The organism is Cryptosporangium minutisporangium (genome assembly GCF_039536245.1).
In the GTDB taxonomy this organism is placed as follows: Bacteria; Actinomycetota; Actinomycetes; order Mycobacteriales; family Cryptosporangiaceae; genus Cryptosporangium; species Cryptosporangium minutisporangium.
Window position 1 is genome coordinate 1 of the sequence record NZ_BAAAYN010000063.1, and the last position, 56935, is coordinate 56935.

Consider the following 56935-nt stretch of genomic DNA (forward strand, 5'->3'; position numbering starts at 1 on the left):
CGCATGGAGGCCGGTTTCGCGTCAGTCCGCAGCGACCGCCGCAGGCTGCTCGTCTCGGCGCGCTCGGCGCGAGCGCCACCACCCGCCGGCGAAGATCACCACGAGGACGACCACGGTCGCGGCCGACAGATAGGTCCCCATGCTGCGGTACGGCGTGCGGTACTCCAGCGCCACGGTGTGCGCTCCGTCCGGCACCGCGACCGCGACCAGCCCGTGGTCGGCCGGGACCAGCTCGGCAGGCTTCCCGTCGACGGTCACCGCCCAGTCGGTCTGCAGCGCGTCGGCGACCACCAGGTAACCGGTCCCGGACGCGTTCACCCGGGCCTCGATCCGGTCGACCCGGTCGGCGAGCACCGAAATCGTCGCCGTACTGCCCGCTGCGGCCGACTCCCCCGGGCTGTCCAGGACGACCTGGTTCGCCGCGAGCGAGCCGCCGTTCACCAGCGCGACCCGCCGGGCGGCCGACGGCTCGACGACGACCTCGTTGGCCCACCGGATCCGGGGCAGCGCGGTCAGCCGCTCGTACACGACCGCGGCACCGGCGTACGCCAGCCGCAGCCCGTCGTCCGCCGGTCGCACGACGCCCAGTGAGTCCCCGTCGCGCGCGCCCCGCACCGTCAGCGGCCCCGCGGAATCCTGGGTGATCACCGCGGTCAGCTCGGTGTCCGCGGGCACGTCCTCGGCAACGATCGGGATCGTGAACCGCTCGTCGTCGGCCAGGCCCTCCCGGCCGCCGCCGACGAGCACCTGACGCTCGCCCCGCGCCACTTCCTTACCCGTCTCGTCCCGAAGGCTGACCCGGACGTTCGTGTCGCGATCCGGCCGGAACGGCGCCGCCGTGACGAGCGTGAGCGCGCGCAGCGGGCCGGTGCCCGGCACCTTCTGGGTGAGTGCCTGGTCGCCGCCGATCGTCGTCGACCCGGTGGCGGCCCTGGGCTCGACGACCGTTCCGAACACGTCGTCCCAGGGCGCGGTCACGAAGTACCGGACGCCGAGGCGGTCGAAGAGCGGCTGCCGCGCGGTCTGCGCCGTGGACCGGAAGTTGACGTAGGTCGGTGGGTCGCCGAGGCCCCAGCCGGGCATTCCGTCGAGCGCCTCGCCGAACCGCGCGGCGACGAACTGGTGCCCGTTCAGCGCCCGCAGCCGGTAGTAGGAGTCCGAGCCGACGAACATCGCGCCGCCGGCGGCGTACCGGTCGTCTCCGAGGTGGGACTTCAGGTACCGATGGACGTCGGTCGTCGGGTAGAACGTGGCCTTGTCCGACTTGGGCCAGTACGGTGCCGCGAACGTCAGCGCCTGCACGAGCACGAGCACCGGCACCACCACCGCCGCGGCGCCGGCGAGCCACCGCGTGGACGACCCCCGGCGGACCAGCCACCACAGCACTGCGACGGCGATCACCGCAGGCACGACGAATGCCGCGGCCCACATCACCTGGTCGTCGAACCAGGAGACCCGGTAATCGCCGTTCTGGCCGCCCTTCGCGATCTCCGCCGCCCGGCGTCCCCGCCAGAGCAGTCCGGCGCCGGCAACCGTCGCGCCGGTGAACACCAGCGTCGGCCACACCCGCCACACCCAGGCCGGTACCCGGGCACCGGCCGCGCGCTCCGTGGCCACTCGTCGGACCAGCAGGTCGAACCCGACCGCGGCGAGCACGGCCAGCAGGAAGCAGAGCACGCTCCGCATCCGGCCCACGTAGTTGTCGGAGAAGAGCACCGGCAGCTTCTGCAACACCGCCAGCGGCAGCCCACCGGCGTACGACACGAGCAGGCCGAGCCCGGTGGCGACCACGAAGAACGTCCAGCCGCCGCGCGGCAACCGTGCCCACGCGGCGCGCGGCCAGGCCACCGCGACCAGCACCAGCAACACCGCCGCGGCGCCGAGGTACATCGTCGACTCGACCAGGTTGATCGGCAGGTACCAGTACGGGCCGCGGTTCGGGTCGGTCGTGCCGAACGCCCAGGGCACGACCGCGGTCAGTGCGGTCACCGGCGACAGGTGGTCGTCGGGCGTCTGCTCCCGGCCCCGGATGAAGACACCGGACATCGCCGACGCGAACGGCAGCAACTGGAACGCCGCGAGCGCCACCGCACCGGCGAGCGCGACCCCGGCGCCGCCCACCACACCGACCACCCGACGCCAGGCGAGCCCGTACTCGCCCAGCACCCTGACCACGAGGTAGATGCCGGCGAACAGAATCGTGTAGCCGGTCACCGCAGGGAACCCGCCGAGCAGCATCGACGCCACGGCCAGGCAGAGCAGTGCTCCGTCCCGGGCCCGGCGGGACGCGACCAGCCGCTCCACGCACCAGAACACCGCCGGGATGAACGCCGCGACGCGGGTCTGCGGCCAGTTCGTCCACGCGATCATGAACGCGCTGCCGACGAACACCAACCCACCGAGGCCGGCCGCCGCACGTCCGAGCCGGAACCGCCGCAGGAACAGGAACGTGGCGCCCGCCGCCACGAGGATCTCCAGCAGCTTCACGTACCCGGGCGCGAGCCACCCCGGCAGTACCAGGTAGGGCACGGTGAGTGGGTTGTACACCGCGTTGTTCGGCGTCGAGCCGAACGCGCTGCCGCCGGCCTGGTACGGGTTCCAGAGCGCGACGTCACCGTCGCGGAACAACTCTCCGAAGAGCGTGGTGTTGGGGACGACCGAGTCGACGGTGTCGTTGAGGTACGTGTTCGTCGGTTGGACGTCGGACAGGCCGGAGTTCGCGTACGGGGCCTTGTTCGCGATCATGTCCGTCGCGGCGAAGACCTTCTGCCCCAGCAGCGGCGTCCCGATCCCGATCAGCGCGTAGCCGACGATCGTCAGCGCGACGACCGCGGTCAGCACCCGTTGCCAGCGCGGTTCGGCCGACCGGGACGGCTCGCTCTCCTCGGACGGCTCCGGTGCCGGGGTTGCCACGACGGTGTCGGACCTTTGGCTCACGGGGACATCGACTCCGGAACACGGGGGTTACAGCGGGATCGCGGCCGCATTGACGCGCCGCCGACCGGTAGGACTCGCCGAGAGTAACAGCCCTGTGGTAACCCTCCGCTGAACGTCGCTCGTCCGGGGATTGTCGGACGCAGCGCGGGGAACTCGACCTGTCATGCGCATCGTGGTGACCGGAGCCAGCGGAAATGTCGGAAGCGCCGTGGTTCGCGCGGCGGTGGGATCGGGCGCGGACGTCGTCGGGGTCGCCCGGCGGATCCCGCCGGAGAGGTCCGCGCCTACCGGCACCCGGTGGGTCCGGTGCGACGTCGGTGCCCGGAACGCGGACGCCGTGCTGCGCACCGCCATGGAGGGAGCGGACGCGGTCGTGCACCTGGCGTGGGCGATCCAACCCAGCCACGACCGGCGCCGGCTGATCCGCACCAACGTTCTGGGGACGAAGGCGGTGCTCGCCGCCGCCGAGCAGGCAGGCGTCCCGCACTTCGTGCACGCGTCCTCGATCGGGGTGTACTCGGTCGGCCCGAAGGACCGCATGGTCGGCGAGGACTGGCCCACCGAGGGCATCCGCACGTCGCACTACAGCCGAGACAAGGTCGCCGCCGAACGACTGGTGGACGCCGCCGAACGGCGCGGGGTACTGCCGGTCGTCACGCGGATCCGCCCGGCGCTGGTCGTGCAGCGGAAGGCGGCCAGTGAGCTGCTGCGATACTTCGCGCCCGCGCTGGCCCGACCGCTGGTCCGTGCGCCGCTGCCGGTCCTGCCCCTGCCCGGGCGCGCCGTGACCCAGGTGGTGCACGCCGACGACGTCGCCGACGGTGTCCTGCGCATTCTCACCGTGCGGGCGGGTGGCGCCTTCAACCTGGCGCCGGAGCCCCCGCTGCGCCCGGAGGACCTGGCCGCGGCGTTCGGCGCGCGGCGGATTCCGCTGCCGGGGGCGGTGCTCCGCGCCGGTGCGGCCCTGACCTGGACGACCCGCCTCCAGCCGGTCGACGCCGGATGGGTCGACATGCTGCTCGGTCACCCCTTGCTGGACAGCACGCGGGCGCGGGACGAACTCGGCTGGACGCCCCGCTACCGCACGACCGAGGCGCTGGCCGACGTCGTCGCCGGGTTGCGCGCCCACGCCGGGGGCCGCGGTCCGCTGCTGCGCCCTCTGCGCGTCTTCGTCTAGTCCGCCATCAGGAAGACGCGGACCAGCATGAACAGCGCCACCAGCACGACCATGAGGCCGATCGCGCCGATCACCACCACGGGCACCCACTTCGGGGCCGGGCCGGCCTCCTGATGGGTGATCGCCGAGGTGCCGCCCTCACCGGGCGGCGTCTCGCCCGGCGGAACTCCACCGCCGGGCTCCAGCCCAGGGGTACGGCTCGGATCCGGACCTTGCCAGCTCATGCGTCCTCCTTCCGGTCACCATCCGCCCTGGGCTACCCGGTCCCCCGACGGGCACACCCGGTACCGGCCGGAAACAGCGTCTCTCCGGTGTGACCGGCTGCTCAGGGGGTAACCGCAGCACTATGTCGGTGATCCGAGCACTCTTCTCCCGCCTGGAAAACGCGCGGCTCCTCGACCCCGTCGCCGAGGCTGTCGCGGACGCGGTCCACCAGACCATCCCCAACTCGCGGGTCGCGGACCTGCTGCACGGTCGATGGCTCGGCCACCCCGTGCACCCGATCCTGGTTCAGATACCGGTCGGCGCCTGGGCGTCGGCCACCGTCCTCGACTTCATGCCGGGTAGCCGGGTAGCGGCCCGGCGGCTCGTGGGCCTCGGGCTGCTCACCGCACCCGCGGCCGTCGCCGCCGGGCTGACCGACTGGGCCGACATGGAGCCCGACCAGCGCCGGGTCGGCCTCGTGCACGCCACCGCGAACACGGTCGGCATCACGTTCTACGCCGCGTCCTGGACCGCGCGGAAGCAGGGGCGTCAGCTGGCCGGTGTCGGCTACGCGCTGCTCGGGCTGACGGCCATCGGCGTCGGCGGCGCACTCGGCGGGCATCTCGCCTACTCCCAGGCCGGCGGCGTCAACCATGCCGAGAGTGCGCTGCGGCGCGCCGGTGACGGCTGGCACGACCTCGGCCCGCTGGACCAGATCCCGATCGGCGAGCCGATTCGACGGGAGGTCGGCGACACGACCGTCGTCGTGTACCGCCGGCACCTGCGGAGCGGCGGCGGCGTCCACGTGCTGGCGTCCGAGTGCAGCCACGTCGGTGGCCCGCTGCACGAGGGCGAGGTGACCGACGGTCCCGGTGAGCCGCGGATCACCTGCCCCTGGCACGGATCGGTGTTCCGGCTCGTGGACGGCGAGCCGCTGCGTGGCCCGGCGACGGCGTGTCAGCCGGTGTTCCAGACCGAGATCGTGGCCGGTCGGCTGCGGGTTCGGGCGTCCGCGGAAGGAAGCGTGTGGAAGAACGCCGAGGTATGAACAACGAAGTGAGTGTGACGCTCTACGAGGACGGTCCGCTTCTGCTGCGGGGGGACTTCGTACTGCAGGGCCAGGACGGCACGCCGATCGACCCGGGACGGGCGACGGTCGCCCTCTGCCGATGCGGGAAGTCCGGCCTCAAGCCGTTCTGCGACGGCACCCACAAACTCGTCGGGTTCTCCGCGCCGGGCCAGTAACGCACGCAAACAACAGCCCCGTCCGCGCTGCGGACGGGGCTGTTGTTTGCAGTTCTACGGACCTGGAGCCGGTCCAGGGCGGCGCTGGCATTCGCGCGCAAGGCCGCCTCGACCTTGCGGTGGTCTCGAGGCCTTGGGCGCGGCTGTCAGCGCCGTTCTGGGCGGGCCGCCGCCCACTAGGCCGGGATGGCCAGCGTGTCGTCGGGGGCGAGCGGACGGCGTAGTGCGGTGGTGCCGTTCTCCCACCGATCGAGGATCCACTCGGCGGCGAACGCGTCGAGCTGCAGCCCGCACGCCGCGCCGAACAGCACGTCCCGCGCCTGGTCCGGATGCTCCGCCACGTACCCCCCGCACAGGTCGTGCGCGGCGATCTGTTCGTGCACGGCGTCCGCGGTGACGTGCTCGTCGTAGAAGCGGGTGGCGTCGGGGGGGGGGGCCNGGCGTCGCCGCCGAGACGCCGCAAGCCGTTGGCGTAGCGCCGGTTCGGCAGCGACGACGTCATCTCGAACGCGGCGAGGTGACCCAGCAATGCGGGCAGCCACCGCCGGTGCAGGCCGAACAACGACATGAGGTTGCTGGTGGCCAGCGTCGGTGCCGAGACGTGATCGACGTAGGCCCCGTACCCGGCGTCGAGATCGAGCCGCTCCATCGTCGTCCGGAAGAGCTCGGAGTGCATCCGCTCGACCCGGCCGCCGCCGTACTCGTCCGCCTGGATCTCGATCAGGGCGGCCTTGGGGCGCCCACCGAGCCGTGGAATGCCCCAGCTGTGCGGGTCGGCCTCCTTGAGGTGGTAGACCGACCGATGCACGACGAACTCCCGGAACTGGCCGAGCGTCGCTTTGCGCTGCAGGAACCGGCTCATCGACGGTCCGGCGTCCGCGCTGGTCAGTGCGGTCAGGGCAGTCGGCACGGACCGTTCGTCCGGAATAGTGACCACCGCACGGAGCCCGTCGAGGAACCGGGCTTCCAACCCGGCCCGCAGCCGGATCAGCTCCGGATCCCAGTCCCAGTCCGGGTCGACCTCGTCGAATCCCCGGTAGTGCAACTCGTAGAGCACCCAGAGCGCCAACTGGAGATCGTCGTCCAGCCAGGGTTCGTCCGTGTGGGCGGCCGGCGCCAACCTCGCGAACGAGCCCGGCGACCCGGTCAGTGCCTGAACCAGCGCTTCACTCACGCCACCCCGTGGCTCCGGCAACCGCATGTAACTTCCTCCCGGTTCGGCCCGTCCTCGCGCCAGCCGGGAGAAAGTTCCCGTTAGAGAGCATCTGAAACCGCCGATGACAGCGTTACCGTCTCGCCTCGCTCCACCGGCCGGACGCCACCGATCCGGCGCCGGGACGTCTCCTCGAGGAACGCGCGCCGCGGCGTCTTCTGCACCGGGTAGTCGTCGTTGTGGATCGGGTAGACGATCGACGGTCCGATCATCTCGACCAGATCCGCGCCCTGGTGCTCGTCCATCGTCAGCAGGACACCGAGGATCCGGGTTCCGCCGAGGTGGACCAGCGCCGCGTCGATGCCGGGGTACCGCTCGGCGATCTCGCCCAGCCACGGACGGCAGAGCGTGTCACCGGTGACGTACAGCCGGAATACCCGCCGACCGTCCCGCTCCAGGTCGACGATGCTGCCCATCACCGGTGGCAGCAGGCGGTGGACGACCTCCGGGCCGTGCTGGCCGGGGACCGAGCTCACCCGGAGCACCTCGGTGCCGCGGCGGGCCTCCCACGACGTCCACTGACGGAGTCCTTCGGCGGCCCGGAAGCCCCACCGGCCGAGCCGGCGGGCGGCGTGCCGAGTGGTGACGATCGGCACGGCACGGTCGAGCCCTTTCTTGGCCCGCCGATCGAAATGGTCACCGTGCAGGTGGGAGAGCACCACGGCGTCGAGTGGCGGCAGCGAATCGAGGCTGATCGCGGGGTCGACGAGGCGGCGGGAGCTGAGGCCGTAGCCCAGGTAAGCCCGTTCGCCCCGGTGCAGGAAGTTGGGGTCGGTGAGAACGGTGAAGCTGCCGAGCCGGAGCAGGACGGTGGCGTTGCCGACGAACAGCAGACTGCCGACGGCCCGGGAGGGGTGCTGCGCGGAGAGATCAAGCGAGCTCGTCATGGCGCACGGAGTAGGCCGGTGAGCGGTGCTTAAACGGCGCGGTCCGTCTCGGGATCGCTCGATTCCTCCGATTCGGCGACGGCGGGTGCCTCGGTGGAGAGCGCGGCCCAGACCGTCTTGCCGTCTTGGTGGTCGATGATGCCCCACTGCTGGCTGACCCGGTCGATCAGCGGCAGGCCGCGTCCGCGGAAGCTCACCATGTCCAGCGGCCGGGGCACCGGCTGCGTGGTGGAGCCGTCCCGGACGCTGATCTTCAGCCGTTCGTCGGTCAGTTCCAGCGCCACCGTCGACGTGGTCCCGGCATGTTCGACGGCGTTCGACACCAGTTCGCTGACCACCAGCTGAGCTATCTCGGTCAGGTCGGGCGAGAGTTCCCAATCGGCGGCTGCCTGCTGCAGGAACCGCCTGGCCGTAGCCGAAGCGGACGGATCAGCCGGAACACTAACGTCCCGTGTGACCCGTGCCGGCCGGTCATCGACATGGCGCACACCCGCCTCCGTCGCCGGGTAGAAGTGGAGCAGGTCGGCACAGCGCACACGCCGCGCGGCCGCTTCGTAGACACCATCGCCGTCCACGATGGCCATCCGCGCGGCGGGCCATCCCCCCGCGGTGGTGAGCACGCTGGGCAGCAGCGTGACGCACTCCGGAGTCACTAGTCGTAGCCCGGACACGTCCACCACCACCCTTCCCACGTCGAACAGCGTTTTGAGCATCGCCCGCCGAGCCGCCGGCGCGGTACGTACTGAGAGCCGACCGCTGAGCCGCAGCACCACGTAGCCGACCAGACATTCCTGGTCGACGTGCAACTCCGGGCTCATCGCTCTTCTCTCCGGTCTCTGTTGCGTCGTGTTACCCACGATCCGTAGTGGGCACACGCGGAATCGTCACTGCCCTCCTGGAGGGGCGTAACGTCGATCACACGGCGTCGCTTCTTCGCCCGCCCAGGTGCCCGGAGAAGGGGACCGACATGGCAAGACGCCGGCTCGTCGCCATCGGCGCTTCCGACGGTGGTGTCGAGAGCCTCCGCTCGGTCGTCCGGGGGCCGGTGCGCGCTCTCCCGTGGTCCGCGGGAGCTACCTCTAGGTCCGTCAGGACGAGTTCACGACCCTGTTCAACACGGTTCTGATCAACGTGACCGGCCGTCGCGCGGCAGGCGACCTACGGCGAAAAAGAAGTCCGGGCCGTTCCCGGTGAGTTCCTGGAGCGCTATTTCGAGCGCGAAGGCACGCGTTTCGTCTTCGCCAAAGGACCTTCGCCGGAGCGCGATTTCGGGCGGAACGACCTCGTCCAGGACGCCCCGATCAGCCGCATCGACCTGCTGGCCTGCCGCAACGTGCTGATGTACCTCAACGCCGAGACGCAGGCGCGAGTATTGGCCCGGTTCAATTTCGCGCTGAACGACGTCGGCGTTCTGTTCCTCGGTAAAGCGGAAATGCTGCTCAGCCACGGCCAGCTTTCCGCCCCCTCGACCTCAAACGCCGTTTCTTCCGCAAGGTGCCGCGCGGGGCACCGGGCCGGGGGGTCGTCGCGACGGACGGCGGGACGAAGCACACCCTCCGCGAGCTACTCGGCGCCGACCGGCTGCAGACGGAGGCGCTACTCACAGCGCCGGTCGCGGCGATCGTGATGACCAGCGACGGCACCGTCGCCGGCGTGAATCAACGAGCCGAAACGCTGCTCGGCGTCTCGTCGCGCGACCTCGGGCGGCCCGTTCCTCGACCTGGAGGTCTCGTTCCGACCGGTCGAGCTGCGCTCGTTCCCGGAGGCGGTGCGGCGCGATCGCCGACGCGAACCGGCAGATCGAGACCGCCTACGAGGAACTGCAGTCCACGAACGAAGAGCTCCAGACGATCAACGAGGAACTCCGCGAGCGCACCGACCAGCTCAGCGACGCCAACGCGTTCCTGGAGTCGATCCTCCGGAGCCTGCGCAGCGCTGTCGTCGTCGTCGACACCGAACTGGTCGTCCAGATTTGGAACCGGCAGTCCGAGGATCTCTGGGGCCTGCGACCGGAAGAGGCGGTCGGCCAGCACCTGCTCAACCTCGACGTCGGGATCTCCACCGACCGGCTGCGACCGCTGGTCCGGCACGTGCTCAACGGTGGGAGCGAGCCCGCCGAGGTGACGATCAACGCGGTCACCGGCGGGGACGGCCGGTGCACGTCCGAGTGGGGGCCAGCCCGCTGGTGTTCCGCGCCGGTCAGATCGCCGGGGCAATCGTGGTGATGGATCAGACGTACGACGTGGACGGTCGCTGGACCGAGCCGGCCGCGCTGCCCGCGGCGTCCCCGCCCAACGGCGCAGCATCCGACGAGACCCCGTCCGACGGGCCCCCGCCCGCCGAGAGCGAATCCGATCAGGACAGGGCCACCGCCGACTAGTCGTACCCCGGTGTCGCACCCGCGCCCGCCGTTGGTTTTGGCCAACGGCGGGCGCGGCCTTTATATCCGTATGTACTCATATGATCTGGCGGCCCTGACGCGAGCTCCGCCATGAGAGGAGCCGGATGCCGGACCGCGTGGTGTCGCCGCCGCCCGTCCCGATCAGCCTCCTGGAACGGCCCTCCGGGCACCGGAGCCGGGTCCGGCCACCCGAACGCCTACGGCTGGCCCACCGGCCCGCGCTGGACGGTCTGCGCGCGGTCGCGGTCGTCGTGGTGCTGCTCTACCACGGCGGGATCTCCTGGCTCCCCGGCGGCTGGCTCGGCGTCGACGCGTTCTTCGTCCTCTCCGGGTACCTGATCACGACGCTCCTGCTGGCCGAGCACGAACGGACCGGACGGATCCGGCTCGGTGCGTTCTGGGCCCGGCGGGTGCGGCGGCTGCTGCCGGCGCTGCTGACCGTGGTGGCCACCGTGCTGGGTGGCGCTCGCTGGCTGGTGCCGCCGGAGGAGCTGGAGGCCCTGGGCCCCGACGCGCTGGCCGCGCTCGGCTACGTCGCGAACTGGCGCATGCTCAACCGCGGCGACGGCTACGCCGTCCTGACCGCCGCACCCTCCCCGTTGCAGCACACCTGGTCGCTGGCGCTGGAGGAACAGTTCTACCTGCTGTGGCCGCTGCTCGTGGTGGCCACGCTCGCGCTCCGGTCGGCCCGCACACTGCTGATCGGGACGCTCGCCGCGGCCGCGGCGTCGGCCGGTGCGATGGCGCTGCTCTACGTCCCGGACGCCGAACCGGCACGCGCGTACTACGGCAGCGACACCCGCGCGTTCGGCCTGCTGGTGGGCTGTGCGCTCGCCCTGGTGCTGAGCGCCCGCCGGTACCGGCCCGGGCACGCCGTCCAGCGCCGCTGGTCACCGGTGACGCTCGCCGCCGTCGGGACGCTCGGCGCGGCACTGCTCCTGCTCGACGACGCCGGGCCGACGCTCTACCGCGGTGGGCTGGTGGTCGTCGTCCTCGCAGTGGCCGCGGTTATCAGCCACGCCGAGCGGCACCCCGACGGGCTGACGGCGCGGGCGCTCTCGGTGTCGCCGCTCCCCCGGATCGGACGCGCCTCCTACGAGCTGTACCTCTGGCACTGGCCGGTCTTCCTGGCCCTGGACCACCAGCGCACCGGCTTGGACGGGCCGATGCTGCTGGTCGCCCGGTGCGCGGTCACGATCGTGCTAGCCGAGCTGACGTTCCACCTGATCAGTCAGCCGGTCCGCGGCGGACGGTGGCCGCGCCGAGGTCGGCTCCGGCCGGCTCTGACGACGCTGAGCGCCGTGTCCTGCGTGGCAGCCGCAGCCGTCCTGCTGACCACACCGCCGACGCCGCGCCCCGCGACACCGGAGGGACCGGTGGCAGCGATGCCGAGCACGGTCCGGAGTGCGTTGCTCACTCGGCCAGGGCGCGGCCCGGGACCCCTGCGGATCACGGTCTTCGGCGACTCGGTGGCGCACAGCCTGGCGGTCGGATTGCCACCGCTGACCGGCGCCCGCCTGACGAACCGGGCGCTGATCGGCTGCGGCATCGCCCGGTCCGGGCCGGTGCGCAACGCTGCCCGGATCCAGGAACCGTACGAGCGGTGCCCGCAGTGGGACACGCACTGGGCCGACGGGGTCCGAGCCGACCGTCCGGACCTGGCGGTGGTGGTGCTGGCCCGGTGGGAGGTGCTCGATCGGAAGCTGCACGGACGATGGCAGCACATCGGCCAGCCGGAGTACGACGCCTACCTGCGGTCCGAGCTGGCCCGGATGGTTCGGGTGCTCACCGCGGACGGAGCGCGGGTGGTGCTGGCCACCGCCCCGTACAACCACCGTTACGAGCGCCGGGACGGCAGCCTCTACCCGGAGGACGATCCGGCCCGGATGGACGCGTGGAACCGGATGCTGGAGGACACCGCGCGGGCCGATCCGGAGCGGGTCCGGATCGTGGATCTGGCGGCGCGCCTCTGTCCCGACGGCCGGTACACCCGCGACGTCGACGGCGTCCGCGTCCGGAGCGACGGACTCCACCTGACCGCAGGCGGAGTCCGCGACTACCTCGCCCCCTGGCTAGTACCGCAACTCGTGGGAGCGGCCCGTTGAGAACGCCAGCGGCTTCGCCGCTGGTTACACCGCGGCGCGCGCCGGGTCGGAGCTGGTCTGGGCTCCGGAGTCGGGGTCCGGGTCGGAGTCGGGGCGGATGCCACCGGTGGACGCCGGGCCGGCGTCGTGGCCGAGGCCCCGCAGTTGCAGCGTACCCGCCGGCGCGATCCCGAGCCGCTCCGCCGCGAGCAGGAACGCCTCGGCGTACGGCGAGTGCGCGGTCGCGTCGTGGACGAGATCCCAGTCGATCTGCTCCCGGAGCGCCCGCCCCAGCGGGAGCACCGTGGCCAGGTCGCAGTAGTGCTCGGTGAATGCGAGCAGCTTGTTCAGCAGCAGGTCCGTGGCGGACAGCACCGGCATCCGCACCGCCTCGACCGGCATCTCCTCGGCCCGCTCGAGCATGTCGATGGTGACCTCCCGCTCCGAGGGCCGGAAGATCAGGTCGACGAGGCAGTCACCGTCGTACACCTTCACCAGCCAGTCCTCGGGCGGCTGCTCGGACCGCAACCCGGCCTCGACACACGCTCCCAGCGCCGACTGGACGTCGGACGGCCGGATCAGGAAGTCCACGTCGTGCGTGGACGCCGGCCCACCCCTCGCGTAGACCGCGAATCCCCCGGCCAGGGCGAATGGGATGTCCGCTGCCTTCAGCGTGCTGGCCACCCGCTTCATCGTGACGATCAGCGCGTCCGGATCTCCGCTCATGTCCCCCCAATACCCCGTTGCGCAGCCGGATACCCCGGTGTTCGGTCCTGACACGGTCAGACGGAACGCTCCGTCGCGATAGCATGGATAGCCGACGAATTGTTCGCCACGACCGGGGTACCTCCGGCCCGAAGGACGAACGATCGCGCTGAACAGTGCGGTGAGAAGCGAGGGCTGGATGCTCAGCTGCGAGATCGACCGGACGCTCCCGGTCACCGTGCTCCAGGTGGACGGGGAGCTGCGGCTGAGAACCGTCAGCCAGGTGCGGGTCGCTGTGCTGAAATGCCTGGTCGAGTGCCCTGAGGCAGTGGTTGTCGACCTGTCGGGCGTGGTCGTCGGCGACCGGATCGCGCTCACGGTCTTCCGAGCAGTGAGCCGCCAGGCCGCGATGTGGCCCTCCGTCCCGCTGGTGCTGGCTGCGGCACCCCCGGACACCCGGGCTCAGCTGGAGCGGATCACCTCGCTGTGGCAGATCCCGGTGTACCCGTCCGTCGAGGAGGCGCTGGCCGACGCCGCCCTCAGACCGCTTCCCGTCCGCCGGCTCGAGCTGGCGCTGCGCGCCGGCACGATGGCGTTGCCGAGGGCCCGGGCGATGGTCTCGGAGGCGTGCTCCACGTGGGGACTGGGTGACCTGACGCTCCCGGCCGAACTCATCATGTCCGAGTTGGTCAGCAACGCCGTGCAGCACTCGGGCACCGACTTCACCGCGAGCGTGGTCCTTCGCCAGGAGTTCCTGCACCTCACGGTCACCGACGGCTGCGCCGAGCCGCCGCGGAAGAGTCCTCGATACCCGCCGGCCGACGCGCTGAGCGGCCGCGGCCTACTGCTGGTCGACGAGTTCGCCACGAACTGGGGCTGCCTGCCGATCCACGGCGGCAAGACCGTCTGGGCGACGCTCCGGATCGTCGGCTAGCTGCCCGAACGCCAGTCGCGTCGGCCTCCGTGGAGGCCGACGCGACGTCAGTTCACGCGGTGCGCTACTCGACCTTCTCCCGCACCGCGGTGTAGGCGAAGTGCAGCAGGTCCGAGCCCGCCACCGCGGTCAGCGCCGTCGTCGCCATCCGGGTGAACCCGGGCGCGAGCACCATCCCGGCGGAGAACGCCGTCGCCACCCACATCGACGTGCAGAACGGACAGTTCACGAGCTCACCCGCCGCATGCCGGAAGGGATCGTGATGGGCGGGCTCCTCGTTCACCTCCCCCTCCCCGACCGGCTCCGTGAACTGCGTGAACGGTGCGCGGAGCGGGCTGGTGATCGCGTCCTTGGTGAGGATGCGGCTCAACTTGTAGGTGGCCGCGGTGAGCAGAGCGACGTCGCCGGCGGACACTTTCTGGGGTGCCTTGCGACCCAGAACGGCCGCCAGCCCGGTCAGCCCGGCCACCGTCCCGCCGTAGAGCCCCATCAGCGTGAGGTAACCGCGCAGCGGGCGATCGTCGTCCGCGGAACGCGCGTACCGCTCAGCGACCCTCGAGGCGGCAGCGCGCGCGCTCGGCAACACGTCGGTCATCAGCGGTCCCCTCCCTCGGTGTCGGCGGTCGTGAGGCCGGTTCCGCCGGGGTTGTCGAGATCGGCCGGCCCTGGCGCCCGACCGGACACGCCGACCGTGTCCGCGGCCGGCCACTCCCCCGGATCGCTGCCTGCGCGATTCGACCCCTCGGCGTCCAGCGGCGACTCCGCCGCCGTCCCGTCCCGGCGCCCGCCGGTATCGGACGGCGGGATATCCGTCGATCCGCTCGGGAAACCCGTGTCGCCGGATCGGCTTCCCGGCACGTCGTCGGCTCCACCACCGGTCGGGCTCGGCCCGGCGCCCGGCTCGCGCTCGTCCGCGGCAGTGGACAGCGTCCCCCGCTCGGCGGGGGCCTCCTCGGCGATCGCGGTGCCCTGGCCGGGATCGTTCTCCTGCTCAACGTCCGTGTACGCCGGGGCCGGTCGGTCGTTGTTGCTCACAGATGCCTCCGTCCGACGGGTTCTGTCGGGGTCATGTCCACCTGACCGGTACGGAAACCTGTCGTCCGCGCAGAGAGTCATATGCCACGTCCGCCGCCCCCAACTGGGGGACAATGAGCCCCGGTACGTCGCAGCAGGAGGTTCGCGCCGCCGGGTCGGTCCGGGCCGCCACCGCGGCGCAAGCGATCGAAAGGGGCCAGGTCGCGGTGGTGCACTGTCGGATCGGGCTGGTCGGCGCCGGTCGAGCCGCGGCTGGGCACGCGTCGACGCTCTGCCGATTCCACGACGTGACGATCGTCGGCGTCACCGATCCCGACCTGACGGTCGCCACGCGGTTGGCCGCCGAGGTCAACGCGCCGGTGGCGCCCTCCCTCGCGGGCTTGCTGGCCCTGGAGCCGAGCGCGGTATACGTCTGCGTTCCACCGTTCGCCCACGGCCCGATCGAGGAGGAGCTGCTCGCAGCCGACCTGCCGATGTTCGTCGAGCCACCGCTCGGCGTCGACCGGGACGTCCCGGAGTCGCTGCTCCCGCAGGTCGCGACGGCCGGTGTGGTGACCTCGGTCGGGCACCACTGGAGGTACTCGCCCGCGGTGACGCGCGCCCAGGCCGTGCTGTCCGGGCGGCCGATTCGATTGGTGACCGGCTCCTGGCTGGACGGCGTCGGCTCGTCCGATTGGTGGGGGCACCGGGACCGATCCGGCGGGCCACTCGTCGAGCAGGTCGGGAACCTGCTCGACCTGCTGCGCGCCCTCGTCGGCGAGGTGGTGGAGGTCTATGCGGCCGGCGACGGGACGCCACCGCCGGGCGTCCCGGACGCGGACGTCGACGGGGTGACCGCGGCGACGTTACGGTTCGCGTCCGGCGCGGTGGGCACGCTGGCCACCACGTGCCGGTTCGCCGGACGCCGTCGGGCCGGGCTGGAGATCTTCGCCGACGGGGCCAGCGTGACGATCGCCGAAGACGGATGCGAGATTCGGGTGGGCGACCGCTCGGAGTGGCACGCGGTCGACGCGGCGGACGCGCGGCACGCCGCCGACCGGGCCTTCGTCGACGCGCTCCGGCGACCGCAGGCGCGCAGCGGGGTGCTGGTCGACTACGGCCAGGCCGTCCGCACCCACCGGTTGGCCTGCGCACTCACCCGCTCGGCCGCCGAAGGGCGCCCGTTACGTCTGCGAAGAGACTAATTCCGTATGAGGTGGGAGGGCGGGGGGTGTAGGGCTGGAGATCAGGGACGACCCCAGGCGGAGCGCATCATCGTCGCGTACTCCTGACCGCGGGGCGGGTCACCGTGGAACGCGCCGGCCGTGGACCGGTCGAAGAACGCGTGCCGCTCGGCGCGCGCCCACGCGGCGGAGGCAGCCGCCACCCGCGACGCTCGACGCCACATCCACGCCGTCCACACGCCGAAGGTGTCCGGCCGACCCGCGATCTCTGACATGTGTGCACGCTCCCGATCAAACGCAATTCCCGCGGAACGCGGGGCCTGGACCACCAGCTACCCGGATCGCGGGAACTCGAATCGCCGATCGGCACTGAACCGATGGAGCCCTGCGCCGCTCCGGCGCAGGGCTCCATTATGGACTACAGCTGGCTCCGCTCAGTCACCGGGCCAGGAGCCGGTCGACTTCGCCCAGGCCTGCGCGCCCGCCCGGTCGATCGTGGCCTTGACCACGGCGTAGATCGCGCCCTGAATAGCGGAGGCGAGCAGAACCTCGCCCCAGCCGTACTCACTCTGGGTGGCACCGGGGGCGTCGTCCTCCCCGGAGACCTTCTTCCAGACCTGCTTGAAGATCACCCCGGCGACGAGGCCACCCAGCATGCCGCTGGCCAGGCCGATCGGCCGGTACGCGACGGCGGAGGCTTTCATCGGCGACCCGCCTTCCGCAGCGCCTGCCGGACCTGGGCGGCCGCAACGGCTCGCCGAGCCCGCACCGTCGTGGGGGCACGCCGGGCCTGCACGGTCCGGACGCCCACCACGAGGACCACGAGCGTCGCCGCCGCACCGGCCGCGACCTGCGGCCACGGCGCGTACCGCGAGAGGGCGGCCTTGCCGCGCTCCGACGACGCCTGCGCCTTCACCCGGCCGACTTCCGCGCGCTCACGCAGCACGGCGGTGCGGCCGGTGGCCTTGGCCTTGAGCGAGTCGGCGGTGTGCCCGATCTGCTCCTTGGCCTGCACGGCCTTCTCCCGGAACTGCTCTTTGGTCTGGTCGACCTTCGCCTGCGCCTGGGCCTTCACGTCGGCCTTAGCCGCGAGGGCTTCGACGGTGTCCCCCAGCTCAGCACGGATCTCGGCGATCTCGGCGCGCAGTGCGTCGGGGTCTTTCGACGGCTCGACGGCCGTCGATCCCTTCTTCGCGTCGTCCGAACTCATCGGTGGGCACGCTCCTTCACGGTGTTGATGTCCTGCTTGACGCCGTCGACCGCCTCGGCCGGTACCGGCGGGGTGGCCTGCTGGATCTCCTTCTTGCCGGTGAGCGCGAGAACGCCGGCGACGGCGAACAGCACGACCGCGACGATCAGCGCGGACGCCCACACCGGCAGGACCAGCGCGAGGGCAGCGATCGCGGCCGTGACCAGCGCACCGACGCCGTAGAGCGCCACCACGCCGGCGCCGCCGAACATGCCGGCACCGAGCCCGGCCTTCTTGCCCTTCTGGGTCAGCTCCAGCTGTGCCAGCTTCAGCTCGTCGCGCACCAGGGTGGAGACCTGGTCGGCGAGTCGGGTGACGAGCTCAGCGGTCGACGCGTCCGCGGCGTTGAAACGCCCCGGAGAGGGCGACGGCGCCTGCTCGGTCTGGGTGGCCATGGGGACTCCCTTCCTGATTCAGGTGAACGAACCTTCGGTGCTCGGGCCGACCTCGTCGGCCTTGCGGGCACCGCGACGACCGAGAGGCTTCTCCGGGCCGGTGGTGCTGTCCCGCTTGGTCTGGGCTTCCAGTTCGGCGTTCAGTTCGGCGCCGAACAGAATCGCCAGACAGGAGATGTAGAGCCAGAGGTTGAGCACGATGACGCCGGCGAGCGCGCCGTACGTCTTGTTGTAGCTACCGAAGTTGTTGACGTAGAACGAGAAGCCCGCCGACGCGATGAGCCACAGCACGGTCGCGACCACGGCACCCCAGGAGACCCAGCGGAACTTGGGGTTGTCGCGGTCGGGCGCGTAGCGGTACAGCAGGCCGAGGCCGAACATCATCAGCACGGCGAGCAGCACCCACCGGCCGACGTTGACGACACCACTGGCGAACGAGCCGAGCTTGAGCGCGTCGAGCACCGGCGGGACCACGGCGACCAGCAGGATCGCGACCACGAACGCCACGATCGCGCCGAGCGTCATCAGGATCGCCAGGGCGCGCTTCTTGGCGAAGTTCCGCTCGTCCTTCTCGTCGTACGCGGTGTTGACCGCTTGGATCATCCCGTTCATGCCGCCGGACGCGCTCCAGAGCACCGCAGCGAGCGAGAGGATCAGTCCGATCGACAGCCCCTTGCCACTGGCGCTGGTCGCCGCGGTGATCGGATCGGTGATCACCGACTTCACGTCCGCCGACAGGCTCGCGGTGAGCTCGTCGATCTGGTTGGCGATCTGATCGGGGCTCGCGACCAGCCCGTAGACGGTGATCGCACCGATCGCGGCCGGGATCAATGCCAGCCACGCGTAGAACGCTGCCGCCGCGGCGGCGGTCGAGATCTGGTCCTCCCTGAATTCCCGAACCGTACGGACCAGTACGTCTTTCCAGCCCCGCGCGGGAATCTGACGGGGTGAGTCCGCTTGACGGCCGCGCGCATCGCCGCTGCGTGCGTCACCGCCCGCAGAAATCGCGGTCATCCGCCTACCCCCTCGGCTGTGCTCGGTCTGCCCTCCCATACCCGGGGTGACGGCGGTCAATGCCTCTTGCGTCGGATCGGTCCCGAAACGCCGTGCCGGACAGTTGGGGGCACGGCCACCGGGTGGATCCTCCCTCTTGTCCGGTCCACCCTGTTATCTCGGCGTCCGCTTCCGTACTCTGAACGCGATGGAGCGGTTGAGCAGCCAGCCACTTCCGGGTGCCGTGCGCCTCGGCGCGCGCCCAGCGCGGTGTTCAGCGAGGGAGCAGCCCCCGCGGCCGCGCTTGCGCTCGGTTCAGCTAGCGCAGTCGCCATGCGGGCATGGCGGCACCGACCGTACGGAGGAGCCGCCATGACTGCACCAGAAGCCGAGTGGACGAGAGCAGAGAGCGGCGTAGAGGTCCGAACCGTCGCGGAGAGTGCGGGATCGCCGGTCGAAGAGACGCTGACCGTCGCCACCCATCGCGACCCGACCGGTCTCACCACCGTGAAGGTCGACGGCGAACTCGACATGCTGACCGCGCCGACGCTGATGTCGGTGGTCGGCGACGAACTCGACCGCGGGTGCACCCGCCTGCTCGTTGATCTGCGGCCGGTCACCTTCCTCGGCTCCAGCGGGCTGACCGCGCTGATCGCGCTCGCTCGTCGGTGTACGGACGATCAGGTCCGGTTGCGGCTCGTCGCGGACGGGCCCAACGTGCTGCGCCCGTTGGAGATCACCGGCCTGACGGCCGCGTTCAACACGGTCAGCGACCCGCTCGAAGCCTGGTGAGCCCGGCGAGCCGGTTTGCTCCGGCTCAGTCCGTGGCCTCGATCAGGTCGTCGCCGACGTCGACGGACGCCGGTTCGTTGAGCACCGTCGGCACCACGGACTCGTACACGCGTCCGGTATCGACGGCCACACGGTTCCAGTCGTAGCGGGAGCGGGCCCGATCGGCCCCGGCCACGCCGAAGCCGAGGCACCGCACCGGGTCACCCAGCAGGATGCGGAGCGCGGTGGCCAGCTGGTCCGGTCGACGCGGAGCCACCTGCACACCGGTGACGCCGTCCACGACGACGTCGGACACCGCGCCCACCGCGGTAGCCACCACCGGGACGCCACACGCCATGGCTTCGAGTACCGAGCCGGCGTCGACCGGCCCGTGCCACGGCACGCAGATCACCGCGTCGGCCGAGCGCAGCATCGCCGGACGGGCATCGATGTCCACCGAGCCCAGGTCCTCGTCGACGAACGTGACCCGGTCGGCCACCTCCAGCCGTTCGGCGCCGATGCGCAGCCGCTCGATCTCCTCCGCCCGGGCCCCGTCGCCCGCGGAGTCCGCCAGGATCACCAACTCGACGGCGGGCAGCCCGCGCAGCGCGGCGATCACGGTCTCGAAGCCGCTGCTCGGAACCGCCTCACCGACCGCGACGAGCCGCGGCGCGTCGGAGCGCCGGGCCGACCGGCCGTTGGGCGAGTACCGCTCGACGTCGACCGCGGAAGGCACCAGCCGGATGTGGTCCCGGGGTACGCCCATCCGGGCGAGCTCCTCGACCTCGTCGTCGCTGCGTGCAATGACCGCGGTGACCGACCGGGCGAGCGCCACCTCCAGCCGGATGCGGTTGGCCAGGCCGGGGTCGACCGCTCCCGGCCGTCGACGCTGGGAGGCGCCGAACGCCCCGAACGTCAGTACGACCGGCATTGGGGCCTCGGCCGCTCCGCCGCCGATCAGGGCAGATTCCCGCAGTTGTTGGCGACCGGCCGAGGCCGCGAGCCCGGAGGTCCAGGAGTGCGCGTGCACGACGTCGGGGCGTTGGTCCCGCCAGAGAGCGGCCAGCTCGCGCCCGAACTCGCCCAGCCAGGGAGCCAGTTCCTGCTCGGCGATCGGCCGGACCGGTCCTGCCGTGACCTGGTGCACGACCACGCCGGGCCGTAGGCGTTCGCGGTCCGGGGCCTCCGGATCGACGCGCCTGGTGTACACCACCACCTCGTGACCGCGCTCGGCGAGTGCCGCGGCGAGTCGATCCGATTCCGGAACGGCCGTGCGCTCGCGCGCGCTGGAGAGAGCTGTCGGTGCCGACACCATCGCGATCTTCATGAAGCAGTCGCCCTCCCGGAGAGGTCTCGTGGGAATCCCACTCCTGTCCCTACGCTATGCCCCGACGGGCCGCTCCTGTCCACATTTCCACGACCGGTGTGCCTTACTCGTCACCGCGAGGCTTCAGCACTCACGGTAGACGCGCCACATCACACGCTCCCCCTGCCCGCCGGATGGGGGCAGGCCACGAATCGTCCGAATTCAGGTGTGTGAGGCACCCGGGGCCGGGTATGGGAGCTGTGGCCCCACTCCTCAAGGCGCGGCGTTATCGCTGGCCAGGCGTGAGGCGGAGACGAGTTCGCCGGAGCCGGGTGCAGACCGAGCGCCCCCTGGCGACCGATGACGGCGCCGAGCAGACGTGCGCCGACAACAGGACAGCGGCCGGGCGCGACGACGTCCGGCGTCCCACCATCAGCCCGACGCGGGCTTGCACGTCCCGGGTCCAGCAGCGGGCCCACGGCGGGTCTTTCCGCCGGACCTTTCCGACCGACCCGGGCGGCCGGCGCCACCGGCGCGGACCGTCCTCGTGAGGAGGAAGAGTGAGCACCATCGAGCGATCGATCGACGTCCACGTGCCGGTGCGTACGGCCTACGACCAGTGGACGCAGTTCGAAACGTTCCCGCAGTTCATGGAGGGCGTCGAGAACATTCAGCAGATCGACGACGTCCACACCCACTGGCGGACGAACATCGCCGGCGTACGCCGCGAGTTCGACGCCGAGATCACCGAGCAGCGTCCGGACGAGCGGGTCGCCTGGAAGGCCACCGACGGCGAGGAGCAGGCCGGTGTCGTCACGTTCCACCGGTTGGACGACGAGAACACCCGGATCATGCTCCAGTTGGAGTTCCATCCGGAGGGCGCGGTCGAGAAGGCCGGCGACGCGCTCGGCCTCGTCTCGCACCGCGTGAAGGGTGACCTCGAGCGGTTCAAGACCTTCATCGAGGCGCACGGCTCCTCGACCGGCGCATGGCGCGGCGAGGTCGACGCGCCCCCGCAGCGGGGCGCGGCGGGCACCGGCGGGCAGAGCACCGACGCATCCGCGACCGGGGGCTACTGGACGCCCCGGACCGAGGAGGACCCGAACGCGATGGCCCACGGTGTTCCTCCGATGCCGTCGGGGTCCGATCCGCTGACCAACCGGTCCGCGATGTCGACCGAGGACGCCCAGCGGGCGTTCGACGAGGGCCGCCCGGCGGGCCCGCTGCCCTGATCCATCCATCGGCCGTGCCGGACCGGGCCGCGTCAGCGGTCCGGACGGCCGGGCCGGGGACCACACCCGGCCAATAGCGAAACGAGGGGGGCCTCCGGTGCCCGCGACACTGCGCCAGTCCCAACCAGCTTTCCTGACGACTCCCGCCCGATCCGCGCCGCACCGCGCCCCGGACGCGAGCGCCCCCGACGATGCGATGGAGGTGATCTGTCCCGCGAACGCCACGCAGCTTCCGGTCCTGCGCGCGATCGCGACGTCGATCGCACTCCGCGCGGACGCCGACCTCGATCTGGTCGCCGACCTGCGACTGGCGGTCGACGAGGCGTGTTCGGCGCTGGTCCGCGCCGCCGGCCCGGACGAACCGCTGCACTGCCGGTTCGTCCAGCACCCGGACGCCGTCGAGGTGACCGCCGCGGTCTGGTCGCCCCAGGCGGCCTCGGCCGAGGACGAACTCGGTGTTCTGCTCCTAACCAGCCTGACCGACCGGATCGCCACCGAAACCCAGGCACTCGACGACGGCTACGAGCTGCGGACGTCGCTGCTCGTACGGCTCCAGCCGGGAACCTCCCGGACCCGAGAGGAGCACCCGTGACCGATGGCGGGGCTGGCGTGGATCTTCGCGACCCGGCGTTCGGAGTCGCGGAGGCGGATGCCGAGCCAGGCCTCCAGCCGGAGGCGGACCTCGGCCTGCGGAGCGCGCCCGATCTGTGGGGTGAGTCGGAGGCCGACGCCGCAGCACCCCCCGAGCCCCGACGGCGTCGTCGGGAAGCGGCGGACGGGTACAGCGCGGCGCTGCTCGCCGCGCACCTGGGCGACCGCGAGGGCGACCGCCGCCTGGACTACGACGACTACTCGACGGTCGCGCCGCTGTTCGAGCGGTATGCCCAGCTCGCTGCGGACGACCCCCAGCGGGTCGCGCTCCGCGAGCGGCTGGTCACCGTCCACCTGCCGCTGGCCAGGCACATCGCTCGACGGTTCGCGAACCGCGGCGAGCGGCTGGAGGACCTGGCGCAGGTGGCGATGGTCGGCCTGATCCAGGCGATCGACCGGTTCGACCCGTTCCGTGGCGTCGAGTTCCTCTCGTTCGGCATCCCGACGATCATGGGCGAGGTCCGCAGGCACTTCCGGGACCAGGGTTGGTCGGTGCGGGTGCCGCGACGGCTCAAAGAGCTGCACCTGTCGATCAACGCGGCGGTCAGCGAACTCTCCCAGCACAACGGACGGGCGCCGACCGCGAGCGAGCTCGCCGCCCATCTCGGGCTGTCCAGGGAAGAGGTCCTGGAGGGCCTGGAGGCGGCCAACGCCTACCAGTCGACCTCGCTGGACACGCCGGTGGGCACCGAGCCGGACGCGCCGTCCCTGGTCGACACCCTCGGCGGGGAGGACTCCGCCATCGACGCGGTGGAGTACCGACAGGCGCTGCTGCCGCTGCTCGCCAAGATCCCACCGCGCGAGCGCCGGGTGCTGGCGCTGCGGTTCTTCGGAAACCAGACCCAGACGCAGATCGCTCAGGAGATCGGCGTCTCCCAGATGCACGTGTCCCGCTTGCTCGCCGCCACCCTGGCGAAGCTCCGCGCCGGCCTTCTCGAGGATTGAGCCTCGAAGAAGTCTGTCCGGCTATCGACGTTGTCGACCGTCCCGATACGTCGATAGCCGGACAGACTTTTGAGCGCGTCCGAGTTGGGTAGATCCACCGCATGCAAACGGTGCGTTTGACCATTCCCGCTAGCCCGGAACGGGTGTTCGCAGTGCTCTCCGACGGCTGGGCTTACGCCAGCTGGGTGGTCGGCGCCAGCCACATCCGGGACGTCGACCAAGGCTTCCCGACTCCGGGAACGAAGATCCACCACAGCGTCGGCGGCTGGCCGTTGATGATCAAGGACGAGTCCGTGGTCCTGGAGTGCGAGCCGAACCAGCGGATCGTCCTGAAGGTGAAGGTCTGGCCGCTCTTCGGCGGGATCGTCAAGGTCGAGCTGGAGCCCCACGGCGACGGCGGCACGCTCGCGGCGATGTCCGAGGAGCTCGTCGACGGCCCCGGGAAGCTGCTTCCCGAGCCGCTGATCGCGCCGGCGCTCAACGCCCGCAACCGGGAGTCGCTCAAACGGCTGGCCGACCGAGCTGTCCACGACGGCCGGTACACCATGGGCGGCGCGCGCGCGACGTAGTCACCTCCCGCGGCGGGAGGTCAGCGGTACACCGCTCGGTTCGCGGACCGGATCAGCGCGGCGTACGCGGATCCGCCCAGCGAGTTCCGGAGGAGTGCGGCCTTCGCCGCGTTGCTGCCCGGACCGCCGTGCACTCCTCCGCCGGGATGCGCCGACGCGCTCGCCAGGTACAACCGGTCGATCGGCGTGTCCGGACGACCGAGCCCCGGCACCGGCCGGAAGAACAGCTGCTGATGGATCGCCGCGGTGCCCAGGTTCGCCGAGCCCTCCGGAAGCGACGGGTTCCCGTGGGTGACGTCGGTGGTGCTGAGCACCCGCCGGGCGACGATCCGATCGGCGAACCCGGGGGCGTGCCGCTCGAACAGTGCTTGGACGCGGTCGGCGTGCCGTTCGAGCTCGCCCGGCTTCCAGTCGTGCCCGTGCGGCACGTGCGTGTACGCCCAGAGCGACTCGCCGCCGGGCGGCGTCCGGGACGGGTCGGCCACCGCCATCTGCCCGGCGAGGCAGAACGGCTGCTCGGGGATCTTCCGGCGGGCGAGGTCGGCGCCGTACTGGGTGAGGCCGTCGAAGTCGACGCCGAGGTGGACGGTGCCGGCCCGGCGGGCGGCCTCCGCGGTCCACGGCACCGGTCCGGACAGTGCCCAGTCGATCTTGATGATCGCGTTGTCCCAGGCGAAGCGGTCCAGATCGTCGCGCAGGCGGGGCGGCAGGTGGCGGTCACCGACCAGCTCGCGGTAGAGGTGCGGCGCGGCGACGTCGGCCAGCACCGCCTTCCGCGCCTGGATCAAGGCTCCGGACGCCGTCCGCACGCCGACCGCCCGGCCCTGCGCCACCAGCACCCGGTCGACGGGTTCGTTGCAGCGCAACTGCCCGCCAGCCGCGTTCAACCGGGACACCAGCGCTCCGGTGAGCGTCCCTGCGCCACCCTCGGGCACCGGGAAGCCCTGGAACTGCCCGAGCATCGCCAGCAACCACCCGAAGATCGAGCTGGCGGCGCTCTCCGGCTGCAGATCGGTGTGGAGCGCGTTGCCGGCGAGCAGGACCTTCGCGCCCTCGCCAGAGAAGGTCTCGGCCGTGTACTGCTTGACCGGCTGCACCGCGAACCGCGCGAACCGCAGGGCGTCCGCGACGCCGAGCGAGCGGAGCAGGCCGGTCGCCGCGCGGACCGGGGGGAACGGCTGGAACAGCGCGTTGAGGAGCTGGTCGGCCACCTGGCGGAACCGGTCCGCCTCGCGCAGCCACGCGTCGCCGTCGCCGGGCGCGAACGCGTCCACCGAAGCCGCGGTCTCCTCGAGGTCGCGGGAGATCACCGCGGCCCGGTCGTCCGGGAGCACGTGCGCGAGCACGAGCGGCGCGTGGATCCAGTGCAGACCGTGCTGCTCCAGTTCGAGGCCGGCCAGCACCGGGGATACGCCACCGAGCGGGTAGAAGGCGCTGCAGAGGTCGGCCAGATAGCCGGGGCTGATCTCGTCGGTGCGGACCGCCCCGCCGGGCTCCTCCGCGGCCTCCAGTACCAGCACGTGCCAGCCCTCGTCGGCGAGCAGGTTCGCCGCGACGAGCCCGTTGTGACCACCACCGACGACGACGGCGTCGACGGTCTCGGTGGGCCCTGCGGATCGGGTGAACTCAGTCATCGGCGGGCCCTCGCGATCAGCGCCGGTGCGGTAGCGGCGGCCACCACCGCTCCGCCGGCGATCAGTACCAGGGGTTTACGTCCGGCGGCCCAGGCCTGCCAGCTGTGTGTCTTGGCCTGGTCGCCGAAGATACCGTGCGCACCGCGGTCCTGGACGTCGTCCAACGGCCGGGTGAGGTTGTCCTTCCACGCTCCGGCATCGATCCGGTCCGGCGTCTGCTGACTGTCGACGCCGTTGCGCGCGAGGTAGTGGTCGAGCAGGCGGGGAATGAGCTTCTGGCCCCAGCGGGTGGCGACCGTGATCAGGCCGACGTCGAGGATCCGCTGCCCGGTCTCCGCGGCGCGGACGATCGCCTCCGCACCGACCTCCGGCTGGTAGATCGGCGGCACCGGCTGGGGGTGGCGCGGCAGCCGGGTCCGGACCCAGCCGAACTGGGGCGTGTTCATCGCCGGCAGGTTCACCTGGCTGATCCGGACGTTGCTGCCGGTCGCCCGCAGCTCCACCCGGAGCGACTCGGTGAATCCTTCGACCGCGTGTTTCGAGCCGCAGTACGGCGCCTGCAGCGGAATCGCCCGGTAGGCCAGCGACGAGCCGACCTGGACGATCGTGCCGTGGTCGCGAGATCGCATTCGTTTCAGCGCAGCGAGCGTGCCGTTGACGTAGCCGAGGTAGGTGACCTCGGTGACGCGCTTGAACTCCGCCGGGGTGACGTCCCAGGTGTAAGCGAACACGCTGGCCATCGCGTTGTTCACCCAGACGTCGATCGGGCCGAGCTCGGCTTCGATGCGGGTGGCGGCCGCCTCGACGGCGTCCGCGTCGGAGACGTCGGTCCGGACGACGAGCGCGGCGGCCGCGCCCTGGTCGAGCGCCTCGCCGCAGGCCGCCGAGAGCCCGGCCTGTCCGCGGGCGATCAACCCGAGCGCCGCTCCCCGTCGGGCGAACGCCGACACGGCGGCGCGGCCCACGCCCGCACTGGCACCGGTCACCACGACTACGGGGGCACCGGTCGCTGTCGGCATGGCCGTCGTCTCCTTCGGTCGGCTCCAGTCGCTCCGACGAGGTGCCCGAGCGATCCGGCGGGCAAACCGTTCCGGACGTCCGTTCTGGGAAGCAGACGAACGACCGGAACCCCGCGCGGTGCGCGGGGTCCCGGTGGGGGTTTCGACGTCAGACCGCGAACAGGCCGGTGAGCGTGAGGGCGTGGACCTCGCTGGAGGTCAGCACCGCGCCGTCCAGCACGCCGGTGACGATGAGCTTCTGGCCGACCGGGAGGGAGGACAGGACCCGGCGCTTGCCGTCGACGGTGATCGTGGCGTGGGCGGTGAGCCGAACGGTCAGCTCCGGGTGGACCCGGCGACCGTCCTGGCTGTCGACGATCGTCACGGTGTTCTCGACGACGTCGATCGTGTGGATCGTGCCGACCAGTTCGACCTGCTGGCCGCGGCGACGGCGGTCCCGGACCACCGGGACCTCGGCGACGGAGCTGGGGTGGTTGCCGACGGAAGCGGCGGCGAACAGGTGGTCGGACGGCATGGTTTCTCCCGGTGGGTCGGCGCGACTGCATCGGGGAGATCGGGCCGCCGGGGTCCGGTGCGGGGTGCGCGTCGGGCGCACTTGCGTTGCGTCTCGCCCTGGGCAGGTTCACGACGTGTGGTACGTGTCGCGGACGGACCGGGCCGCGATGTCGCGGAGGACGCGATCGGCGGCTTCGACGCTCACCTCGCCGTCGCTGCGCAGACCGAGCACCGCCGCCTGTTCGGCGTCCCGCAGGTGCCTGGAGACCTTCGTGACGTCGAGGATCCGCTGTCGCACCTCGGCCGGCAGGTCTTGCCGCAGGCCCGGTACCGCGTGGGCGTATCGGCGCCGGACGACGTCGGCCACCTCGTCGTCCACCCGGCCGTCGGCGTGCAGTTCCTCCAGGCGCGCGAGCGCCGCACCGGCCGCCAACGAACGGGCGCGGTCCATCTCGTCGCGCTCCTCCTCCGAGGACCGCACACCCAGCGACCGGACCACCCAGGGCAGCGTCAACCCCTGCCCGACCAGCGTCACCACGACGACCGCGATCGCCGCGAACAGCACCACCGGACGCCCGGGGAAGTCGTCCGGGAGCGCCAGCGCGGTCGCCAGCGTGACCACCCCGCGCATGCCGGCCCAGGACACGACCACCGACTCCCGCCAGCCGTGCGACGCCGCACTGCGGCGCATCCGCCGTCCGGCGACCCACCCCAGGGGCAGCACGAACAGCCCGCGGGTCACGATCGCGGCCAGGCAGACCGCTCCCGCCACCCCGGCGCCGTAGGTCGGCACGTCCGGGTCGGCCACGACGCGGACCAACTCGAAGCCCACCAGACCGAACGCGAAGCCGCCGACCAGCCAGTCGGCCACCCGCCAGACCGTGCCGCCGGCCAGGAACCCGGCACCGGTGTACGCGCCGCTGCCGGCCTGGCCGAGCATCAGACCGGCCACCACCACCGCCAGCACCCCCGATCCGCCGAGTTCCTCCAGCCCGAGGTAGGCGGCGTACGGCAGCAACAGCGACAGCCCGACCTCCGCGCGCGGATCGGACAACCGGCTGATCAACGTCCGCCCCACCCACCCGACCGCCAGACCCACCAGCGGGGCGACCAGCATCGAGACGGCCAGCATGCCGACGGCGTCCGGGAGCGAGAACGAGTCGGTCATCGCGGCCGAGACCGCGGTCGTGTAGAGCACCAGCGCAACCGCGTCGTTGATCAGCCCCTCGCCCTCCAACACCGCGACCAGCCGCTTCGGCAGCCCGAGCCGCCCGGCCAACGATGTGGCCGCCACCGGGTCGGGTGGCGAGACGATCGCTCCCAACGCGATCGCGGCCCAGACGGTCAGGCTGGGGTCGACCCAGCGCGCCACCAGCGCGACCACCCCGGTCGTCACCAGCACCAACCCGACCGCGAGCGCGAGCAGGACCTTCCAGTTCCGGGTGAAGTTCCGCCGCGAGCTGCGCTGTGCGGCCGCGAACAGCAGCGGCGGCAGGAACAGCGGAAGCACCAGGTGCGGCTCGATCAACTCGCCCGGCGCGCCGGGAAGGGTCGCCAAGACGGCTCCGACCAGTGTCAACGCCACCGGAGCGGGCATACCGAAGCGGTCCGCCAGCGGGCTGACGAGTACGACGCTGAGCAGCAAGACCAGGATGAGCACCAGAGGTTCCACAGCGCGTTGCTACCCGGTGCGCGCCCGGACGCACGCACCCGGGGTCACACGCCGAGTGACCAGGAACGGACGCAGGGGTGACCCCGGTCGGGAAGGAGCAGGGCGGAAGGCGGAGGATTGCACCTGGCCGACTCGGGGCAGGACTGCTTTCGCGACCCTCGCCAGCGACCCTTGCCAGGGGCCCGCTGGATCGATGCGGATCGGTGGGTGACCACCACGAGCCGGCGCGGTACCGACAGCACGTTCGACGAGGAGGCACGATGCAGGTGTGGGCCGGCACCAGTTACCCCTTGGGTGCGACCTACGACGGCGTCGGCACGAACTTCGCCCTCTTCTCGGAGGCGGCGAGCAAGGTCGAGGTCTGCCTGTTCGACGACAGCGGCGTCGAGGAGCGGTACGCCCTGCCCGAGGTCGACGGGTTCGTCTGGCACGGCTACCTCGCCGGTGTCCAGCCGGGCCAGCGGTACGGCTTCCGGGTGCACGGGCCGCACGACCCGCAGTCGGGCGTGCGCTGCAACCCGAACAAGCTGCTGCTCGACCCGTACGCGAAGGCGATCGACGGCGACGTCGACTGGGACGACTCGCTGTTCGGTTACCGGTTCGACGCCCCGTCCGAGCGCTCCGACTCCGACTCGGCCGCGCACCTGCCGAAGTGTGTGGTCGCGAACCCGTACTTCGACTGGGCGGAGGACCGCTCCCCCCGGCACCAGTACCACGAGACGGTGATCTACGAGACGCACGTCCGTGGGCTGACGATGAAGCACCCCGGCGTGCCGAAGGCGCTCCGCGGTACGTACGCCGGGATCGGCCACGCCTCGGTGATCGAGCACCTCAAGAAGCTGGGCGTCACCGCGCTCGAGCTGATGCCGGTGCATCACTTCGTGCACGACCACTACCTGGTCGAGAAGGGCCTCCGGAACTACTGGGGGTACAACACGATCGGCTTCCTCGCGCCGTACTCCGGCTACAGCAGCACCGGCACCCGCGGGCAGCAGGTCCAGGAGTTCCGCGCGATGGTCAAGGCGCTGCACGCCGCCGACATCGAAGTGATCCTGGACGTCGTCTACAACCACACCGCCGAGGGCAACCACCTCGGGCCCACGCTGAGCTTCCGCGGGATCGACAACCGCACCTACTACCGGCTGGTCGACGACCAGCCGGAGTACTACATGGACTACACCGGTACCGGCAACAGCCTCAACGTGCGGCAGCCGCACTCGCTGCAGCTGATCATGGACTCGCTGCGGTACTGGGTCACCGAGATGCACGTCGACGGCTTCCGCTTCGACCTGGCCGCGACGCTGGCCCGTGAGTTCTACGACGTCGACCGCCTCTCGACGTTCTTCGAGGTCATCCAGCAGGACCCGATCGTCAGCCAGGTGAAGCTGATCGCCGAGCCGTGGGACGTCGGACCCGGCGGATATCAGGTCGGCAACTTCCCGCCGCTGTGGACCGAGTGGAACGGCCGGTACCGCGACACGGTCCGGGACTTCTGGCGCGGCGAGCCGGGCACGCTCGGCGAGTTCGCGTCCCGGATCTCCGGGTCGGCCGACCTCTACCAGCACGACGGACGCCGGCCGGTGGCCAGCATCAACTTCGTCACCTGCCACGACGGGTTCACGCTGAACGACCTGGTCTCCTACAACGAGAAGCACAACGAGGCCAACGGCGAGGGCAACAACGACGGCGAGAGCCACAACCGGTCCTGGAACTGCGGCGTCGAAGGCCCCACCGACGACAAGGACGTCCTCGAGCTGCGGGCCAGGCAGCGGCGGAACTTCCTGGCGACGATGCTGCTCTCCCAGGGCGTCCCGATGATCGGCCACGGCGACGAGCTGGGCCGCACCCAGCGGGGCAACAACAACGCCTACTGCCAGGACAGCGAGCTGGCCTGGGTCGATTGGCGCGACGCCGACGAGCAGCTGATCGACTTCGTGCGCAAGCTGGCCCAGTTCCGGGCGGAGCACCCCGTGTTCCGCCGCCGCCGGTTCTTCGACGGCCGCCCGGTCCGCCGTGGCGCCGGGAAGCCGCTCAACGACATCGAATGGTTCACGCCGGACGGGCGGGAGATGACCGAGGACGACTGGGAAAGCGACTTCGGCCGGGCGATCATGCTGTACCTGAACGGGAACGGCATCCGCGAGCTGGGGCCGCAGGGCGACCAGATCATCGACGACTCGTTTGTCCTGTGCTTCAACGCGCACTGGGAGGCGATCGACTTCACTATGCCGCCGAGCGAGTTCGCCGCCAAGTGGAAGGTCGCGATCGACACCGCGTCACCGGCCGAACGCGCGGGCCGGGTGGCCGAGGCCAGCGGTCAGATAACCGTGGAGGCCCGCTCGCTCCTCGTCCTGCAGCGGGACGTCTGATGGGAGACGTGCGCGGTACCTACCGGGTCCAGGTCCAGCCGGCGTTCGACCTGCGGGCCGCCGCCGGGCTCGCCGACTACCTGTCCGACCTCGGCGCGACGCAGCTGTACTCGGCGCCGCTGCTGCAGTCCGCGCCCGGGTCGCTGCACGGGTACGACGTCGTCGACCACTCGAGGGTGAACACCGATCTGGGCGGCGCCGACGGACTGCGCGCGCTGGTGGAAGCGCTGCGCGCGAAGGAGCTCGGGCTCGTCGTCGACATCGTGCCGAACCACGCGGGCGTCGCGGTTCCGGAGGCCAACCCGGCCTGGTGGGACGTGCTGAAGCACGGCCGGGAGTCCGACCACGCGCGCTGGTTCGACATCGACTGGGACCGCGGGCCGCTGCTGATCCCGGTGCTGGGATCGGACGCGGACGTCTCCGCGCTCACCGTGGAGGACGGCGAGCTGCGGTACTACGAGCACCGGTACCCCGTCGCTCCGGGAACCGAGGGCGGTTCGCCGCAGGACGTGCACGACCGGCAGCACTACCGCCTGGTCGACTGGCGTCGGGGAGACGCCGAGATCACCTACCGGCGGTTCTTCGCGATCACCGACCTGGCCGGGCTCCGGGTGGAGGACCCGACCGTCTTCAACGCCACCCACGGCGAGATCCTCCGCTGGTACGCCGAGGGCGGCCTGGACGGGATCCGCGTCGACCACCCGGACGGCCTCCGCGACCCGGGCGAGTACCTCCAGCGCCTGCGGATCGGCGCGCCCGACGCGTGGCTCGTGGTGGAGAAGATCGCCGAGCCGGGCGAAGCGCTGCCGGAGTGGCCGATCGACGGCCTGACCGGCTACGACGCGCTCGGCGAGGTCGGTGCGCTGTTCGTGGACCCGGCGGGCGAGGACGCGTTCACTGCGCTGGACACCGAGGTCACCGGCGTCGAGACCGACTACCCGGGCCTGCTGTACGCGTCGAAGAAGGACGTGGCGACCGGTATGCTCCGGGCCGAGCTGCGCCGCCTCGCGCGGCTGGCGGCCGGAGCGTCGGCGGCCGAGCCGGTCGTGCCGGAGGTCGAAGCGGCGCTGGCCGAGCTGCTGGCGGTGTTCCCGGTGTACCGGTCCTACTTGCCGTTCGGGGTCGACCACCTCTCGCAGGCGCTCGCGGCGGCCCGGGAGAAGCGTCCGGACCTCGGCCCGGCGCTGGACGCGCTGGAGCCCCGCCTGGCCGACCCGGACGACGAGCTGGCGATCCGGTTCCAGCAGACGTCGGGTGCGGTCATGGCCAAGGGCGCCGAGGACACCGCGTTCTACCGGTGGACGCGGTTCGTCGCGCTCAACGAGGTGGGCGGTGACCCGACGAAGTTCGGCGGGTCGGTCTCCGAGTGGCACGCGGCGGCCCGGGCGCGGCAGGACATCTGGCCGCGCGGCATGACGACGCTCTCGACGCACGACACCAAGCGGTCCGAGGACGTGCGGGCCCGGCTGGCGGTGCTCTCGGAGATCCCGGACGAGTGGGCAGCGGCCGTCCGGCGCTGGCGGGACGTCGTGCCGGTGTCGGACGGGGCGATCGCGCACCTGCTGTACCAGTCGGTGGTGGCCACCTGGCCGATCGACGCGTCGCGGCTGAAGGCCGCGATGCAGAAGTCGGCGCGGGAAGCGCGGACGGTCACGTCGTGGAACGACCAGAACGAGGAGTTCGAGGCCGCCTTGGACGCCGCGGTCGACGCCGCTCTCGCGTCGTCGGACGTGACGGCGTTCGCGCAGCGGATCACGCCGTACGGCTGGGTGAACGCGCTCGGGCAGAAGCTGGTGCAGCTGACGATGCCGGGGATCCCGGACACCTACCAAGGCACCGAGCTGTGGGACAACTCGCTGGTCGACCCGGACAACCGCCGACCGGTCGACTTCGACGCCCGGCGGAAGCTGCTGGCCCGGCTCGACGACGGTTGGCTGCCGCCGGTGGACGCGGAGGGGGCGGCGAAGCTGCTCGTCACCTCGCGGGCCCTGCGGCTACGGCGCGACCGGCCGGAACTGTTCGGCTCGTACACGCCGGTCGGGGTGTCCGGGTCGGCGGCCGAGCACGCGGTCGCGTACGACCGGGGTGGGGCGATCACCGTGGCGACCCGCCTGCCGGTCGGGCTGGAGCGGCGGGGTGGCTGGGGTGACACCGTGCTGGCACTGCCGGACGGCGACTGGAAGGACGCGCTCACCGGTGCGACCTACTCCGCGGGCGCGGACGGCCCGGTCGGTCTCGTCGACATCCTGTTCCGCTACCCGGTCGCCCTCCTGACCCGAGCCTGACCCAGCCGCTCGTCGGCACGAGTCGCCGAGCTCCGATCGGGAAGGACTCCCACGTGACGACGTTCGAGCTGTGGGCACCCAAGCCGACCCGGGTCCGGATCCGGATCGGCGAGACGATGACTGAGTTGCAGAAGGCCGCCGACGGCTGGTGGCGGGTCGATCTCCCGGACGCCGGTCCGGGCACCGACTACGCCTATCTCCTCGACGACGACCCGCAGCCGCTCCCCGACCCCCGCGCGGCCTGGCTGCCGAACGGCGTCCACGAGCCGAGCCGCGTCTACGACCACTCGGCGTACGCGTGGACCGACGACCACTGGACCGGACGCCAACTCGCCGGCAGCGTGCTCTACGAGCTCCACATCGGCACGTTCACCCCCGAGGGCACGTTCGACGCGGCGATCGAGCGCCTCGACCACCTGGTGGAGCTCGGCGTCGATCTGGTCGAGCTGCTCCCGGTGAACGGCTTCAACGGTGCCTACAACTGGGGTTACGACGGCGTCGCCTGGTACGCGGTGCACGAGCAGTACGGCGGGCCGGACGGTCTGAAGCGTTTCGTCGACGCGTGCCACGCCAAGGGTCTCGGCGTGGCGCTCGACGTCGTCTACAACCACCTCGGGCCGTCCGGCAACTACCTGCCACGGTTCGGCCCGTACCTCAAGGAGGGCTCCAATACCTGGGGCGACCTGATCAACCTCGACGGGCGGGACTCCAACGAGGTCCGCCGGTACATCCTCGACAACGTCCTCGGCTGGTTCCGCGACTTCCACGTCGACGCGCTGCGGCTGGACGCGGTCCACGCGCTCGCCGACACCCGCGCCGCCCACCTGCTGGAGGAGGCGTCCCGTGAGGTCGACGTCCTCTCGACGCACCTCGGCCGGCCGTTGTCGCTGATCGCCGAGTCCGACCTCAACGATCCGAAGCTGATGGCGCCGGTCGAGGCGGGCGGTTACGGCCTCACCGCCGCCTGGGACGACGACGTCCACCACGCGCTGCACGCGCTGCTCACCGGCGAACGCAGCGGCTACTACGGGGACTTCGGGTCGTTCGCGACGCTCGCCGCGGTGTTGACCGGCGCGTACTTCCACGCCGGGACGTACTCGTCGTTCCGTCAACGGGTCCACGGGCGCCCGGTCGACCGGCGCAACACCCCGGGTTACCGCTTCGTGGTGTGCCTGCAGAACCACGACCAGATCGGTAACCGCGCCACCGGTGACCGGATCTCGGCGACGCTCTCCCCGGAACTGCTGACGATCGGCGCGGCCCTGATGCTCACGTCGCCGTTCACGCCGATGCTGTTCATGGGTGAGGAGTGGGGCGCGGGCACGCCCTGGCAGTTCTTCACCAGCCACCCGGAGCCGGAGCTCGCCACCGCGGTCGAGACCGGGCGCAAAGCCGAGTTCGCCGAGCACGGCTGGGGCGAGGCCGAGGTGCCGAACCCGCAGGACCCGGCGACGTTCGAGCGCTCCAAGCTCGACTGGTCGGAGCCGACGAAGCCACCGCACGCCGGCGTCCTGGACGTCTACCGGCGGCTGATCGCCCTGCGCCGGGAGGTCTCCGACCTCACCGATCCGCGGCTGGACCGGGTGGCCGTGCTCTACGACGAGGACGCCCGATGGATGGTCGTCCGCCGCGGTGAGCGGCACGCGGTCGCGGTGAATCTGGGCTCCGCCGCCCGGGCGGTGTCGCTCCCGGCATCGGTCGAGGCGGTGCTCTTCCACTCCCACGGCGCCGACGAGTGGACCGGCACCCTCCCACCCGAGTCCGTCGCCATCCTGCGCCTCCGCTGAGGCTCCCCGCGCTCACTCACGCCGAATCCGTCTCCACGCGCGCGGTGGAGACGGATTCGGCGTCACTCAGCGGGAGCGGGCGGCGAGGCAGATCGCGCTCCAGAGCTCCGCGGCGGCCTTGCGCGCGGCCTCGGTCGGCTCCAGCACGTGACCGATGTCCTCCGGATGCTCGGCCGGTGCGTTCCCCACGTGCTCGGCCAGCGCCACCGCCAACTCCCGCAGCCGCACGTTGTAACGCTGGCTGGCCCGGTCGAGCGCTTCGAACGCCTGCGGAGCCGAGACGCCCGCCATCGCCATGACGGCGCCCTTGCACTGCTCGATCACCCGCCGGTACTGAACCATCTTCGCCATCTGGTCGGCCCGCATCGACTCGCGCTCGCAGAACACGACGGTGGCCAGCGCATGCGAGACCATCGGCTCGATCCGGTCGAGCACCGCGACGGTCTTCTCGCTCGGCGCACGATCGAGGTAGAGCGTGAACTGGGAGGGGCCGCCCTCGTCCCACGAGCCGGGCATCGAAACCGCCCCCAGCGATCCGGACAGACCGGGCAGGTAGGTGCCGTTCAGAGCCCGGCACAGGTCCGGGTACTCGTTGGCCGACCGAAGGTCCGGCACCAGTGCAGTCCGCTCGGTCCGATGCGCCTGCACGAGCGGGCCCTCGCCCAGCTCCCACTGCAGGCGGTCGAGCGGCGCCGCGATCCCGATCGCGCAGTACACGCTCGGCTGGCCGTCACGGACGAAGTTGACGCCGGCGCCGATCGCGCCCGCCACCTCGTCGACGGCATATCCCAGCAGGCGCTCGATCAGCGCCCGTCCCGAGGTGTTGTCGTCGTCGTCCACGACTGAATACTTCCCGTCCCGCTCGCGGTCAACCGCGATGCTGCGCGCCCCGTGCCGGCACATCACCGCCGTGCTCGCCCCACCACCGAGCCAGCTGGCCGGCTCGGCTGACCGCCCGCAGCCGCCGCTCGGTGGCGCGCCGGTCCGCCGTCGTGGTGACGACGAGGAACTGGTCGCCCACCCGGAACCGGGTGTGCTGGTCGGGCACCGTGCTGCGGCCGTCGCGCACGAGCAGCGTCACCACCGCGCCGTCGGGGAGCCGCAGGTCGGTCACCCAGACCCCGGCCAGCCGGGAGCGCGGTGGGATCGTCACCGCCAGCAGGTCGGCCCGCAGCTCGTCGAGCGGCGCGGCTTCGACGACGATGTCCCGGGCTTCGTCCGGCGCGGCCACCCCCAGCCGCCGCGCCACCCACGGCAGGGTCGGCGCCTGCACGATGGTGAACACGAGCACCAGGAGGAAGACGACGTCGAAGAGGCGGGCACGGCCGGAGAGCGGTGCCACCGCCGGGATCGTCGCGAGCACGATCGGTACCGCACCGCGGAGCCCCGCCCAGGACAGGAACGCCTGTTCTCGCCACGGCAGCCGGAACGGCAAAGCGGAGACCAGCACCGAAAGCGGACGCCCGACCAGGAGCAACGCGCCGCCCACCACGAGGGCCGGGACCAGGGCGTCGTCCAGCCGAGTCGGGCTGGCGAGCAGGCCGAGCAGTACGAACATCCCGATCTGGGCCACCCAGGCGATGCCCTCGGCGAAGCCGAGCGTGGCGTTGCGGTGCGGCAGCGATGCGTTTCCCAGCACCAGCCCGGCCACGTAGACCGCGAGGAACCCGCTCGCGTGCAGCTGTCCGGCCGCGCCGAACGCCAGCAGCGGGATCGCGATCGCGCTCACCGGGTAGAGCCCGGACGCGGGCAGCGCGACCCGGTTCAGCAGCCACTGTCCGGCGAAACCCACGAGCAGCCCGATCAGCGCACCGGCGATCAGCTCGTAGATCACCAGGCCCCCGACCTCCCACCCGGAGGCCGTCTCCCAGGCGTCGGACGCGACGACGGTCACCAGGATGACGGTCGGCGGGTCGTTGAAGCCGGACTCGGCCTCCAGCGTCGCGCTCAGCCGCCGTCGCAGCGGTAGCCGACGGAGCACGGAGAACACCGCGGCGGCGTCGGTCGACGACACCACCGCGCCGATCAGGATGCCCAGCCGCCAGTCGAAGCCGAGCGCCACGTGCGCGCAGACGGCGACCGCTGCGACGCTGGTCAGCACGCCCAGCGTCGAGAGCACGACGGACAGCCCGATCACCGGCCGGATGTCCGACCACCGAGTGGTCAGGCCACCCTCGGCGAGGATCACCGCGAGCGCGGCGAAGCCCACGAGCTGGGTGAGCTCCTCGTCGTCGAACCGGATACCGACGCCGGACTCCCCCAGCGCGATCCCGACCAGCAGGAACGCGAGCAGGCCGGGCATGCCGACGCGGGACGCCACTCGGACCGCGATGACCGCGGCGAGCAGCACCCCGGCACCGGCGAGAAGGTAGAGATTGAGCGTGTCCATCGTGAGTACTAGGCTCTACCATCCCAATCCGCGGACAACTCCTGGCCACGCCGGGATGAGTTGCTCCGGCGCGCCGACGCGGTTCGCCGCGCCGTCGCGGCGCGTGGATTGGGCCCCACCTGGGACGATATGCCTAGTGGTTTCGTGGAGTTCGCGGTGTGTCGCGGTGGCGCGCCGTCGTTACGGAGTTTTGTCTTCTCTGTTCCCGTTACCGAAACTAGCCTGATCCCATGGAATCGCGGGGGAAAGACAAGAGGGCCCAGCTGTTCGCGATCGCCCTCTGTGGACTGTTGGCCGGAGTCGTCATCGCGGCCGCCGCGTTCCCGGCCGTCGCCGTTACCGGCCTGACCGCCAAGTCGGCCTCCGACGAGTTCGAGAACCTACCCAGCGACCTCTCGACGCCACCGCTCCCACAGACGTCGTACCTGCTGGCGGCCGACGGATCGCCGATCACGTCGTTCTACGCCGAGAACCGCATGCCGGTGCCGATCAGCGACGTCCCGCAGATGATGCAGGACGCGATGGTGGCCGCCGAGGACGCGCGGTTCTACCAGCACAACGGCGTGGACATGCAGGGCATCATCCGGGCGTTCGTGCGCAACCAGCAGGCCGGCGACATCCAGCAGGGAGCGTCGACGCTGACCCAGCAGTACGTCCGTAACGTGCTGTCGTACGCCGCGAACACCCCGGCCGAGCGTCGTCTGGCCACCGAGGACACAGTGGGGCGCAAGGTCCGCGAGGCCCGGTACGCGGTGGCGCTGGAGAAGCAGCTGACCAAGCAGCAGATCCTGGAGCGCTACCTCAACATCTCGTTCTACGGCAACGGCGGCTACGGCCTCGGCTCCGCCGCCCAGCGGTACTTCTCCAAGACGCCGAAGCAGCTGACGCTGCCCGAGGCCGCGATGCTGGCCGGCATGGTCCGCAGCCCCTCGACGTACGACCCGATCAGCGGGGACGCCGACGCGGCGAAGGCCCGCCGCGACTACGTCCTCTCGCGGATGGCCGACCTCGGCTACGTCACCCGCGCCGAGGCCAACGAGGCCGCCGCGACCAAGCTGGTCCTCAAGCCGCGCAAGCCGCAGGGCTCCTGCGTCAACGGCAATCCGCTGTACGGCTTCTACTGCGACTGGTTCCTCGACTGGTGGAAGTCGAACCCGGCGTTCGGCCGGAACCGCAACGAGCGCGAGCAGAACCTGAAGACCGGTGGCTACCGGATCGTCACCGCGCTCGACCCGGCCACCCAGCGCGCCGCGCAGAAGGCCGTGGACAACGAGGTGAAGCGCACCAGCAACTTCGCCACCGGGGTGGTCGTCGTTCAGCCGGGTACCGGGCGGGTCACCGCGATGGCGATCAACCGCACGTACAGCCTGAAGAAGAACCCGCCGGGCAAGTCCGCGCCGCACACGGTGAACCCGCTGCTCACCGGTACCAACGTCTCTCCCGGCTACCAAGCCGGTTCGACGTTCAAGCTGTTCACGCTCGCGGCCGCGCTGGAGAAGGGCCTACCGCTCGGCACCAAGATCTACTCGCCGGGCCGGATCAAGACCCAGTTCCGCAACGCCTCCGGGCCGGTCGCCTGCGACGGTGACCACTGGTGTCCGAAGAACGCGAGCGGACGCATGTCCGGCACCCACACGATGTGGTCGGGCTTCGGCGAGTCGGTGAACACGTACTTCGTCCAGCTCGAGGAGCGGATCGGGGTCAAGGCCGCGGTCAACATGGCCGAGCGGCTCGGCGTCACGTTCCGGTCCAGCGCGGACTACGACCAGCGCAACGCCGTCCAGACCAACCCGAACGCCTGGGGCTCGTTCACGCTCGGGACCGCACTGGTCACCCCGCTGGACATGGCCACCGCGTACGCGACGATCGCCGCGCGGGGCAAGCGGTGCGATCCCACCCCGTTGCTCTCGCTCGCCGACCGGAACGGCAGACAGATCGCGTTCGGCAACCCGACGTGCAAACAGGTGATCGCGCCGGACATCGCGGACGCGGTTGCGGACGCCGCCCGCTGCCCGGTCGGTGACGACGCCGCGAGCGGGTGCGCCCGCCGGAACGGCGTGACCGCGGGCCGGGTGGGCGGCTCGTTCGTCCGGGAGATCGCCGGCAAGACCGGTACCACGGACGACAACAAGGCCGCGTGGTTCGTCGGGTTCACGCCGAACCTGGCCGCCGCGGTGTTCTACTCCGACCCGGACAACCCCAACCTGCGGCCGGTGCCGAGCTACCGGGTACCGGCGACCGTCTTCATCAAGACGATGCAGACCGCGCTGAGCACGGTGGCGCCGAAGGGCTTCGTCGCACCGACCAGCCTGCGGAAGTGGGGCCCGGACGGCTCGCCGCCGACGTTGAAGAGCGACCCGAGCGTGGGCGGCGGACCGGCCGACCCGGACCGGGAACGCGAACGCCGGGAACGCGATCGTCGCTCCCCGACTCCACGACCCGGAGAGGACACCGACGAGGACGAAGGAAACGAGGACGGCGGCCGCGCCAGCCCGTCGCCCAGCGATTGACCCGACCCGGGCCCGCCGACTCTTCGGCGGGCCCGGGGTCGCTACGGCAGCAGCTCGGTGCGCAGCTCGTGGGCACCGTCGGCCCGGGTGCCCTCGTAGTAGACGCGGTGACCACCGTCGGGCAGCGGAACCACCGAGACGTACCGGAGCCCACCCGGGGCGAACGGCGACCGCTTCGGCGGACGGGGGTCGGCCGTGAATGCGGTGAACAGGCCGTCCTCGCCGAGGCGCCCGTGCGCGAGGCCGGTGACCTCTTCCCAGTTCTCCTCCGCGGTGGCCCGCCCGTCGTAGAGCGCCAGAGCGTTCTCGCCGGTGACCACCACGGAGGCGAACCGCACGCCGCGGGCGTCCCACTCACCCGGACGCCCGGCCAGCGCGGTTCCGTGCCAGGTCCAGTCGATCCCGTCCGCGCTGGTCGCGTAGTCGGTGGTCATCCGGTCGGCGTGCTCGTCGGACTCCAGCGGATGGCAGGACGCCCAGAGGTGCCAGCGGCCGGCCGCGTGCACGATCACCGGGTCCTTGACGCCGACCGTGTCGTCGCCGGGCAACACCGTCCGCGGCGCGGCCAGCGGGAGCTTCTCCGGCGTGTCGGCCTCGAGCAGCACCACCCGCCAGTGCTTGGTCCCCGGCGTCGCGACGCTGACGTAGAGCCGCCAGCGACCGTCCGGCGCCCGCAGCAGCGCAGGACGCTCCAGCGAGTCGGAGTCGAACTCCTCGCGCCGGACCTCGGCGATCGGCTCGAACGACACACCGTCGACGGATTTCGCGAGGACGTTGACGTACCCGCGACCGGCCCCGATCGGGAGCCGGAGCCGGTAGGCGAGGTAGTAGATGCCGTCGACCAGGACGGCGCTGGGCGCCCCCGCCCAGGACCCCGTCGTCACCTCGGGCGGTTCGACCACGACCGCCGCATCGTGCCACTGGGGTACCGGCTCGCTGCCCACACTGTCTCCTCGGATGTCGGCCCGACCGTCGTCGCCGAGGCGTACGGATTCAGCGATGCGGGCGGGGCGGGTTGTCGATGTCCAGCCAGTCCTGGAACGACTCGCCGGTCACCTTCTCCAGTAGTTCGATGTCGTCGGTGAAGTACGGCAGGATCCTCGCGCGTTCCTCCGCGGTCAGGCGCGGGCGCGGGCCCTTCTGCCGGTGGAGTGCGGTGAGCAGCGGTCCCCGGACGGCGAGCCGGGCCGGCACCGGGAAGTGCTGACCGAACCGGCCACCCGTGCGCAGCAGGGTCCGGAGCAGGGAGTTCACCGGGGTGTCGGGGACGTAGGGCGTCACGTTCTCCGACGGCACCGCGCCGAGGATGCCGGTGCGGACGCCGAGGAACGCACAGACCCGGTCCAGCGCCTCCATCGGCGTGTCGCGCAGATCGCGGTAGCGCATCAGCAGCACCTGTTCGTCGTCGAACAGCGTGTAGAGGTGCTGCAGCTGCTCACCGTAGCGTCCCTGACCGAGGTAGTGCCAGAAGTGCGCCCAGCCCGCGGCCTTCCGCTCCGGCTCCAGCTCGCAGGCGGTGACAAAGTCGCTCTCGGCCTCCAGGCCCGCGGCCCACAGGTGGTACCAGTTGGAGTGCGCGCGGTCGACCGGGTTGCGCACCACGACGATCAGCTTCGCGTCCGGGACCGTGCGCTTGATCCGCGCCTGGGCATCCAGGTCGTAGAGGTAGAACGGCGTCGCCTCGCCGGTCAGCGTGCCCGGCGGAGCAGGCGCGAACAGCGCCTCGTAGTCCGCGCGCCGCCAGACGTGCTCCTGGTAGGTCTGGGCGTCGCCAGGACCGCCCTCCGCCGGCGGCGGTCCGTCGGAGAGGAAGTACTTGGGCTCCTTCACCGCCGAGAGGTAGAGCTCGGGGTGGTGGACCAGCGCGGCGTGCAGAGCGGTGGTGCCCGCCTTCGGCACGCCGATGACGAGGAAGTCGGGCAGCGTCACGGCGCACCACCCTCCCGCAGCGGCGAGCGCGGCGCGGCACCCTGCAACTCGGCCGCCTCCAGCTCCGCGAGTTCCCGATCGTCGACCGTCTCCACGGACTCCTCCGCGAGGCGGGCGCTGTCCCGCCGCCAGCGCCGGAACGCGTAGGTCCCGAGCGCGACCACGACCGCCACGATCCCGCCGTACACCGCGAACCGGGCACCGGCGGTCAGGTCGGTCTGCTTGAACAGCGTCCGGACGTTCGTCAGGACCAGCAACCCACCGGCCCCGGTACCGAGCAGCGGCACCGGCAGGTGCTTCACCAGCCAGGCCGCGAGCGGCGCCGCGACCACGCCACCGGCCAGCAGCCCGCCGACCACCGCCCAGTCGATCGCTTCGTTGCCGAGCCCGATCAGGAAGCCGAGGCTGGCGAAGACCGCGACCAGGAACTCGCTGGCGCTCACCGACCCGATCACCTTCCGTGGCTCGGTCCGCTTCGCCGAGAGCAGCGTGGAGGTCGCGACCGGGCCCCACCCGCCACCGCCGGTGGCGTCGATGAACCCCGCGGTCAACCCGAGCGGCACCAGCGCTCGCTTGCGCAGCGGTGGGCGGGCCGCGAGCTGCCCGTCGATCGCCGTGGTCGCGAACCGCAGCACGATGTAGACGCCCAGCACGAGCAGGATCGCCGACGTCCACGGCGCGGCCACGTCGGTCGAGAGCCGGGACAGCAGCGAGGCGCCGACGAACGCGCCGACCGCGCCCGGCACGCCGAGGCGCACCACGAGCTTCCAGTCGACGTTCTGGAACCGCCAGTGGGCCACACCGGACACCAGGGTGCTCCCGATCTCGGCCAGGTGCACCGAGGCGGACGCGACCGCGGCGGTAACGCCGCTGGTGAGCAGCAGCGTGGTCGCGGTGACGCCGAACGCCATGCCGAGCGAACCGTCGACCAGCTGGGCGCCCAGACCCACCAGGACGAAGACGAGGAACCGGGTCACGAGCGAGCTCCCTGGTTTTCGGTGGTGAGGCGGCGTACCAGCGCGGCCGCGATCGTGTCGCCGGTGCGTTCGGTGAGCAGGAGGGCGGCGCCGGTCGTCCGGTCGACACCGTACGGATCGACGGCGAGCGGCTCGGCGACGGCGATCGTCGCCCGGCCGATGTCGTTGGTCTGCAGGCGGTCGGCCGGACGCCGACGGCCGGTGTCGATGTCGACGGTGTCGGTGACCTCGCGGACCAGCCCGCGGACGAGCTTGCCGGTGTGCCGCACCAGTACCCGGTCTCCGGCGACCACCGGACGGTCGCCGACCACCGCCAGGTCCGCGACGAACTCGCGCACGACCTCCGCGGGCTCGTCCGCGGCCACGATCAGCTCGCCCCGGCCGACGTGCAGTTCGTCGGTGAGCGTGACCGCGACGGCGGCGCCCTCGCCGGCCGCGTCGAGCGGCCCGTCGGCGTCCTCCACCGAGACGATCCGGGTGCGGCGGCCGGACGGCTGGACCAGGACCTCGTCGCCGGGGCGGGCGATCCCGGACGCGATCGTGCCGGTGTAGCGGCGGGTGTCGCCGCCGCGCGCGACCCACTGCACGGGGAGCCGCAGCGGCGCGTTCGCGCGGACCGGCACCTCCACCGATGCCAGCAGGTCGAGCAGCGTCGGCCCCTCGTACCACGGTGTGCGGTCCGACTTCGTGGTGACGTTGTCGCCGCTCTTCGCGCTCACCGGCACCGCGGTGACCTGCGCGATGCCGACCTCCTTCGCGTACGCCTCGGCGTCGGTGACCACCCGGGCGAACGCCTCCTCGTCGTAGTCGACCAGGTCGATCTTGTTGACCGCCAGGATCAGGTGCGGCACCCGGAGCAGCGCGGCGACCGCCGCGTGCCGCCGCGTCTGCTCGACCAGCCCGTTGCGGACGTCGACCAGCAGCAGTGCGACGTCGGCCGACGACATACCGGTGACGGTGTTCCGGGTGTACTCGACGTGGCCGGGGCAGTCGACGAGGACCACGTCGCGGGAGGCCGTCGAGAGGTAGCGGTGGGCGACGTCGATCGTGATGCCCTGTTCGCGCTCGCCCCGCAGCCCGTCGACGAGCAGGGAGAGGTCGAGCTCCGCGCCGCGGGCCCGACTCGCCGACGAGACCGCCTGCAGCGTGTCGGCGAGTACCGCCTTGCCGTCGTAGAGGAGACGGCCGACGAGCGTGCTCTTGCCGTCGTCCACCNCCGGGGCAGTCGACGAGGACCACGTCGCGGGAGGCCGTCGAGAGGTAGCGGTGGGCGACGTCGATCGTGATGCCCTGTTCGCGCTCGCCCCGCAGCCCGTCGACGAGCAGGGAGAGGTCGAGCTCCGCGCCGCGGGCCCGACTCGCCGACGAGACCGCCTGCAGCGTGTCGGCGAGTACCGCCTTGCCGTCGTAGAGGAGACGGCCGACGAGCGTGCTCTTGCCGTCGTCCACCGAGCCCGCGGTGGCGACGCGAAGCAGGCCGGTCGCTCCGGCCGCGCGCTGGGTCGTCTTCGCTTCGAGGAGCGTCATCAGAAGTAGCCCTCTCGCTTCCGATCCTCCATCGCGGCGTCGCTGGTCCGGTCGTCGGCCCGGGTCGCTCCCCGCTCCGACTGTTCGGCCAGCGTCACCTCGGTCAGGACGGCGTCCGCGTCGCCGGCCTCACTCTCGACCGCCCCGGTGCTGATCGCGTCCCCCACGGTCCGGTAGCGGACGCGCCGCCGGCCGGCGGCGGCCCGGTCGGCGTCGGACGACCACTCGGTGAGGGCGAGCAACATCCCGTCGCGCTCGACGACGTCCCGCTCGTGGGCGTAGTAGAGCGACGGCAGCTCGATGCCCTCCCGCGCGATGTAGCGCCAGACGTCGAGTTCGGTCCAGTTGGAGAGCGGGAAGATCCGGACGTTCTCCCCCGGCTGGTGCGCACCGTTGTAGAGCCGCCACAGCTCCGGACGCTGCCGGTGCGGGTCCCAGCCGCCGAACGCGTCCCGGAGCGAGAACACCCGCTCCTTGGCGCGTGCCTTCTCCTCGTCCCGGCGGGCGCCGCCGATCAGCGCGTCGAATTTGTGCTGCTCGATCGCGTCGAGCAGCGTCCGGCTCTGCAGGGCGTTGCGGGACTGCCCGGCGGCGACGTCGGAGACCCGGCCGGCGGCGATCGTCTCCTCGACGCGCGCCACGACCAGTTCGGTGCCGGTCTCCGCGACCCGGCGGTCCCGGAAGTCGAGGACCTCGGAGAAGTTGTGACCGGTATCGACGTGCAGCAGCGGGAACGGCAGCGGAGCTCCGGCGAACGCCCGGGTCGCGACGTGCAGCAGTACGGCGGAGTCCTTACCGCCGCTGAACAGCAGCGCGGGCCGGTCGAACTGACCGGCCGCCTCGCGCAGGACGTGGATGGCCTCGGCCTCCAGCAGGTCGAGAGCGCCCGGCGCGGAGTGCCCGGGAATCAACCCGGCGACCCGCCCAGCGGCGGTCGCCACCTCGGCGGCGGCGCTCATGCGAGCCCTCGCTCGGTGAGCAGACCGACCAGCCGGGACGCACTCGCCGCGACCGACTCCTCGTGGGTACGGAGCACCAGGTCGGGGGCGATCGGGGCTTCGTAGGGGGCGTCCACGCCGGTCAGCCCGGTGACGGAGCCGGCCCGCTGACCCGCGTAGAGGCCCTTGACGTCCCGGTCGGAGCACACCTCGACCGGGGCGGCGGCGTAGATCTCCAGGAACGGGAGGCCCTCGGCAGCCGACGCGGCCTTGAGTGCCTCGCGGTCCTCCGCGTAGGGGGAGACCAGCGGCGCGAACGCGAGGACGCCGTTGCGGGCGAGCAGCCGCGCGATCCAGCCCACGCGGGCCACCTGCTTGGCTCGGTCGGCTCGGGAGAAGCCCAGATCAGCGGAGAGGAAAGCGCGGATCTCGTCGCCGTCGAGCACCTCGACCGCGCGACCGTCGGCGCGCAGCTGCTCGGCGGCAGCGAGGGCCACGGTCGTCTTGCCCGCGCTGGGCAGGCCGGTCAGCCAGATCGTCGCGCCGGTGAGGGCGAGGGAGCCGGGGGTGGGTCGTGCGCGGTCGGTGCCAGGAGTGGACGCTGGGGGCATCGTCTGAGTCCCTCGGTCGGCGGGTCGGGCCGGAGAGCGGGTTCCGGGGGCCGGGGGCGAGCGGATGACCGGCGCGGTCGAGGAGCGACACGCGGACGCGACGGTGCGCCGCGGTGATGCTCCCTGCGGTGGCGGTCAGGCAGCCAGACAGAGTGCGGTGGCAACACGCACGAGGTCGATGTGCCGCCGCTGCGTCAGCGGGACTCGCTGACCTGGGCGTCGACTCGTGCGGTTCGTCATGGGGACATTGTTACCCGGCGCAGGCCCAAGGTCACATAGATCCCACCGATTGGATAGGAATCACAGCTTGCACGGCCGTAGAAACACGCGAGCGCCCCGCGCGTTCGCGCGGGGCGCTGCTGGTGTTCTTTGTGTTACTACGGACCTGGAGCCCGCCCAGGGCGAGGCTGGCGTCCGCGCGCAAGGCCGCCTCGACCTTGCTGTGGTCTCAAGGCCTTGCGCGCGGCCGTCAGGCTCGCCCTGGGCGGGCCGTGCACTAGTTGGCTGAAATCTTGACTACTACTTGGTCGGCGGTGATGGACTCCACGGCGACGTTCCAGCCTTCGGAGTTGGCGTCCTGGCCGACCGGCACGGTCACCTGCTGCCCGGCGATCTCCACCGTCGCCTGGCTGTTCTCCACGTTCACGAGCTTCGCCTCGACGCCGAGCACCGAAACGCTGGCGTCGACCCCGCGTTCGAACGTGATCGTGCACGAGTTGAGGTTGCAGTCGGTCTGGGAGTTGTCGCCGCCGCAGCCGGCGAGCACGGCGAGCCCGAGCGCGAGTGCCGCGACGAGCGCGCCGAGACGAGCGGCGGCACGGTGGCGAACGGGACGACCGGTTGAGCCGGCGCGAAGTGCGTCGATGCTGGTCACGAACCCAGTGTAGGCGCGCGGCGCCACCCGGCTACGGCGCAGACCGCAACCGGACAGAAAGGGTTCGGGGCCGTCCGATCGGTCCACCGGCCCGGACCGCACACCACTCTCCAGGTGCGGGTCCGGGCCGGTGGGTCGGGGCCTCGACGCGGAAGACGGGGGGCAACCGCGGAGACCCCGGTCCACGCACGCCTCCGCCACTGGTGCGCTCCGGACGGCGGCGTGCAGGTCTCTGGGAACAGGGTGGGGTCAGCGAAGAACCGGGTGGTTGCTCCGGATGACACCCTGCGGGTCACGTCGGCGCTTGACGTCCCGCAGCCGGGCCAGCACGTCCGGCGGGAATGCGGCGACCGGGCTCTCCTCCGAGCCGAGGAACGTGAAGAAGATCCGTCCGCTGGCGTGCGGAGCGAACGAGGCGGCCATCAGCGCCTGGTGCGCCTCGATCTGCTCGGCCATCCCCGGCCCCATCGGCATGCCGATCCCGGTCAGGCTGAACTTCTCCTCCAGATGCCCCACCGCACCGCCGCCCGCGGCCGGCCGGGCCAGCGCCCCACCGAGGTGGCGCAGCTGGACCGAGGTCAACGGGGAACCGCTGTGCGGTCCCGCGACGCCGAGCAGCGTGTCGGCCGCGTCGTCGTCGAGCTCCGGCAGCAGCGCGGCGTACTCCATGGCCGGCACCGGGTCGAGCGGCTCGGCCGCCACCGACCCGAGGTCGGCGACCTTCAGCGTCCCGACGGTGTCGAGCAGCGTCCCCGGCACCGCGAACAGCCGCGCGAGCAGTTCTCGGCCGGCCGCCAGGCCACCGAGGTAGGTCGCGTCCACCGCCACCATCGCCCGGCCGCGCAGGAACTCCGGCAGCTCGGGGATCGCCGGGAAACGCAGCAGGGTGTACCAGAGGCTCAGCTCCTCCGGAGCGTCGGCCACCGTCTCCCGGTACGCCTCCAGCACCTCGGCCGCGCGCTCGGCCGGCCAGAGCAGCCGGCCACCGTAGAGCAGCGGCGCCGGGAAGAGGTCGAACTCCAGCTCGGTGACGAGCGCGAAGTCACCACCGCCCCCACGCAGTGCCCAGAACAGCTCCGGGTCCCGAGTGGCGTCGACGCGGTACCGGTCACCGTCCGCGTCGATCACCTCGGCCGACCGGACGGCGTTCGCCGTGAAGCCGTACTTGCGGCCGAACCAGGAGAGCCCGCCGCCGAGCGTGAACCCGACGACGCTGGGCCCGGTGGAGCTGCCGGCGAGACCGGTCAGCCCGTGGGCACCCGCGCGGCCAAGCACGTCGGCCCAGCCGGCGCCCGCGGCCACCCGAGCCGTCCGGGCCACCGGGTCGACGTCGACGCCGCGTAACGCACCGGTGCGGAGCAGGATCGTGTCCCGGAGCGCGGTGGTGGCGCCGTGCCCGACCGGCTGGGCGGCGACCGCCAGCCCGTTCCGGTTGGCGTACCGCACGGTGGCGGCGACGTCCTCCGCGTCCTCGGCGATGACGACCGCCCGCACCTCCTGCTGCACCTGCAGGTTCCACGGACGCCGGGCCACCTCCCACCCGGAGTCACCCGGCGAGAGCACCTGTCCGCGGACCACGCGGGCCAGGTCCGTGCTTACGGTCCCTGGCGTCGCTACCGCGCCGGTGGTCATCATCGCTCTTCTCCCACTGCAAGTCCGTGCCGTACCTCGACGACGGAAACAGTGGCGCACCCCGCTTGGCGGCGACTTGATCCTCACTTGGAAGCCCGCTTGGCCACTTAAAACGTCGTAAAGAGCGGGGTATTGGTCCGAATTCGCGGCAATGGACCGGCTCGTTCCCTAGCCGGATCCAAGTCGCGTCCAAGGAGGGCTGGGGATCCTCTGGATCGTGACTGGATCCGCGCCTTGGAGGCCCTTGCTCTCCGACGATGTGGCGGCCGCGGACATGGTCCTGTTCCGGATCTCCCCGCCGGCCGCGCCCGGGCCCGCCCTCGACCTGCTGCGGCGCTGTGCGCCCGAGGCACTGGACGAGGCCGCGTCGACCCCCGGCACCCGGCTGTACCTCCTGGTGGACGTCGCCGCCGAGGACCCGCACCGGGCGCTGGCCGCCGCGCTCGTCCGGCCGGGCGCCACACCCGACCGTGCCCGCCTGGTCGCGATCGCGGTGGAGCCGGCCCTCCGTCGACGCGGCCTCGCCACCCGCCTGCTCACGGACGTACGGCGGTCGCTGCAGGCCGAGGGCGCGACCCTCGAACTCTGTACCAAAGCCGATGACCAGCTGACGAAGATGCTGCACAGGCTCGGCTTCGCGGAGGATACCGACCTGGTGAACAGCGGTTACGCTCACGAATCGGTGGGGCGCCCGGTGCTGTGGAGGTCCCGGGACACCTGACGGAGGGGCCATGCCGGTCGAGAACCACGCGCCGGTGAACGCCGCCCCGCCGGGGACGCTCGATTTCCGGTTACTCGGTCCGCTGGTCGTCATCGACGGCCAGGGACGCCAGGTGGACATCGGGCCGCGCAAGGAGCGCGCGATCCTCGCGATGCTGCTCATCACCCCGGGTCAGGTCCTTCCGCTCGACCGGCTGATCGACCAGCTCTGGTCCGACGAGCCACCGTCCAGCGCGACCGGCACGCTGCAGGCGTACATCTCCCAGCTGCGTCGAGCGCTGGAGCCCGACCGCGCGCCGCGCACCCCACCCCGCACGCTGCTCACCCGGGAGCCCGGCTACCTGCTCGACATCGAGCCGGCTCAGGTGGACCTCGTCCGTTTCGCCAAGGACGTCGACGCCGGACGGCAGGCGCTCGGCGCCGGCGACCCGCTCACCGCCGACGCGTTCTTCCGGGCCTCGGTGACCCACTGGCGGGGCTCCGCGCTGCAGGACTTCTCCGACTTGGCGTTCGCCCAGCCGACGATCACCCGCATGCACGACCTGCATCTGGTCGCGCACGAGTTGCAGGTCGAGGCGTGGCTGGGGCTCGGACGGCACACCGAAGCCGTGCTCAAGCTGGAGCAGATCGTCGAGCGCCACCGGTTCCGGGAACGGTGCTGGGCGCTGCTGGCGCTCGGGCTGTACCGCAGCGGGCGGCAGGCCGACGCGCTCGGCGCGCTGCAGCGGGTCCGCACGATCCTCGCCGAGGAGCTGGGGCTCGACCCGGGGCCGGAGCTGCGCGACATGGAGGCCGCGGTACTGCGGCAGGACCCGACGCTCGATCTGCCGGGCACGCTCCCGGGCACGGCCGTCGTCAGCGGGCAGTCGCCGTACCTCTACCTCGCGCCGGCCGCGCCACCCACCGATCCGGCCCACCCGGTGACCGCGAGCGCGAAGGCGAGCGCACCGTTCCCGCCTCCTGCCCCGCCGGCGGCCACACCGCAGCCGGACGGGCTGCCGATCACGTCGATCCCGCCCCAGCCGCACGCCCCGCTTCCCACCCCCGAGGAACCGCGGCGATACCAGGTGCCCGCCCTCGGCGGAGGCGGCACGCAGCCGCTGATCGCCCGCGACTTCCAGCTCGGCTGGATCACCGCCCGGCTGCAGGAACTGCCCGGGAGGCGGGGCGGCGTCGTCCTGCTCACCGGCGAGGCCGGCGTCGGCAAGACCCGGCTGGCGCGGGCGGCGACCGATGCGGCCGCCGACATGGGTTACGCGGTCGCCTGGGGCCGCTGCGTCGAGAGCAGCGCGTCCCCGGCGTTCTGGCCGTGGCTGCAGGTGCTGGAGGCGTGCTCCGCCCGCCCCGGCTCGACGGCGGACGAAGCGCTGGCGCTCCTCACCGGCGGCACCGGCGGCCCACCGGACGCCGATCCGGATGCCGCCCGATTCGCGCTGCACGCCGGGGTGGCGAGCGCGCTCCTACCCGGCGACGCCCCGCTGCTCATCGTCATCGAAGACCTGCACTGGGCCGACGCGTCGTCGTTGGAGCTGCTCGCGTTCATCGCCGGTGAGCTGCACCGCTACCCGACGCTGATCCTGGTGACGCTCCGGCAGGAGCCCGGCGAGCACGCCGCCGCACTCCACCACACGCTCGGTGACGTCGCACGGCAGCCCGGCGTCGAGCGGGTCAACGTCCACCCGTTCACCGCCGAGGACGTCGCCGAGTTCCTCGTCGCCCACCAGGTCGAACCAGCACCGCAGCTGGTCCGCGTCCTGCACGACCGCACCGGCGGCAACCCGTTCTACCTCGGCGAGCTGCTACGCCTGCTGAGCAGCGAGCAGCCCGCAGCGCTGGCCGGCGGCGACTCCGCCGGCACCAGCCCCACCGCGGCGGCCGCGTCCGCGGTACCGGCCGGGGTCCGCGAGGTCATCGACCGCCGGGTCGCCCGACTCCCACAGGACACCCAGGCGTTGCTGCGCGCGGCCGCGGTCGGCGGGCGCGACATCGAGGTGGACGTCCTCGAGAACGTCATGGAGCTCGACACCGAGCGCGTCCTGATGCTGCTGGAGCCCGCCGTCGCCAGCGGCCTGGTCGAGGAGCTGCCGGACGGCTGGGACTACCGGTTCTCGCACGCGCTGGTCCGGGACGCGCTCTACGTCGGGCTGAGTCGGCTGCAGCGGGCACGCCTGCACCGGCGGGTCGGCGAAGCGCTGGAGGCGCAGCCCGGATCGGGCGACCGTCCGGCCGAGCTGGCCCACCACTACGGGCTCGCCGCTCGCGTCGGCAGCAGCGCCAAGGCCGTCGAGTACGCGATCAAGGCGGCCCGGCAGGCTGCCGCGCAGCGGGCGCACCCGGAAGCCGTCGAGTTCTGGGAGCTCGCGCTCGCGGCGCTGGACTCCGGCTCCGAGATGCGCCGCCGGGAGCTGCTGGTCGAGCTGGGCCGGGCGCGCCGGGCCTGCAGCGACACCGAAGGTGCCCGGGAAGCGCTCGACGAGGCCGTGCAACTGGCCCTCGCCGACGGTGACGAGGCTGCGGTGATCGAGGCGGTCACCGTGTTCGGCGGCGTCACCGCGTGGAACTGGCGTCCGTACGGCGTCGTCGACGACCGGATGGTGCAGATCCTCCGTGACCGGGTCGACGCCCCCGGCCTCACCGACGCGCAGCGGGCCGCGATGCTCGGCACGCTCGGCGTCGAGCTGTACTACGGGCCGCAGCGGGCCGAGGGTGAGCGGCACGCGACCCGCGCGGTCGAGCTGGCCCGTCCGCTCGGCGACCCAGCGCTACTCGCCCAGACGCTGAACAACTACCACATCGCGGCGTGGGTCCCGGAGCGCGAGGCGGAACGTCGCCGGGCGACCGACGAGGCGATCGCGCTGCCCGGAGTCCCCCGGCCGCACGAACTGGTGGCCCGGATCCACCGGATGGGGATGCTGCTGCGCGCCGGCGACCTGCCCGGGTTCGACGCCGACATGGCGCGCGCCCGGGAGCTGGTCGGCGAGGTCAACCGACCGGAGCTCGACGGCATCCTGCGGTTCGCCGAGGCGTCCCGCACCATGCTCTCCGGACGCTACGAGGAAGGCGAGCGGCTCTCGGTGGAGGCGCTCGACTTCCACCACCGCACCAGCCTGTGGGGCGGGGAGCTCCCGCACCTCGTGCAGCTGTTCACCAGCCGCCGCGCTCAGGGCCGCCCCGGCGAGGCGCTCGAACGCCTCCTGGAGTACGCGGGCAAGCCGGCGTTCGAGGTGCTGCGCCCGGCCACGATCCTGGCCGCGGTGGAAGCCGGTGACGAGGGGTACGCGCGGCGGCTCGTCGGACGCTGGGGCACCACGATCAGGAGGAACTGGGCGACCGACTTCCTGCTGGTGCAGTGGGCGCTGGTCGGTGCCCAGCTGGGCACGCCCGACCCGGAGGCGGTGCTGGCCGACCTGCTGCCGTACGCGGACTGGCTCGCGACCCTGGGGACGTCCGGCACCTGCTGGGGATCGACCCACCACCACATCGCGGTGGTGCTGGCCGCGCTCGGACGGGTCGACGAGGCCCGCAGCCACGCGGGCAAGGCCCTCTCCACCCACCGCACACTGGGCTTCCCCGTCCTGGCCCAGCGCACCGAGACCCTGCTGAGCCAGCTGGAGTAGCGGTCGTCAGCTGACCGGGTGGAGCAGGACCTCAGAGGTATCGAGGTCGACCGTGACCGCGGAGTGCTGATTGGTGAGCAGCGGTTCGATCGCGGGCAGGTCCACGATCCGGCCGGTTCTTCCGTCGAGGGCGACCGGCCGATCGTCGAGCGTGCCGTACATCGTCCCGTTCCAGGCCCTGTCGATCAACGGGGTGTGTACCCCTTCGCGCCGCCACCGCTCCCGGAAGCTCGTGACGTCGTAGCCGATGACGAACGCGTGCTCCGGAGAGATCTCGTGGTAAGGGCCGCAGACGATCGTGTCCCGCTGGTCGAAGACACACTGGTCCAGCCGGTCGTCGAAGTCTTTCGGCTGGGCCGAGTCGCCGGTGGCGGCGCGGATGAACCGCACGAAGTAGTCCTCGTCGTACGAGTCGCCATCAACGTGGAGCACACCGTTGCCCAGCGACTCGATGTGGAAGCCGTGGCCGTGCGGCCCGTCCTCCCACAGCCGGTCGCCGTTGCTGGTCCGCATGCCGACGAGCTTCCTCCGGTCTTCCCAACCCTCGACCTCCGCGACGACGACCGGTCCGTCGACGTACACCGCTTCGACTCCGTGCCTCACCCAGCGCAGGCGGTGGGTCCGGGTATCCACCGCGTAGGCCACGCTCCCATCGACTCCGCTCAGCCGGAATACAACGGTGTCGTCGCCCACGCCGACCAGCGTGGTGGCCTTCCCCACGGCGCCGGACGGTACGTCGATCCGCGCGGACCACCTCCGTGCACCGCTGGCGGGATCGAGAGCCAGCACGTGCACCGTGTCGCGACGTAACTCGCTCGGCAGTGAAACGAACGCCGCCAGGTACACGGTCGGGGCGGCGTCCGGAGGGCCGAGGATCAGGTTGGCGAGACTCACCAGCCGCGCCTCACCGAAAGCGGTGATCGGAACGGTCCATCGGCGGTCGCCCGTGACCGCGTCGACGCCGAACACACCGGGCTCGTCGACGTAGGCGAACGTCCGACCGATCAGCACGCCGGGATTCTGGAAATCGTCAACCACCGCGACCGGGACCGCACGGCCGAATCGAGGGGGATGGACGGCGTCCGACGGCAGCAGGAGCATGCCGGCCACCGCGAGACAGGTCAGAACCGCGGCACTGCGCAGACGACCGAACATCCACTTCCTCTCGCTCAGGCGGGGGCGGGGTGCTCACAGCGGCCTACGCCCCGGCGGGCTCTTCCGCCGGGGCGTCGTCTTTCTCGGAACCTTCCTCGGAGTCGTCCTCGTCCTTCATCGGACGCCAGCGATCGGGCTCGGCCGGCTCCGGCTGACCGACCCGCAGCGCCTCCAGCTGCGCGGCGAACGCCAACCCCAGGAACAACGCGATCGACGTCAGGTTCGCCCAGAGCAGCAACGCCATCACCGCGGTGAGCGGCCCATAGGTGTCCGGGAACGCCCCGCTGCCCTGGACGTAGAGCGCCAGCCCCAGCGTCGCGGCCAGCCAGAGCACGGTCGACACCCCGGCTCCGAACACCAGCCACGAGACTCCCGGCTGCCGCCGCCGTGGTGCCTGCTCGAACAGCAACGCGATCGAGACGACGGTGAGCACCAACCCGATCGGCCAGCGGACGACGTCCCAGCTGGTCTCGATCCACGTCGGCCAGCCGTACTCGGACACCACCGCGTCGCCGAACGGCTCGCCGGCCACCAGCACCAGGAATCCGCCGAATGCCGGCAGCCCGGCCACGAACGACAGCACGACCGCGCGGACGTACTTCTTCAGCGCCGGCCGGTCCCGCTCCACGCCGTACATCCGGTTCGCGCCGCGCTCGACCTGGGCCATCGCGGTCGCCAGCGCGACCATTCCGGTGAACAGACCGCTGACCAGCGCCAGCTCGCCGACATCCTCGGCCTCCTCGCCGCCGTGCAGGGTCTGCTCCACCAGCGCGTCGCTGCTGCGCGGGGTCAGCTCCAGCACCGTGTCGGCGACGATCTTGCCGCCCTCCTCCGCCCCCAGGTCGGCGGCGAGACCGGTGAGCGCGATGAGGAACGGCACCGCGGCGAGACAGAGCTGCAGCGCCAGTGCCCGCGAGTGGCTGAACCCGTCGCCGTACCGGAACCGGACGAACGCGTCCCGCAACAGGTGCCACCGGCCGTACTGACGCAGGGTCGCCCAGGCGTCGTCGGCCGACAGCTCGTCGTCGCCCATCAGCCTGGTTTCCGGAACCCGGTTGGTGCTGCTCACCCCTCTATCGTCCCGGAGTGGTCCAGGCGTGTCGTCAGCCGACCCACCAATCGGCCTCCCGTACCAGGTGTGATGCGGATGGCGTCGGCTCGGCGCACCGGTTGCGGCGAAGGGCGCCTACACTCTGTCGACGTGACCTCCTCCGCCCACGCGCGCACGCTGGCCGCGCCGGAGAGGGGCGGCGAACCCCTCCCGCAGCCCGGTCCGGCCGTTGAGGTCACCAAACTGGTCAAGCGCTACGGCCCGAAGGTGGCCGTCGACGAGCTGAGTTTCACGGTCCCGCGCGGTGCGGTCTTCGCGGTGCTCGGCCCGAACGGAGCCGGCAAGACCAGCACGATCGAGACGTGCGAGGGGTTCCGTCGGGCGGACGGCGGAACGGTGCGAGTACTCGGCCTCGACCCGGTGCGGGACTCCGCGACCCTGCGTCCCCGAGTGGGCGTGATGCTCCAGGCCGGTGGCGGGGCCTACCCCGGCGCGCGCACCGCCGAGATGCTGCGGCTCACCGCGACCTACAGCCGGAATCCGCTCGACGTCGACCTGCTCCTGGACCTGCTCGGCCTCACCGACGTCGCCCGGACGGCGGTACGTCGGCTCTCCGGTGGCCAGCAGCAACGGCTTTCGCTGGCGATGGCCGTCGTCGGGCGTCCGGAGCTGGTGTTCTTGGACGAGCCCACGGCAGGGCTGGACCCGCAGGCGCGCCACGCGGTCTGGCGGATCGTCGAGGCGCTCCGCGCCGACGGCGTGACGGTCGTCCTCACCACCCACCACATGGACGAGGCCGAGCGGCTCGCCGACGAGGTGCTGATCGTCGACGCCGGCAAGGCGGTCGCGCAGGGCACACCGGCCGCGCTGACCCGCGGCGAACAGCCGACCCTGCGGTTCCGCGCCGACGCCGATCTGGACGCCGAGGCGCTGCTCGGGCTCACCGCGACGCTCCCCGCGGGATGCGTCGCCGCGAGCGCCGGAGACGGTGGCTACCAGGTGACCGGGCCGCCCACGGAGATCGGCCCGAAGCTGCTCGCCGCGGTGACCGCCTGGTGCGCGGACCGATCGGTGATGCCGAGCGACCTGCAGGTCGGGCGTCGCACGCTGGAGGACGTCTTCCTCGACCTGACCGGGCGGGAGCTGCGGTGACCACCACGGAGGCACTCCCGCGCGGGCTGTTCGCACCGGATCCCGGTCCGGCGCCCTGGCACCGGATGCTGCTCGCCCAGACGCGGATCGAGCTGAAGCTCACGCTGCGCCACGGCGAGCAGCTGCTGCTCAACCTGGTCATCCCGGTGCTGCTGACGGTGGCGCTGGTGACCCAGCCGTTCCTCGACCTGGAGACGACGTCCGGCCTGAGCAAGGTCGACTTCCTGGTGCCCGGCATCCTGGCGCTGGCGGTGATGTCGGCCGCGTTCACCGGGCTGGCGATCGCCACCGGATTCGAGCGGCGGTACGGCGTCCTCAAGCGTTTGGGCGCCACCCCGCTGCCCCGGTGGGGCCTGATCGGCGGCAAGACCCTGGCCGTCGCGGCGCTGGAGGTCATCCAGATCGCGGTGATCAGCGGAGTGGGCGTCGCGCTGGGGTGGCGTCCGCACGGCAACCCGCTCTCGGTCGTCTTGCTCGTGGCGTGCGGCACCGCCGC

Annotated in this window: 52 protein-coding genes and 3 pseudogenes (1 of these 55 cut by a window edge); 22 read left to right on the forward strand and 33 right to left on the reverse strand. The window is 71.7% G+C overall.

Features of this window, described 5'->3' with window-relative positions:
• Positions 1-21 precede the first annotated feature (21 nt).
• On the reverse strand, positions 22-2913 hold the full coding sequence (locus tag ABEB28_RS37995; protein WP_345733148.1) for a YfhO family protein: 2892 nt from the start codon (positions 2911-2913) through the stop codon (positions 22-24).
• A 187-nt stretch (positions 2914-3100) separates the two neighbouring features.
• Here ABEB28_RS37995 and ABEB28_RS38000 point away from each other — a divergent pair, with 187 nt between their 5' ends.
• The gene (locus ABEB28_RS38000) at positions 3101-4114 is read left to right on the forward strand and encodes an NAD-dependent epimerase/dehydratase family protein (RefSeq protein ID WP_345733149.1); all 1014 of its coding nucleotides are present in this window, start codon (positions 3101-3103) and stop codon (positions 4112-4114) included.
• Here the strand turns inward: ABEB28_RS38000 and ABEB28_RS38005 are convergent.
• On the reverse strand, positions 4111-4338 hold the full coding sequence (locus ABEB28_RS38005; protein ID WP_345733150.1) for a DUF6480 family protein: 228 nt from the start codon (positions 4336-4338) through the stop codon (positions 4111-4113). The genes ABEB28_RS38000 and ABEB28_RS38005 overlap by 4 nt on opposite strands.
• Before the next feature lie 122 nt (positions 4339-4460).
• Here ABEB28_RS38005 and ABEB28_RS38010 point away from each other — a divergent pair, with 122 nt between their 5' ends.
• Positions 4461-5366 (forward strand): Rieske (2Fe-2S) protein, encoded by a 906-nt coding sequence (locus ABEB28_RS38010; RefSeq protein WP_376981352.1) that lies wholly within the window; start codon positions 4461-4463, stop codon positions 5364-5366.
• On the forward strand, positions 5363-5563 hold the full coding sequence (locus tag ABEB28_RS38015; protein ID WP_345733152.1) for a CDGSH iron-sulfur domain-containing protein: 201 nt from the start codon (positions 5363-5365) through the stop codon (positions 5561-5563). Before ABEB28_RS38010 ends, ABEB28_RS38015 begins: the two co-directional genes overlap by 4 nt.
• 176 nt (positions 5564-5739) lie before the next feature.
• Here ABEB28_RS38015 and ABEB28_RS38020 read toward each other — a convergent pair.
• The 3 genes and pseudogenes from ABEB28_RS38020 to ABEB28_RS38030 form a co-directional block, all read right to left on the reverse strand.
• A pseudogene (locus ABEB28_RS38020) lies at positions 5740-6764 on the reverse strand (iron-containing redox enzyme family protein).
• 53 nt (positions 6765-6817) lie between these two features.
• The gene (locus ABEB28_RS38025; protein ID WP_345733153.1) at positions 6818-7663 is read right to left on the reverse strand and encodes an MBL fold metallo-hydrolase; all 846 of its coding nucleotides are present in this window, start codon (positions 7661-7663) and stop codon (positions 6818-6820) included.
• A gap of 29 nt (positions 7664-7692) precedes the next feature.
• The gene (locus tag ABEB28_RS38030; protein WP_345733154.1) at positions 7693-8436 is read right to left on the reverse strand and encodes an ATP-binding protein; all 744 of its coding nucleotides are present in this window, start codon (positions 8434-8436) and stop codon (positions 7693-7695) included.
• A gap of 425 nt (positions 8437-8861) precedes the next feature.
• Between ABEB28_RS38030 and ABEB28_RS38035 the strand changes: the two genes are divergently transcribed.
• Positions 8862-9290 carry a CheR family methyltransferase gene (locus tag ABEB28_RS38035; RefSeq protein ID WP_345733210.1) on the forward strand — a complete coding sequence of 143 codons (429 nt, stop codon included), beginning with the start codon at positions 8862-8864 and terminating at the stop codon, positions 9288-9290.
• Between the two features lie 31 nt (positions 9291-9321).
• On the opposite strand, the gene ABEB28_RS38040 is transcribed toward ABEB28_RS38035, so the two are convergent.
• Positions 9322-9696, reverse strand: coding sequence for a hypothetical protein (locus tag ABEB28_RS38040; protein ID WP_345733155.1), 375 nt, complete (start codon positions 9694-9696; stop codon positions 9322-9324).
• Here ABEB28_RS38040 and ABEB28_RS38045 point away from each other — a divergent pair.
• From ABEB28_RS38045 to ABEB28_RS38055, 3 genes are all read left to right on the forward strand, one after another.
• A complete protein-coding gene (locus ABEB28_RS38045) occupies positions 9589-9888 on the forward strand; it encodes a PAS domain-containing protein (RefSeq protein WP_345733211.1) in 300 nt (99 codons plus the stop codon). The genes ABEB28_RS38040 and ABEB28_RS38045 overlap by 108 nt on opposite strands.
• Positions 9819-10043, forward strand: coding sequence for a hypothetical protein (locus ABEB28_RS38050; RefSeq protein ID WP_345733156.1), 225 nt, complete (start codon positions 9819-9821; stop codon positions 10041-10043). Before ABEB28_RS38045 ends, ABEB28_RS38050 begins: the two co-directional genes overlap by 70 nt.
• 125 nt (positions 10044-10168) lie before the next feature.
• Positions 10169-12169: an acyltransferase family protein gene (locus ABEB28_RS38055; RefSeq protein WP_345733157.1), complete on the forward strand. Its 2001-nt coding sequence runs from the start codon at positions 10169-10171 to the stop codon at positions 12167-12169.
• 24 nt (positions 12170-12193) lie between these two features.
• Here ABEB28_RS38055 and ABEB28_RS38060 read toward each other — a convergent pair whose 3' ends face one another.
• On the reverse strand, positions 12194-12874 hold the full coding sequence (locus ABEB28_RS38060; RefSeq protein WP_345733158.1) for a nucleotidyltransferase family protein: 681 nt from the start codon (positions 12872-12874) through the stop codon (positions 12194-12196).
• Positions 12875-13052: 178 nt separating this feature from the next.
• Between ABEB28_RS38060 and ABEB28_RS38065 the strand changes: the two genes are divergently transcribed.
• The gene (locus tag ABEB28_RS38065; RefSeq protein WP_345733159.1) at positions 13053-13787 is read left to right on the forward strand and encodes an STAS domain-containing protein; all 735 of its coding nucleotides are present in this window, start codon (positions 13053-13055) and stop codon (positions 13785-13787) included.
• 64 nt (positions 13788-13851) lie between these two features.
• Here ABEB28_RS38065 and ABEB28_RS38070 read toward each other — a convergent pair whose 3' ends face one another.
• The gene (locus ABEB28_RS38070; protein ID WP_345733160.1) at positions 13852-14382 is read right to left on the reverse strand and encodes a DUF1360 domain-containing protein; all 531 of its coding nucleotides are present in this window, start codon (positions 14380-14382) and stop codon (positions 13852-13854) included.
• On the reverse strand, positions 14382-14822 hold the full coding sequence (locus ABEB28_RS38075; protein WP_345733161.1) for a hypothetical protein: 441 nt from the start codon (positions 14820-14822) through the stop codon (positions 14382-14384). Before ABEB28_RS38075 ends, ABEB28_RS38070 begins: the two co-directional genes overlap by 1 nt.
• A 113-nt stretch (positions 14823-14935) precedes the next feature.
• Between ABEB28_RS38075 and ABEB28_RS38080 the strand changes: the two genes are divergently transcribed.
• Complete coding sequence (locus tag ABEB28_RS38080) at positions 14936-16006, forward strand: Gfo/Idh/MocA family protein (protein ID WP_345733162.1); 1071 nt, start codon at positions 14936-14938, stop codon at positions 16004-16006.
• Between the two features lie 41 nt (positions 16007-16047).
• Here ABEB28_RS38080 and ABEB28_RS38085 read toward each other — a convergent pair whose 3' ends face one another.
• From ABEB28_RS38085 to ABEB28_RS38105, 5 genes are all read right to left on the reverse strand, one after another.
• The gene (locus ABEB28_RS38085) at positions 16048-16260 is read right to left on the reverse strand and encodes a hypothetical protein (RefSeq protein WP_345733163.1); all 213 of its coding nucleotides are present in this window, start codon (positions 16258-16260) and stop codon (positions 16048-16050) included.
• Between the two features lie 159 nt (positions 16261-16419).
• Positions 16420-16689, reverse strand: coding sequence for a DUF4235 domain-containing protein (locus ABEB28_RS38090; protein WP_345733164.1), 270 nt, complete (start codon positions 16687-16689; stop codon positions 16420-16422).
• Complete coding sequence (locus tag ABEB28_RS38095) at positions 16686-17195, reverse strand: DUF3618 domain-containing protein (RefSeq protein ID WP_345733165.1); 510 nt, start codon at positions 17193-17195, stop codon at positions 16686-16688. The genes ABEB28_RS38090 and ABEB28_RS38095 overlap by 4 nt, the downstream gene beginning before the upstream one ends.
• Complete coding sequence (locus ABEB28_RS38100) at positions 17192-17629, reverse strand: phage holin family protein (RefSeq protein WP_345733166.1); 438 nt, start codon at positions 17627-17629, stop codon at positions 17192-17194. Before ABEB28_RS38100 ends, ABEB28_RS38095 begins: the two co-directional genes overlap by 4 nt.
• 18 nt (positions 17630-17647) lie before the next feature.
• A complete protein-coding gene (locus ABEB28_RS38105) occupies positions 17648-18643 on the reverse strand; it encodes a YihY/virulence factor BrkB family protein (protein ID WP_345733167.1) in 996 nt (331 codons plus the stop codon).
• 351 nt (positions 18644-18994) lie between these two features.
• On the opposite strand from ABEB28_RS38105, the gene ABEB28_RS38110 reads away from it, so the two are divergent.
• Positions 18995-19414, forward strand: coding sequence for an STAS domain-containing protein (locus tag ABEB28_RS38110; protein WP_345733168.1), 420 nt, complete (start codon positions 18995-18997; stop codon positions 19412-19414).
• 25 nt (positions 19415-19439) lie between these two features.
• Here ABEB28_RS38110 and ABEB28_RS38115 read toward each other — a convergent pair whose 3' ends face one another.
• Positions 19440-20720 (reverse strand): glycosyltransferase, encoded by a 1281-nt coding sequence (locus ABEB28_RS38115; RefSeq protein WP_345733169.1) that lies wholly within the window; start codon positions 20718-20720, stop codon positions 19440-19442.
• 539 nt (positions 20721-21259) lie between these two features.
• On the opposite strand from ABEB28_RS38115, the gene ABEB28_RS38120 reads away from it, so the two are divergent.
• The 4 genes from ABEB28_RS38120 (at position 21260) to ABEB28_RS38135 (ending at position 24096) form a co-directional block, all read left to right on the forward strand.
• Positions 21260-21931 carry an SRPBCC family protein gene (locus tag ABEB28_RS38120; protein WP_345733170.1) on the forward strand — a complete coding sequence of 224 codons (672 nt, stop codon included), beginning with the start codon at positions 21260-21262 and terminating at the stop codon, positions 21929-21931.
• A 97-nt stretch (positions 21932-22028) separates the two neighbouring features.
• Positions 22029-22523 (forward strand): ATP-binding protein, encoded by a 495-nt coding sequence (locus ABEB28_RS38125; RefSeq protein ID WP_345733171.1) that lies wholly within the window; start codon positions 22029-22031, stop codon positions 22521-22523.
• Positions 22520-23527, forward strand: a complete 1008-nt coding sequence (locus ABEB28_RS38130; protein ID WP_345733172.1) for an RNA polymerase sigma factor SigF — start codon at positions 22520-22522, stop codon at positions 23525-23527. Before ABEB28_RS38125 ends, ABEB28_RS38130 begins: the two co-directional genes overlap by 4 nt.
• 143 nt (positions 23528-23670) lie before the next feature.
• Positions 23671-24096: an SRPBCC family protein gene (locus ABEB28_RS38135; RefSeq protein ID WP_376981357.1), complete on the forward strand. Its 426-nt coding sequence runs from the start codon at positions 23671-23673 to the stop codon at positions 24094-24096.
• Positions 24097-24116: 20 nt separating this feature from the next.
• Here ABEB28_RS38135 and ABEB28_RS38140 read toward each other — a convergent pair whose 3' ends face one another.
• From ABEB28_RS38140 to ABEB28_RS38155, 4 genes are all read right to left on the reverse strand, one after another.
• Positions 24117-25730 carry a phytoene desaturase family protein gene (locus tag ABEB28_RS38140; RefSeq protein ID WP_345733174.1) on the reverse strand — a complete coding sequence of 538 codons (1614 nt, stop codon included), beginning with the start codon at positions 25728-25730 and terminating at the stop codon, positions 24117-24119.
• A complete protein-coding gene (locus ABEB28_RS38145; protein WP_345733175.1) occupies positions 25727-26749 on the reverse strand; it encodes an SDR family oxidoreductase in 1023 nt (340 codons plus the stop codon). Before ABEB28_RS38145 ends, ABEB28_RS38140 begins: the two co-directional genes overlap by 4 nt.
• A 148-nt stretch (positions 26750-26897) precedes the next feature.
• Positions 26898-27263: a hypothetical protein gene (locus tag ABEB28_RS38150; protein WP_345733176.1), complete on the reverse strand. Its 366-nt coding sequence runs from the start codon at positions 27261-27263 to the stop codon at positions 26898-26900.
• A 108-nt stretch (positions 27264-27371) separates the two neighbouring features.
• On the reverse strand, positions 27372-28916 hold the full coding sequence (locus tag ABEB28_RS38155; RefSeq protein WP_345733177.1) for a Na+/H+ antiporter: 1545 nt from the start codon (positions 28914-28916) through the stop codon (positions 27372-27374).
• Positions 28917-29176: 260 nt separating this feature from the next.
• On the opposite strand from ABEB28_RS38155, the gene glgX reads away from it, so the two are divergent.
• The 3 genes from glgX to treZ are packed head-to-tail and all read left to right on the forward strand — an operon-like array spanning position 29177 to position 35357.
• Positions 29177-31285: a glycogen debranching protein GlgX gene (gene glgX / locus ABEB28_RS38160; protein WP_345733178.1), complete on the forward strand. Its 2109-nt coding sequence runs from the start codon at positions 29177-29179 to the stop codon at positions 31283-31285.
• Complete coding sequence (gene treY, locus ABEB28_RS38165) at positions 31285-33570, forward strand: malto-oligosyltrehalose synthase (protein WP_345733179.1); 2286 nt, start codon at positions 31285-31287, stop codon at positions 33568-33570. Before glgX ends, treY begins: the two co-directional genes overlap by 1 nt.
• Before the next feature lie 53 nt (positions 33571-33623).
• A complete protein-coding gene (gene treZ, locus ABEB28_RS38170) occupies positions 33624-35357 on the forward strand; it encodes a malto-oligosyltrehalose trehalohydrolase (RefSeq protein WP_345733180.1) in 1734 nt (577 codons plus the stop codon).
• 66 nt (positions 35358-35423) lie between these two features.
• Here treZ and ABEB28_RS38175 read toward each other — a convergent pair whose 3' ends face one another.
• Positions 35424-36197 carry an ANTAR domain-containing protein gene (locus tag ABEB28_RS38175; RefSeq protein WP_345733181.1) on the reverse strand — a complete coding sequence of 258 codons (774 nt, stop codon included), beginning with the start codon at positions 36195-36197 and terminating at the stop codon, positions 35424-35426.
• A 28-nt stretch (positions 36198-36225) separates the two neighbouring features.
• Positions 36226-37746 (reverse strand): potassium/proton antiporter, encoded by a 1521-nt coding sequence (locus ABEB28_RS38180; RefSeq protein ID WP_345733182.1) that lies wholly within the window; start codon positions 37744-37746, stop codon positions 36226-36228.
• A gap of 230 nt (positions 37747-37976) precedes the next feature.
• Between ABEB28_RS38180 and ABEB28_RS38185 the strand changes: the two are divergent.
• Positions 37977-39920: pseudogene (locus ABEB28_RS38185) on the forward strand (transglycosylase domain-containing protein); the annotation flags it as partial.
• Positions 39921-40297: 377 nt separating this feature from the next.
• On the opposite strand, the gene ABEB28_RS38190 reads toward ABEB28_RS38185, so the two are convergent.
• From ABEB28_RS38190 to ABEB28_RS38230, 10 genes and pseudogenes are all read right to left on the reverse strand, one after another.
• Entirely contained in the window at positions 40298-41200 is a 903-nt protein-coding gene (locus ABEB28_RS38190; protein WP_345733184.1) for a glycoside hydrolase family protein, read from the reverse strand.
• 49 nt (positions 41201-41249) lie between these two features.
• Positions 41250-42185 carry a sulfotransferase family protein gene (locus tag ABEB28_RS38195; RefSeq protein ID WP_345733185.1) on the reverse strand — a complete coding sequence of 312 codons (936 nt, stop codon included), beginning with the start codon at positions 42183-42185 and terminating at the stop codon, positions 41250-41252.
• Positions 42182-43162 (reverse strand): sulfite exporter TauE/SafE family protein, encoded by a 981-nt coding sequence (locus ABEB28_RS38200; RefSeq protein ID WP_345733186.1) that lies wholly within the window; start codon positions 43160-43162, stop codon positions 42182-42184. Before ABEB28_RS38200 ends, ABEB28_RS38195 begins: the two co-directional genes overlap by 4 nt.
• Positions 43159-44376 carry a sulfate adenylyltransferase subunit 1 gene (locus ABEB28_RS38205; protein WP_345733187.1) on the reverse strand — a complete coding sequence of 406 codons (1218 nt, stop codon included), beginning with the start codon at positions 44374-44376 and terminating at the stop codon, positions 43159-43161. Before ABEB28_RS38205 ends, ABEB28_RS38200 begins: the two co-directional genes overlap by 4 nt.
• Positions 44377-44437: 61 nt before the next feature.
• A pseudogene (locus tag ABEB28_RS43285) lies at positions 44438-44689 on the reverse strand (GTP-binding protein); the annotation flags it as partial.
• The gene (gene cysD, locus ABEB28_RS38215; RefSeq protein ID WP_345733189.1) at positions 44689-45648 is read right to left on the reverse strand and encodes a sulfate adenylyltransferase subunit CysD; all 960 of its coding nucleotides are present in this window, start codon (positions 45646-45648) and stop codon (positions 44689-44691) included. The pseudogene ABEB28_RS43285 and the gene cysD, both read right to left, overlap by 1 nt.
• Positions 45645-46238 (reverse strand): adenylyl-sulfate kinase, encoded by a 594-nt coding sequence (gene cysC, locus ABEB28_RS38220; RefSeq protein ID WP_345733190.1) that lies wholly within the window; start codon positions 46236-46238, stop codon positions 45645-45647. The genes cysD and cysC overlap by 4 nt, the downstream gene beginning before the upstream one ends.
• 135 nt (positions 46239-46373) lie before the next feature.
• Positions 46374-46478, reverse strand: a complete 105-nt coding sequence (locus tag ABEB28_RS43290; RefSeq protein ID WP_376981361.1) for a putative leader peptide — start codon at positions 46476-46478, stop codon at positions 46374-46376.
• 256 nt (positions 46479-46734) lie between these two features.
• Positions 46735-47112, reverse strand: coding sequence for a hypothetical protein (locus tag ABEB28_RS38225; RefSeq protein ID WP_345733191.1), 378 nt, complete (start codon positions 47110-47112; stop codon positions 46735-46737).
• 249 nt (positions 47113-47361) lie between these two features.
• Complete coding sequence (locus ABEB28_RS38230; protein ID WP_345733192.1) at positions 47362-48747, reverse strand: FAD-binding oxidoreductase; 1386 nt, start codon at positions 48745-48747, stop codon at positions 47362-47364.
• A 241-nt stretch (positions 48748-48988) separates the two neighbouring features.
• On the opposite strand from ABEB28_RS38230, the gene ABEB28_RS38235 reads away from it, so the two are divergent.
• Together ABEB28_RS38235 and ABEB28_RS38240 are read left to right on the forward strand one after the other, a co-directional pair.
• The gene (locus ABEB28_RS38235; protein ID WP_345733193.1) at positions 48989-49465 is read left to right on the forward strand and encodes a GNAT family N-acetyltransferase; all 477 of its coding nucleotides are present in this window, start codon (positions 48989-48991) and stop codon (positions 49463-49465) included.
• A 10-nt stretch (positions 49466-49475) separates the two neighbouring features.
• Positions 49476-53081: an ATP-binding protein gene (locus tag ABEB28_RS38240; protein WP_345733194.1), complete on the forward strand. Its 3606-nt coding sequence runs from the start codon at positions 49476-49478 to the stop codon at positions 53079-53081.
• 6 nt (positions 53082-53087) lie between these two features.
• On the opposite strand, the gene ABEB28_RS38245 is transcribed toward ABEB28_RS38240, so the two are convergent.
• The gene (locus tag ABEB28_RS38245; RefSeq protein ID WP_345733195.1) at positions 53088-54236 is read right to left on the reverse strand and encodes an outer membrane protein assembly factor BamB family protein; all 1149 of its coding nucleotides are present in this window, start codon (positions 54234-54236) and stop codon (positions 53088-53090) included.
• Positions 54237-54279: 43 nt separating this feature from the next.
• Positions 54280-55305 (reverse strand): YihY/virulence factor BrkB family protein, encoded by a 1026-nt coding sequence (locus ABEB28_RS38250; protein ID WP_345733196.1) that lies wholly within the window; start codon positions 55303-55305, stop codon positions 54280-54282.
• Between the two features lie 159 nt (positions 55306-55464).
• Between ABEB28_RS38250 and ABEB28_RS38255 the strand changes: the two genes are divergently transcribed.
• Together ABEB28_RS38255 and ABEB28_RS38260 are read left to right on the forward strand one after the other, a co-directional pair.
• Positions 55465-56439, forward strand: a complete 975-nt coding sequence (locus ABEB28_RS38255; protein ID WP_345733212.1) for an ABC transporter ATP-binding protein — start codon at positions 55465-55467, stop codon at positions 56437-56439.
• A gap of 65 nt (positions 56440-56504) precedes the next feature.
• Positions 56505-56935, forward strand: the 5' portion of a protein-coding gene (locus tag ABEB28_RS38260; protein ID WP_345733213.1) for an ABC transporter permease. Its footprint extends 295 nt past the window's final position; the window shows 431 of its 726 coding nt (coding positions 1-431); it begins with the start codon at positions 56505-56507; its stop codon lies beyond the right edge, outside the window.

What these genes read in the sequence shown, in the direction of transcription:
- ABEB28_RS38095 (WP_345733165.1), bottom strand. Translation starts at nt 17,195, where the DNA reads ATGAGTTCGGACGACGCGAAGAAGGGATCGACGGCCGTCGAGCCGTCG.
- ABEB28_RS38070 (WP_345733160.1), bottom strand. Translation starts at nt 14,382, where the DNA reads ATGACCGACGTGTTGCCGAGCGCGCGCGCTGCCGCCTCGAGGGTCGCT.
- ABEB28_RS38055 (WP_345733157.1), top strand. Translation starts at nt 10,169, where the DNA reads ATGCCGGACCGCGTGGTGTCGCCGCCGCCCGTCCCGATCAGCCTCCTG.
- glgX (WP_345733178.1), top strand. Translation starts at nt 29,177, where the DNA reads ATGCAGGTGTGGGCCGGCACCAGTTACCCCTTGGGTGCGACCTACGAC.
- ABEB28_RS38005 (WP_345733150.1), bottom strand. Translation starts at nt 4,338, where the DNA reads ATGAGCTGGCAAGGTCCGGATCCGAGCCGTACCCCTGGGCTGGAGCCC.
- ABEB28_RS38150 (WP_345733176.1), bottom strand. Translation starts at nt 27,263, where the DNA reads ATGCCGTCCGACCACCTGTTCGCCGCCGCTTCCGTCGGCAACCACCCC.
- ABEB28_RS38025 (WP_345733153.1), bottom strand. Translation starts at nt 7,663, where the DNA reads ATGACGAGCTCGCTTGATCTCTCCGCGCAGCACCCCTCCCGGGCCGTC.
- ABEB28_RS38060 (WP_345733158.1), bottom strand. Translation starts at nt 12,874, where the DNA reads ATGAGCGGAGATCCGGACGCGCTGATCGTCACGATGAAGCGGGTGGCC.
- ABEB28_RS38085 (WP_345733163.1), bottom strand. Translation starts at nt 16,260, where the DNA reads ATGTCAGAGATCGCGGGTCGGCCGGACACCTTCGGCGTGTGGACGGCG.
- ABEB28_RS38115 (WP_345733169.1), bottom strand. Translation starts at nt 20,720, where the DNA reads ATGAAGATCGCGATGGTGTCGGCACCGACAGCTCTCTCCAGCGCGCGC.
- ABEB28_RS38110 (WP_345733168.1), top strand. Translation starts at nt 18,995, where the DNA reads ATGACTGCACCAGAAGCCGAGTGGACGAGAGCAGAGAGCGGCGTAGAG.
- ABEB28_RS38145 (WP_345733175.1), bottom strand. Translation starts at nt 26,749, where the DNA reads ATGCCGACAGCGACCGGTGCCCCCGTAGTCGTGGTGACCGGTGCCAGT.
- cysC (WP_345733190.1), bottom strand. Translation starts at nt 46,238, where the DNA reads ATGCCCCCAGCGTCCACTCCTGGCACCGACCGCGCACGACCCACCCCC.
- ABEB28_RS38230 (WP_345733192.1), bottom strand. Translation starts at nt 48,747, where the DNA reads ATGATGACCACCGGCGCGGTAGCGACGCCAGGGACCGTAAGCACGGAC.
- ABEB28_RS38090 (WP_345733164.1), bottom strand. Translation starts at nt 16,689, where the DNA reads ATGAAAGCCTCCGCCGTCGCGTACCGGCCGATCGGCCTGGCCAGCGGC.
- treY (WP_345733179.1), top strand. Translation starts at nt 31,285, where the DNA reads ATGGGAGACGTGCGCGGTACCTACCGGGTCCAGGTCCAGCCGGCGTTC.
- ABEB28_RS38140 (WP_345733174.1), bottom strand. Translation starts at nt 25,730, where the DNA reads ATGACTGAGTTCACCCGATCCGCAGGGCCCACCGAGACCGTCGACGCC.
- ABEB28_RS38000 (WP_345733149.1), top strand. Translation starts at nt 3,101, where the DNA reads ATGCGCATCGTGGTGACCGGAGCCAGCGGAAATGTCGGAAGCGCCGTG.
- ABEB28_RS43290 (WP_376981361.1), bottom strand. Translation starts at nt 46,478, where the DNA reads ATGACGAACCGCACGAGTCGACGCCCAGGTCAGCGAGTCCCGCTGACG.
- ABEB28_RS38010 (WP_376981352.1), top strand. Translation starts at nt 4,461, where the DNA reads ATGTCGGTGATCCGAGCACTCTTCTCCCGCCTGGAAAACGCGCGGCTC.
- ABEB28_RS38240 (WP_345733194.1), top strand. Translation starts at nt 49,476, where the DNA reads ATGCCGGTCGAGAACCACGCGCCGGTGAACGCCGCCCCGCCGGGGACG.
- cysD (WP_345733189.1), bottom strand. Translation starts at nt 45,648, where the DNA reads ATGAGCGCCGCCGCCGAGGTGGCGACCGCCGCTGGGCGGGTCGCCGGG.
- ABEB28_RS38080 (WP_345733162.1), top strand. Translation starts at nt 14,936, where the DNA reads ATGAGCCCCGGTACGTCGCAGCAGGAGGTTCGCGCCGCCGGGTCGGTC.
- ABEB28_RS38105 (WP_345733167.1), bottom strand. Translation starts at nt 18,643, where the DNA reads ATGACCGCGATTTCTGCGGGCGGTGACGCACGCAGCGGCGATGCGCGC.
- ABEB28_RS38180 (WP_345733182.1), bottom strand. Translation starts at nt 37,746, where the DNA reads ATGGACACGCTCAATCTCTACCTTCTCGCCGGTGCCGGGGTGCTGCTC.
- ABEB28_RS38245 (WP_345733195.1), bottom strand. Translation starts at nt 54,236, where the DNA reads ATGTTCGGTCGTCTGCGCAGTGCCGCGGTTCTGACCTGTCTCGCGGTG.
- ABEB28_RS38065 (WP_345733159.1), top strand. Translation starts at nt 13,053, where the DNA reads ATGCTCAGCTGCGAGATCGACCGGACGCTCCCGGTCACCGTGCTCCAG.
- ABEB28_RS38015 (WP_345733152.1), top strand. Translation starts at nt 5,363, where the DNA reads ATGAACAACGAAGTGAGTGTGACGCTCTACGAGGACGGTCCGCTTCTG.
- ABEB28_RS38100 (WP_345733166.1), bottom strand. Translation starts at nt 17,629, where the DNA reads ATGGCCACCCAGACCGAGCAGGCGCCGTCGCCCTCTCCGGGGCGTTTC.